Raw genomic sequence first — 56,520 nt, 5'->3', positions numbered from 1 at the left:
CACCAGGCGCGCGCCGGCGGCATGGGCGATTTCGGCAACGGCGGCGATGTCGACCACCTCCAGCGTCGGGTTGGTCGGGCTCTCGAAGAAGAACACGCGCGTATTGGGTCGAACGGCCGCGCGCCACTGATCGAGGTCGCGGCCATCGACCAGCGTACACGAGATGCCGAAGCGAGGCGCCAGATCCTCGACGATGTAGCGACAGGAACCGAACAGCGCCCGCGCCGCCACGATGTGGTCGCCGGCCGACGCTTGCGACAGAATGGCCGCCGTCACCGCTGCCATGCCGGTCGCGGTCGCGCGCGCCACCGGAGCGCCTTCCAGCAGCGCCATACGCTCCTCGAACATGGTGACGGTCGGATTGGAGAAACGGCTGTACTGGAAGCCAGGGTCAAGGTTCAGGAAACGCGCCTCCGCTTGCTCGGCGCTCTCATAGACGAACCCCTGCGTCACGAACATCGACTCGGACGTTTCGCCCCACTGCGAACGCAGGGTGCCGCCATGCACGAGAGCGGTGTCGGGATGCCAGTTGACCTTGGTCATGTCCTTGTCCTTCTTCGTCAAGGTCCGGAAAAAAACGAACCCGGCTGCGCGTGGCGAGCCGGGTGTCAATAATCGACATGTCCGTCCCGACCTTTTAGCAGCCTTATTTAACGTGGCGGCAAGCCGGTCGGCTCAAAAAACCACGATCCATTTTCGTTTAGGGGAAGCTTGGACAAAGGTCAAGCTGGCGACCAGTCCCGGATGGTGCACAATTGTTGGAGGTTCTGCCATAGGCGGCAGACGACCACGGCGAAAGTGCTCACTCTCGTAAGGTGTCATTCGTCATACCGAGATAATTCCCTTAGCTCCACGGATTATTGGTTGAAGGGGCGCAAGATATCGGTCAAGCGACCATACTTTTGGAGCCCCGATGAAACCGACGACCAGCCTTGATCGCCGATTCTTCCTGCGGGTGATCATGCCGATGTTCGGCCTGATCGCTCTTTTGCTTGCCGGCGCTACCGCCGGCGTGCTGATGCTATCTTCTCAGCAGAACCGCTTCGCCGTTGAGTTCCAGCAGCGCACGGCAAAGAATGCCCTTCATCATTTCGCCGACGAACTCGCCAGCGCTGCGGCTGGCATGGCCGGTCGCGACGAGACGGCGGCGCACGTCATCGACGCTTTCGACGCTGGATGGCTCGCCGGTCATTTGACGACAGAGCAGGCTGATGCCTTTTTTTTCGTTCTTGACCCGGATGATCACACGCTGTTCTCAAGAGTCGATGGTCGGCTCGTATCGAAGGAGGCGCGCGGCGTCCTGCCTCCTACCTTCGGTCAGATGATTGCCCGCTGGCGGGCCGGTCGCATTGCCGACACGGTAACTCAGCTCATCGCGGTCGACGGCACACCAGTACTATTCGCAATCGCCGGGATCCATGCCGTCGCCGATCGGGAAAAGCCGGCTGATGGCGGCTATCTCCTGGCGATTGGCCGCCGCGTCGACCGCGCCAGCATGAAGTATATCGCTGAAAGCTTCATGCTGCCGAACCTCAGCTACGAGCCGGGGTTCGGGCAGACCACCGACGGTCCCGGTCGTCTGAGGCTGATGAGCCAGGACGGAACCATGGGTGACGCGCTGGTCTGGGAGCCCATCCTGCCTGGCGATGAGATCATCAAGGCCATCGCGCCGGGGTTGGTACTGGTCTTCGTGGCCTATCTCGTACTGACGGTGACGGTCCTGACCTTCGTGCGTCGCGCCGCCCGCCTGATCAACGTCACTGAGGAAAAGGCACTTCACGACCCCCTTACGGGTCTGCCAAATCGACTGCTTTTGCTCGACCGCATGAAGCATCAGCTCGATCCGAAGCGCGGCGAAGATGCGGCGGCGGCGGTGTTCTATCTCGATCTCGATGGCTTCAAGCAAGTCAACGACAGCGCAGGTCACGCTGCCGGCGACGCGGTCCTGGTGGGCGTGGCGCACCGGCTCCGCGAGTTCTGCCGGTCCGAAGATACGGTGGCCCGGCTCGGCGGCGACGAATTTGTCATGGTGATCCCGACGAACGACCGGCGCGTGGCAGAAGCGCGCGCCGACGCTGTGCTGGCGGCCTTGAGCAGCCCTTACCATCACAACGGCCATGTACTCACAGTTGGTGTCAGCATTGGCGTCGCCATGGCACCCGAGCATGGCCTTGATGTTGCCGCCCTACTGCACAAGGCTGATTCCGCGCTCTATGCGGCCAAGCAGGCCGGCAAGGGGCTGGTTCGCTTCTATCGAAAGAGCATGCGCAGCGAACGCGCGTATGGCGAGCCACTCGTCCTGATGGCGTCAGGCATCTGAGAGGGACGATTCTTCAAGTTTCCATGGGCGGCAAAACAGGCTAGAGCTTCCTGAAATCCCGCTGGCGACCTTAAGAAGCCAGCCTCTCACCTGCCTTCCGGACGCTTCGCACGCCCATGACCGACGAGACCTTTGGCATCCTTCCCGCCCATCGTATCCGCGAGCTCTTTGACGCTGGCGCCATCGTGTCGACGCGGCCTCTCGACACCGATCAGATCCAGCCAGCCAGTCTCGACCTCCGCCTGGGTCCGGTCGCCTATCGTCTTCGGGCGAGCTTCCTGCCGGGCAGCGGCGCCACGGTTGAGGATAAGCTCGACTATCTCACACAGCACGACCTCGACCTTACCGCCGGTGCGGTACTCGAAACGGGGGGCGTCTATCTGGTGCCCGTTCTGGAATCTCTCGCCCTGCCGGATGATATTTCAGCCTCCGCCAACCCCAAGAGTTCGACCGGCCGCATCGACGTCTTCACCCGCCTTATCACCGACCACGGCGTTGCCTTTGACCAGATTGCCCCCGGCTATCACGGCCGGTTGTGGGTCGAGGTGTCACCGCGCACCTTCCCGATCAAGGTGCGGGTCGGCTCACGCCTCAGTCAGGTGCGCTTTCGCCGTGGCGACGCACGTCTCGACGACTTGGGGCTGGCCTCGCTGCACGCTCGCTTTCCGCTGGTCGATCTGGAGCCACGTTTCGAGCATGGCCTGACGCTGTCCATCGATCTCGCGGGGGCAGGCGAGGGGGCGTTGATCGGCTATCGAGCCCGCCGTCACACCAGCGTGCTCGACGTCGATGCCAAGGCGGCACAGGAAGTCGCCGACTTCTGGGAGCCGATCAAGGCGCGCGGTCGGCCGTCGCTGATTCTCGATCCGGACGAGTTCTACATCCTCGTCTCGCGCGAGGCGGTGCAGGTGCCGCCCGAGACGGCGGCCGAAATGGTGGCGATCGATCCTCTGGTGGGTGAGTTTCGAGTCCATTATGCCGGGTTCTTTGACCCTGGCTTCGGATACGCGCCGGCTGGCGGCAAGGGCGCGCGCGCCGTGCTGGAGGTGAGGAGCCACGACGTGCCCTTCATCCTCGATCACGGGCAGACCATCGGTCGCCTCGTCTACGAGCGGATGGTCGAAATGCCGGCCACCCTATACGGCCAAGGTATGGGCTCCAATTATCAGGCGCAGGGGCTGAAGCTTTCCAAACATTTCTGTCCTTGATGGCAGCGCGCCACCTCTTGACAGCGTCCGGCGAGGCTGCGATCTAGGTCGCGTCGCGGGTGTAGCTCAATGGTAGAGCAGCAGCTTCCCAAGCTGAACACGAGGGTTCGATTCCCTTCACCCGCTCCAGCTTTCTTCATTTCCGTGTCTCGAAGCGCTGTGATCAAGCAGCCTGTTCGCGGTTGCGCTTGCGCGTCGCTGCGGCCTTCTTGGCCGACGCCGAGCGATCTTCCTTCGACCGGGATGCCGAGGCTGCGCCGCCCCGCTGGCCACCCTTTTCAGAAGAAACGTGTGTGTCCGGGCGGCCGCGTCCCGAGCCGGACTTGTTGCCGCCGCCACTTTCCTTGTTGACGGTTGCCCAGGCACGGCGCTCCGCTTCGTCGTCTGGAACGCCACGCGACTCGTAGCTTTCCTCGATATGCTCGGCCTTGCGCTTCTGCTTGTCGGTATAGGCGGACTTGTCTCCTCTCGGCATGGAATCTCTCCTTGCTGCGGTTGAGATCCAAGTAAACCGCCTGTCGACGCAAAAGTTCCGTACCCCGTCGATGCCCGCTTGCCGCTGACAGCGGGACATGGCCGCCAGCCAGTTAGCCCTCAGGCGACCAGGCGATCGGCACACTGTCCTTGGGGTCGTAAGGCGCCTTGACGAATACTGCCTTCCACGGCGTGTCGCCTCGATTGACGACGTGGTGACCTTCCCCTGGCTCGCAGCGCAGGAAATCGCCGACACCGAGCACATGCAATTCCCCGTCGACATACATGTGCACTTCGCCGGCAATCGTCAGGAAGTTCTCCTCGACATGCTGATGCTTGTGCGTGGAGAAATGCTGGCCGGGCTGCAACGTCACCACGCCAATATCGATGAGCGGACCGCGCAGAAGATATTTGGGGCCATGATCGCCGAAGCGATAGTCGTGCTCGTCTTCTCGAGTTTTGAACATCGTTCCTCCGCCGCCGTCCCCGTCCGGATGGCGGTCCTTGCTGATACTGAGATCTTGATTCCGTATTCGTCCGCCGCGCTCCGACCGTTGGCGCGGCGGTGGCTAGAGGCCAGGAGCCTTCCACATTGAATGGGTGATGCCGGCGTCGACGAGATGGCGTTGGGCGGCATAGGCCGTACGCCAACGCTCGGTAACCTCGCCATAGAGGGCGTGACGGCTGGCGTCCGGCTCGTAGCGGCGACGCCAGCGAACGACGGCGTCGGCTGCCTCCGGCAGCGAAGCATATTCACCCACGCCAACCCAGGCGGCGAGGCCGGCGGCAAGCGCCGTTGCCTCTGTCACCTCGGGCACCTTCACCGGTAGGCCAGTAACGTCGGACAGGATCTGGCCCCACAACTTTCCTTTGGAAGCGCCGCCGGCAAAAACGAGTTCGGTCAGCCTCACACCCGCCAGATCGGCGGCGAGTCGAAGGTTTTCCGACGCGACGATCGCCGCGTTCTCCTGAATGGCGCGGAAGATCTGCGGCTTGCCGCAGACGCTGGCATCCAGCGACAGGTTCAACAGCGATGGCGCGGCATGATACCAGGCGGCGCAATTCATCACGTCCGAGAAGATAGGCAGGATGCCGTTGGCGCCTGGTGCCACTGTCGCGGATTTTTCCTCGAGCAGGGCGTAAACGTCGATGCCGCGTTCGGCGGCGATGCGCTTTTCTTCGTCACAGAAGGCGTCGCGGAACCAGCGAGTGGTCATGCCGACCATGAAAGCGATGCCTTCGGCCTGGCTGAGGCCGGGCACCACGTGCGGATTGACGCGCACCCGCATGGCGGGATCGGCGATCGGCCGCGGCATGTTGACTACCTGTTGCCAGAAGGTGCCGCCGAGCACGGCGGCTTGGCCGGCTCGGGCAACGCCGAGGCCGAGGGCGCCGAGCTGAACGTCGCCACCGCCGACCACCACTGGCGTTCCCTCTGCAAGTCCCGTATCGGCCGCAGCGGTCGCCGTTACGCGGCCAATGGCGGTTCCGGTCTCGTGGACGGGCGGTAAGATGGCCGGATCGACGCCCGCGCGGCGGGCTATATCGGCGTCCCAGGTTCGCGTGCCGAGCGCAAGCAGGCCGCTGGTGCCGCCGTTGGATGGGTCGCAGGCGATCTCGCCGGAAAGGCGCGCCACAATCCAGTCGGACAGCATGCACATGCGCGCCGTGCGGGCGTGGACGTCCGGCATATGCCGCTCGATCCACTTGAGGCGGGGAATGGCGCCGAGCGCGAAGGTCTGGCCAGTGACCGCATAGGCGTCGCGCTCGAAGCCCGGCATGGCGGCCTTTAGCGCCTTCGTCTCGTCGGACGCGCGCGAGTCGACATTGGCACAGGCCCAGAGCTCATGTCCGCTCCGGTCCCAGAGCACGATACCTTCGCGCATCGAGGTGGCGCTGACGGCGCGGATAGCCGATGCTGGCAAGCCGGCGCAGGCGAGCGCCCGGCGAACACAGCCAGCAAGTAGCGCCCAGTTGGCGGCGCAGTCGAATTCCATCGAACCGGGATGGCCAGGGTCGCTGAGATGCGTCCATTCCTCCTGTGCCACGGCGATTTGGCGACCGGCCTTGTCGAAGATAACGGCGCGGCCGCTGCCGGTGCCGGCATCGATGGCGAGAACGTAGGAGCTGGTCATGCTTGGTCTTTCTCGAGGATGGCTTCGGCAGTCGGCTCGTCGGTGATCAGCACGTCGATGCGGCCGCCACGGGCGGCGGCGCGGATGGCATCGACTTTCTTCGGTCCGCCAGCGGCGGCGATCACCTGCGGAATGGCAGACAGCGCTTCGAAGTCGAGCCCGACCAGCATCTTGTGGAAAGCGAGGTCGAGTGGCACGCCGTTCTGGTCATAAAAGATGCCGATGATATCGCCCACCGCGCCCTGGCGGCGGAAGATCTCGAACTGTGAGCGGCTGGCATAGCCAGAGGCGATCAGCGTCGCCTCGTCGGCTACGGCGCCGATACCGACCAGTGCATAGTTGGCGGTCCGCGCCATGCTCATCACGTCAACGACATGCCGCTCGGCGCGGATTGCCTCGGCAATGCTCTCCTGCGACACGACGAGCGGTGCCGGGATGAGGTGGACGTTCTGGGACGACCGGCCCGAGGCGACGCCCTCGATGTAGGCGGAGACGCCACCCGTCAGGCTGACCAGCGAAATGTCGCGGTAAGAAAGAGTTCGGGCAAGCCGTTGCAAGGTGCCCATCACCGTGGCGCCCCAGCCGACGGCCAGCATTTCCTGGTCCTTGAGGCGTCCCATCAGATACTGGCTCGCGGCTTCAGCCAGCCGGTCGTTGACGTTGCCAGATTCCTGGGCCGGGATGACGCGCGCCTCGTCGAGGCCATAGATTTCCTGCAGCCGGGCTTCCAGAGCGAAGCAGCCGCCATAGCTGGAATTGATGTGAACGTGGATAAGGCCCATCCGCCGGCCACGATCGAGCATGCGCGACACCTTGATGCGCGACAGGTTCAGCCGTTCGCCGATTTCACTCTGGGTCAAACCGTCATGATAGTAATGCCATGCCACGCGGCTCAGCAGCTCTTCTTCGTGCGGCTCGAATGCCAGCTCGTCATAGGCTTCGTTCACGTCACTCACCTTCATGACATTTGCACGGACAATAGGAGGATTGCGTCCGGGCAGCGATTTTGTCGATCATATGATCACGATGCGCACATAAGCGCAAGATCTGAAATTCTTGATCATCATTAAGTCGTGGGGCATTCTGCTGTGTCGCCGGCGAGAATAAGAAAAATCAATGAGTTATGCAATTCTCTCTGTAATGCGACAAGTGTGCGATGAGATTCTTTTGGGCTGCGCTGTCACTTATGTGCAGAATCTGGGTTGACGATCCGGGTTGTCCGACGAATAATCGACCGTGCAATTGATAAGGCGGTGTTCATTTGAACGGAAGGTACTGCTGATTGCAGACCCAGCCCGCCACCTTTGGAGGACCCAATGGCCGATATGGACGACGTGAAGGAAGGCAAGGATTTCGGATTGGACCAGCCGGTCGAGGTGAGGGCATTTCCGGTACGTGGCTCAGTCTCGCTCGACTGGGGAATGCAGGATCGTCTTGCGCGCATCTTCCAGGCCAAGAGTGGCCGTACCGTCATGCTGGCTTTCGACCATGGCTACTTCCAGGGGCCGGCCACCGGTCTTGAGCGGCTCGACCTCACCATCCGTCCGCTCGTCCCATATACCGACGTACTCATGTGCACGCGTGGAGGTCTCCGGCAGACCATGCCTGCCGATAGCCGCAAGCCTGTGGTGTTGCGTTGTTCGGGCGGCATGAGCGTGCTGACCGAGCTTTCACGTGAACTGGTGGCCGTGGATATCGAGGACGCCATCCGTCTCAATGCCTCGGCGATCACCACCAATGTTTATGTTGGCGCCGAATACGAGCACCAGTCGCTCGCCAACTTGGTCAAGCTGATCGACACGGGCAATCGCTACGGTATTCCGACCATGGCTGTGACTGGTGTCGGCAAGGATATGGTGCGCGACGCGCGTTATTTCGGTCTTGCCACCCGCATCTGTGCCGAGCTCGGCGCCCATATCGTGAAGTCCTACTATATCGACAACGGCTTCGAGAAGGTCGTGGCCGGCTGCCCGGTGCCGATCGTCATCGCCGGCGGCAAGAAGCTGCCGGAGCGCGACGCTCTTGAGATGGCGTGGCGCGCCATCGATCAGGGCGCGGCCGGTGTCGACATGGGGCGCAACATTTTCCAGTCCGACTGTCCGGTCGCGATGATTGCTGCCGTGCGAGCTGTGGTGCACGACGGCGAGAGCGTCGACAAGGCATACGATATCTATAAGGCCGGCAAGGCAAAGGCCGCCTGAGGCCACCCCCGAAGGACCGCGAACCACGCCGTCGGGCTGCCGCGAGGAAGCCCGACGGACCGCCCGGAGGAGGGCGCACTGAAATGCGGGCAGGTCCCCGCCTTTCCAAGAAAGAAGTTGGGAGACTGTCGATATGGCGGGAATCTCGCCGTCCGATCAGCGGCCGCCGCTGGTTGAAGCCAGGCAAATCTGGAAGTTCTTCGGCTCCATCGCCGTGCTGCGTGGCGTCGACCTGACGCTGAGGCCGGGGGAGGTGCATGCCCTGCTCGGTGGCAACGGTGCCGGCAAGTCCACGCTGATGAAGATGATCGCTGGCTTGCATCGCCTCGATCGGGGCGAACTTCTGGTGTGCGGCGAAGATGCCTCGGCCATGACGCCGGTGATGGCCCGCCAAGCCGGTATTCACTTGGTGCCGCAGGAACCGATGCTGTTCCCCAGCCTTTCGGTCGAAGAAAACGTGCTGATGCACGTTCCCGGCAATCGCAAGGAACTGCGCGCTCGCCTTGAGACGATGATCGGCGAGATTGGCGCCGGCATGACCCTGTCGACCCAGGCCGGTCAGCTCGAGGTTGCCGACCAGCAGATGGTCGAGATCCTGCGCGGCCTCATCCGTGATGCCCGTATCCTCATTCTCGATGAGCCGACCTCGGCACTGACGCCACGCGAAGTGGGCAAGCTGTTCGAGCGTATCCGGGCGCTGACCGCCCAGGGCGTCGGTATTTTCTTCATCTCCCACAAGCTCGGCGAGATCCGCGAGATCGCCGATATCGTCTCCATTCTGCGCGATGGCCAAGTCGTGTTGGCCGGTGCGCCGAAGTCATTCACCGACGCCGAAATCGTCGCGGCGATGACCCATATCGAAGGCAAGGAAGGCTTTACGCTCGGCCATGCCGCCGCCGCTCCGACGGAACGCGGGGCCGAACGGCTGCGTGTCGAGGGATTGGCGGGCGAGGGCTTTGCCGACGTCACCTTCTCGCTGCACTCGGGCGAGATCCTGGGTCTTGCCGGGGTGGTCGGTTCAGGCCGCACGGAGCTCGCCGAAACCATCTATGGCATCCGCCCCGCTGCGCGCGGCCGTATCTTTGTCGAGGGTAAGCCGCTGTCCGAGCATGGTCCGCGCGAGAGCCTCGATGCCGGCGTCGTGTACCTGCCCGAAGACCGGCAGGTGTCGGGCCTGTTCGTCAACGCGCCGCTCGTCTGGAACGCGTCGGCACTGGTGCTGCATCGCGGCCGGGCATGGCTGCCGCTCGCCAAGGAAAAGGCCGACTTCTCCGAACAGATCAAGCTGCTCGGCATTGTCTGCGGCAGCTCCGATCAGCCGGTGCGGACGCTGTCGGGTGGCAATCAGCAGAAGGTGCTGCTCGCCAAGTGTCTCGCCGCCGGCCCACGTGTGCTCATCCTCGATGAGCCGACGCGCGGCGTCGACGTCGCCGTGCGCGCCGATATCTATCGGCTGATCGACAGGCTGGCCGGCGCAGGCCTCGCCATCCTGCTGATTTCCTCCGACCATGAAGAGGTCGAGCGCCTCAGCCACCGCGTGCTGGTGATGAACCACGGTTATCCGGGCGGTCTGCTCGAAGGCTCCGACATCACGATCAACGCCATTGCCCGCCTCTCCTTCGGGGTCGGCGCCAAACTGGACGCTGCGCAATGATCATCCGTTTCCTGCAGCGCCACCGTGAAGCCTCGGTCGCGCTGATCATCGTCTTCCTGTTCGCGATCCTCGGCCTCGTTGATCGCAGCTATCTGTCCTTTGATACCGTGCTGCTCGTCTATGGCAACAGCCTCATCCTGTTCGTGCTGGCGATCGGCGCCACCATGGTGATGGCGACGCACGGCCTCGACGTCTCCGTTGGCTCCATCATGGGCTTGGCGGCGGTGGTCGCCGGTCTGCTGATGAATGCCGGCTGGGGGATTCCCGCTTCCATCGGCGTCGCGCTTCTCGTCGGTTTGCTCTGTGGTCTCTTCAACGGCGCATTGGTGGCGTGGCTAAAGGTCTCGGCGATTGTTGCCACGCTCGGTACGCTCGGTCTCTATCGCGGCTTTGTGCATCTTCTGTCCGGCGGCAGCTGGATCGAGGGTCTACCGGAAGGTTTCAAGGCATTGACCAAGGCCGGCTCGCTCGGCCTGTCGCCGGTCGCCTGGCTGGTGCTGGTCCTGCTGATCGTTGCTCACCTCGGATTGCGCTACACCGCTTTCGGCCGCTCGATGTTCGCCGTTGGCGACAATCGGGAAGGCGCTCGACTGATCGGCATCCGCGTCAACGAGGTACAGATCGTCGCCTATGGCCTCAATGGTCTGCTGTCCGCGTTGGCAGGCGTCATCTTTGCCTCGCAGATCGGCTTCATCCCCAACACCGCCGGTACCGGTATGGAAATGCGCGCCATCTCTTCGAGCGTGCTCGGCGGCGTCAGCCTTTTGGGCGGCACCGGCACGGTACTCGGCGCGGCCCTCGGCGCTTATTTCATGACGTCGATCGACAGCATCCTGGTGCTGCTGCGCCTTGAGGCCTACTGGAACGACATCATCGCCGGCGCCATCCTGCTGGTGGTGCTGATCACCGACGGCAAGATCCGCGAAGCCGTCGACCGTCACCTTCGCTACCAGAAATATCGCAAGTTCATCGACCCACAGGCGGCGGGGCAGCATGCCGACGCGGCCAAGGCTGCCGGACGGACCGTCAAGACGGTGCTCGAGACCTCGGAGGCGCGCAAATGAAGCTCCATCCCGCCCTCAAACGCTGGGAGAGCGTACTGGCGCTGCTCCTGATCGCCGAGATCCTGTTGTTTGGTGCCATCAACCCGGTGTTCCTGCAGCCGGCGACGCTTCTCTACGCCACGTCCGACTTCATCCACGTCGGCATCACGGCACTGGCGCTGACGCTGGTCATCATCACCGGCGGCATCGATCTGTCGCTCGGTTCGGTGATGGGTCTGTCGGCCATCACCCTCGGGATCCTCTGGGTCGGCGGCGTCGACATCTGGGTGGCAGCGGTGGCCGCGCTTGCCGTCGGCACGCTTGCTGGCGTCTTCAACGCCGTCGCCATCCATCTGTCCAAGGTCAATCCGCTGGTCATCACGCTCGGCACCGGCTTTCTTTATGGCGGTGCCGCTCTGGTCCTGTCGGGTCTTGCCGGGGCAACGGGCTATGAGGGCATCAGCAATTTCGATCCGGCCTTCGTCAATCTCACCAATCTTGAAATTGTCGGCCTGCCGCTGCCCTTCGCCTTGTTCGTGGTGTTGACCATCGCTTTCATGGCGCTTCTGCACCGCACCCGCTTTGGCCGCTATGTCTATCTGATCGGTCAGAACCCGCGCGCGGCGGCTTATGCCGGTACGCCTGTGTTCCGCACGCTGGTGGTCGCTTATGCCCTGACCAGCCTGATGGCAGCGTTGTCCGGCCTGATCCTCGCTTCCTATTTCGGCTCGGCCCGTTCCGATTTCGGTACGACGGCGCTGATGCCGGCAATCACCGCCGTGGTGCTGGGGGGCACGTCGATCTATGGCGGCTCTGGCACCATCCTCGGCACGGCGCTGGCCGCGCTTCTGGTCGGCTATCTGCAGACCGGCCTTCAGCTCGTCGGCGTGTCGAGCCACGTCTCGAGCGCCTTGTCCGGCGGCCTGTTGGTCATCGTGGTTGCCTTGCGCAGCCTCTCGGAGATGGGACGCGTCTGGTTCCAGCACCGGCGCGTGCTGAGGAACGTTGCGGCCGAATGACGGTCTGACGTTTGAGGAGGAGGGCCCGGAAATTGGGCGATCAGCCCCCCGGGTCATGTCTTGGAAGGAGAGCAAAAATGAAGTTTGGTACCGTTTCCCTTGCGCTTGCCGTGGCTGCCGCTGCGACCTGCGTCGGCCCGTCGGTCGCTGCCGACGCCGCCCGCATCGCCTTCATCCCGAAGCTGGTTGGCGTCGGTTTCTTCACGTCCGGCGGTAAAGGCGCCGTCGAGGCCGGCAAGAAGCTCGGCGTCGAAGTGACCTATGACGGCCCGACTGAGCCGTCGGTGTCGGGCCAGGTGCAGTATATCAACACCTTCGCCAACCAGGGCTTCAAAGCCATCGTCGTCTCCGCCGTGTCGCCCGACGGCCTCTGCCCGGCGCTGAAGCGCGCCATGTCGCGCGGCATCAAGGTTCTGACCTGGGACAGCGACGTCAATCCCGAGTGCCGCAGCTACTACATCGACCAAGGCACGCCGGCTCAGCTCGGCAAGCTCCTTGTCGACATGGCCTCCCAGCAGCACCCGGCCGACAAGGCCAAGGTTGCCTTCTTCTATTCGAGCCCGACGGTGACCGACCAGAACCAGTGGGTCGAACAGGCCAAGGCGATCATCGCCAAGGACAAGCCGGGCTGGGAAGTCGTCACCACCCAGTATGGCTACAACGATGCCCAGAAGTCGCTGCAAACAGGCGAAAGCATCCTGAAGGCTTATAAGGACGTCGACATCATCATCGCTCCCGACGCCAACGCGCTTCCCGCCGCCGCTCAGGCTGCCGAGAACGTCGGTCGCGCCGGCCAGGTGACCATCGTCGGCTTCTCGACGCCGAACGTGATGCGCCCCTACGTCAAGCGTGACACCGTCAAGGCCTTTGGCCTGTGGGATGTCACCAAGCAGGGCGCCATCTCCATCTACGTCGCCGATCACCTCATCAAGAACGGCGCCATGAAGGTCGGCGACAAGCTGGAGATTCCGGATGTCGGCACCGTCGAGGTGAGCCCGAACAGCGTCCAGGGTTACAAGTACGAGGCTGACAACAACGGCATCATCCTGCTGCCCGAGCGTCAGGTGTTCACCAAGGACAATATCGACAAGTTCGATTTCTGATCGGATTTCCACATCTCCGCGGAACGGCGGTCCCTCCCGTCTGCCGTCCGCTCCTCCCCCGTCGGCTCCCCCCATTTGGCCGCGCGGGATTCCGGAGAGCCGGCCGCCATCCACCGGCGGCCGGCCATCCTTTTGTTCCTAGTCAATTTGGAGGTTCAGGCCATGCACGTCACGCTCGTTGAGATCAACGTCAAGCCCGACCGCGTCGACGATTTTCTGCGCGTCTTCGGCGCCAATCGCGAGGGCACCATTGCTGAGCCCGGTTGCCGCCGCTTCGACGTGCTGCGGGACCCTACTGAACCGACCCGCTTCACCATCTACGAGGCCTTCGTCGACGAAGCGGCCGTGAAGTTCCACAAGACCACGCCGCACTATCTCAAGGTGAAGGCCGAACTCGAGGACATCATGACTGGTCCGCGCAGTCACAAGGTGTTCATCGGCGTCCTACCGCGTGACTGAAGAGGCTTGCATGTTTCCCTCTCCGGATGATCTGGCGACACGCGATGCGCTGAAGGCGTTCCTGCGCCGCGCGGCGCCGTCTCTCAGCGTCGGCCTTCTGGCCGCTGACGCCATGGCCTATGGTAGCGCCATCGCCGAACTCGAGGCAGCAGGCACGCCCCTTCTGCATTTCGATGTAATGGATGGCGTCTTTTGCCCAGGTTTCACCGCGGGGCCACCGCTCGTCGCGGCGACGAAAACGAACCTGCTGAAGGACGTTCACCTGATGGTGGCCGATCCGCTCAGCATCATTCCTGCCGTGCTGAAGGCCGGCGCTGACATCGTGCACGTCCACCCCGAGGGGCTGTTGCACCTCCACCGGGCGCTCGTCATGCTGGATGTCGATGTGGCCGGCCATCCTGGGCGGCGTGTGCTGCGTGCCGTGGCTCTCAATCCGGCTACGCCGGTCGATGTCGTGGTGCCCATGCTGCATGCGATCGATATGGTGACATTGCTCGCCGTCGACCCCGGCTGGAGCGGCGGTGTGCCCGACGCGGCGCTTGGCCGGAAGATCGAGCGGCTGAGACAACTTGCCACTGAAGCCGGCGTGGATCCGCTCATCGCCATTGATGGCGGTATCACCGAGGCGACTATTGGCGTTGCCGCCAGTTTCCGACCGGATATGATCGTCAGTGGCAGCGCCGTTTTCAAAGCGGGCGCCAGCATTGCGGATAATCTGAACGGATTGCGCCGGGCAACCAGCCGGTAATCGCTGAAGGAGACAGCCATGCGGATCGACCTTACCGGCAAGCGTGCCGTCGTCACCGGATCGACGGCGGGCATCGGTCTCGCCATAGCCAAGGGCCTTGGCGAGTGTGGCGCTACTGTCGTTATCAACGGGCGCACCCAGGCGGCGGTCGAAAAGGCGATAGTTGCGGCTAAAGCCGCTATTCCCGATGGTCGCTTCATTGGCCATGCTGGAGACCTCGGCACCGCCGAAGGCTGCGCGGCGATCGTCGCCGCCCACCCCGATTGCGACATACTCGTCAACAATCTCGGGATATTCGGCCCGCGCGACTTCTTCGAGACGCCCGATGACGAGTGGACCCGCTATTTCGAAGTCAACGTCATGTCAGGTGTCCGTCTGTCACGCGCTTGGCTTCAGGGTATGGCGAAGCGGGACTGGGGGCGTGTGGTGTTCATCTCCTCGGAGTCTGCTCTCAACATTCCCGAGGACATGATCCACTATGGCTTCTCCAAGACGGCCATGGTGTCGATCGCTCGCGGTCTCGCCAAGCGAATGGCCGGCACCGGCGTTACCGTCAATTCGGTACTCCCCGGTCCGACACTGTCCGAGGGCTTTGCCGATATGCTGTCGGACGAGGTGAAACGGAGCGGCAAGACAGTTGAGAAGGTCGCTGCCGACTTCGTCATGACCCACCGCTCATCGTCGATCATCCAGCGGGCCGCCAGCGTCGAAGAGGTCGCCAACATGGTGGTCTATACCTGCTCGCCGCAGGCCTCGGCCACCACCGGCGCTGCCCTGCGCGTCGATGGTGGTGTGCTCAACACCATTTGATTTGAGAGTACCCACCGATCGGCTTGCAACAACCTGGTTGGCTGGGCTCAACGCTTACGCGGGAATCGGTCGGCTCGCCCAAGCCCGGCTGTCCGAACCGGTAAGCGCTCGTGCCGAGCCGAAACTACTTTGCTCGATACGGGCAAGAAGATCGCTGGTGATGGCGTTGACGGCATTGCCGCCGCCGTAGATGAAGGCCGTATAGACCTGCACCAGATTGGCGCCGGCGGCGATCTTCAGATAGGCGTCCTCGCCGGTCATCACACCGCCAACGCCGATAATCGGCAAAGTCCGGCCGACCCGTTCGCGCATCTTGGCCAGCACGATAGTCGATCGCTCAAACAGCGGCTTGCCCGAAAGGCCGCCCGGCTCCGCCGCCGTCGGTCCGAACACGCCGCTGCGCGACAGCGTGGTATTGGAAATGACGAGGCCGTCGGCGCCACGAGCCGCTATTACGGCGGCGATGTCGTCGAGCGCTTGCTCGTTGAGGTCCGGGGCGATCTTGACCAGTACCGGCGTCCGCCGGCCGACCGCCGACGTCGTCTCGTCGCGTGCCTCGACGACGCGCGCCACGAGATCGGACAGAGCGGCGCTTGCCTGCAAGTCTCTGAGGCCCGGCGTATTGGGCGAGGATATGTTGACGGTGAAGTAGGAAGCGAGGCCGGAGAAGGCCTTGATGCCCGTCACGTAATCGGCGGCGCGATCGGCGCTGTCCTTGTTGGCTCCGACGTTGACCCCGATGACGCCCGGCCGTCCTCCGCGCCGCTCAAGCTGCTTCAGCGCGTGGGCATGGCCTTTGCCATTGAAGCCGCAACGGTTGATCACGGCCCCAGTCTCCGGCAGGCGGAAGATGCGCGGCTTTGGGTTGCCCGGCTGCGGGCGCGGCGTCAGCGTACCGACTTCCACATGGGAAAATCCCTGCTTCAGCAAGGCATCGGCGATCTCGGCGTCCTTGTCGAAACCGGCGGCAAGCCCAATCGGATGGTCGAGCCGCATGTCGAAGAAGCTGACGGCGAGGCGATCGTCCACCACCTTGGGCAGGCCTGGGGCCAGGTTGAGGCGCATGGCGGAAACGGCAAGCGTATGGGCGAGTTCCGGGTCGAACCGCCGGAGCATGGCGGCACTGAACGAGCCGATCAGTTCGGAAAGGGTCATCGGCCGGTCTCCAGGTCGGGGAACTGATGGGCGCCGTCCGGCCCCAACGGCAGCGGAACAATGAAATCCACCGCCGAAAATTCCAATGGTGCATACAGATGCGGAAAGAGAGCGCCGCCGCGTGACGCTTCCCACTTCAGCGCATCGCCGAGGGCGGCCGTCTCGATGCCGATCAGCAAGAGGTCGCTCTGACCGGCAAAGTAAAGGCGCGCCGTCTCTTTGACCTGCGCACCCGACGACAGGTGGATGAAGCCGTCCTCGAAGTCGATAGATGCGCCAGCAAACACACCAGTCGCTTCGCCGGCTTCCCACAGCATGCGCGGCGCAATCTTATAGACGAGACGATCCATGGGCGGAACTCCGAAAGGCTGCGGCCATCCTCTAGAGCATCCGCCAGCCTGATACCACCCCGCTCAAATCAAATCCCCGCGCAGGGCTGCCATCGTGAGTGAACAGCTTGCCCCCTCGGCGAGAATGCAGCATTTTTGCCTCGCAAGCGCTCCGGCGAGGGAATTCCGCAGGCAATGGCTCGACAGCAAAGGCGGTACGGTTTTCTGACGCGTGGGATCGTCCCGCTGATCGTCGGCTCGGCTCTGACGGTCGCTGCGCTGGTCTGGCTTTGGGGGGATGCGGAGCGCCAGGACTTGACGACGGCTCGCCCGACCATAATGGATTTCGGTCGCTCTCCTTTACCTCATGTGCCGAGGAAGCTGCTCACCGCCGATGCGCCGCCACCGATCCAGATGGCCAGTCAGTCGGCTATGGCAGGCAAAGCCGCCGAGGGGCCTCCGCAGGAGTTGCCCTCGGTGCCGCCGCCCGGCACCTTCGAGGCACTCTTTTCGCGCATCACCGTTCTCGATGCCGCTCGCTTCAGGACCGTTCGCGACCGCGAGCCCCTGGTCATCCATCTTGCCGGCATTAACGGCGTCGCCTTTTCCGATTCTTGCGAGGGGACCGTTGGCCGCTGGAACTGCGGCGCACGGGCGCGCGCCGATCTTGCCCGGCTGATCGGGCCGCGCGCGGTCGGTTGCGTCGGCATCGCGGCGGATGGGGACGAAGGCGAAAGTCGCGCCGACTGCTGGGTCGGCAACCGCAATCTGTCGCTCTTCATGGTGAGCCGGGGATGGGCGGACCCGGTCGATCCCGCCGACGCACGGCTCGCTCCCTATGCCGCAAAGGCGAGGGATGAAAAGCTTGGGCGCTATGGCGACGGTGGCCTGCAGCCGCCGGATCCGACCTTAAACTAAAAAGGCCGGCGCATGCGCCGGCCCTGATTGTCGCTGTATCGGGTGTCAGCTCTGGCCGAGCGTGCCGGCAAGGGCTGCGTCGATCATCGCCACGGTTTCCTTCAGGCCATAGAGTTCGACGAAGGAGCCGAAGCGCGGGCCTTTTTCCTGGCCAAGCAGCACCTGATAGAGCGTCGCGAACCATTCCAGGCTGACGCCGGGGCCGCCGTCCGGGCTCTTTTTCGACGGGTCCTGGAAGCGCGGGAACGACCGGCCCACTGCCAACACGGTATCCTGGATTACCTCGCCGGTCGTGGTGACCGGCAGCGCGTCCAGCGCGTCGCGCAGCTTGGCGAGGGCCTGCCGCTCCTCGTCGTCCGGCGCACGGAAGGTGACGAAGGGCTTCACTCGATCCTGATAATAGGCCAGAGCATAGCCGCAGAGTTCGTCGAGTTTCGGATGCGTCGCCGGCGTCACGCCCGGCGAGTGCCGGCCGATATAGGCCCAGAGCGCGCCCTTGTCGTGGGCATGGCTGGCTGAGACGAGATTGAGCAGCATCGTGAAGCTGACCGGCACCGGCGTCACCGGCGGCTGGCCGGAATGGATGTGCCAGACCGGGTTGGTGAGCTGCTGATCGGCATCCATCGTCGGGTATTTGTCGAGATAGGCGAAATACTCGTCGACGGCGCGCGGGATCACGTCGAAGAACAGACGCTTGGCCGTCTTCGGTTTCTGGAACATGTAGAGCGCCAAGCTGTCCGGCGAAGCGTAGGTTAGCCACGCATCAATGGTGAGACCGTTACCCTTCGACTTTGAAATCTTCTCGCCGCTCTCGTCGAGGAACAGCTCGTAGTTGAAGCCATCCGGCGGCGTACCGCCCAGCACCTTGCAGATCCTGGACGACGTCTTGACGTTGTCGATATGGTCCTTGCCGCTCATTTCGTAGTCGACGCCGAGCGCTGCCCAGCGCAGCGCCCAGTCCGGCTTCCACTGGCACTTGGCATGACCGCCGGTCACCGATGTCTCGAAGCGCTCGCCGGTGGCCGGATCGGTCCAGACGATCGTTCCCTTTTCGACGTTGCGCTCCTCGACCGGGACCTGCATGACGACTTCCGTCTTCGGATGCACCGGCAGGAAGGGCGAGTAGGTCCGCCGCCGCTCTTCGCGCAGCGTCGGCAGCATGATCTCCATCACCGCGTCGTATTTCGCCAGCATGCGCAGCAGCATGTCGTCGAAGGTGCCCTTCTTGTACTCCTCGGTGGCCGACATGAACTCGTAGTCGAAGCCGAAGGTGTCGAGGAACTGTCGGAGCTTGGCGTTGTTGTTGTGGCCGAAGCTCGGATAGCCGTTGTCGAACGGGTTTGGCACGTTGGTCAGCGCCTTGCCGAGGTTGGCCCGCAGCAGCTCCTGGTTCGGCACGTTGTCCGGCACCTTGCGCATGCCGTCCATGTCGTCGGAGAAGCAGATAAGGCGCGTCGGCACGCTGTCGCCGGTGAGCACGCGAAAGGCGTGGCGCACCATGGTGGTGCGCGCCACTTCACCGAAGGTTCCGATATGCGGCAAACCGGACGGGCCGTAGCCAGTCTCGAAGATCACCGGCTTGGCGGTATCTTTCCGTTTCTCGATCCGCGCCACGATCTTCTTGGCTTCCTCGAAGGGCCAGGCCTTGGAGCGGCCGGCCGCGGCGAGAAGCGCGGGATCGGAGAGCAGGGTGGAAGAAACGGTTGCCATCGGTTGCCTCTATTCGAGAAAACCCGGAGTTTCCGGGCGGGCGGACAGTAGGGACGAGGCCGGGAAAGGTCAAGGACGAGGGGCGGGTTTGCGCCGATTCCCCTGGTAGGGCCGATCGGTGGCGGACACATTTCCGCCGAGAGGATGCTTGCGCTTTTATCGACAGCGTCCCAAATAAGGGCCCGTTTGACTTTTGCCCGAGGGTTCCATGCCGAAGCCGTTGTCCGCCCAGGAAGCGTTGATCTGGGTAATGGTCACCACCGCGATCGCCGACCGTAACATGACCGAGCGCGAACTTACCCAGTTCGAGCGATTGATTGGTTTCTTGCCGGTATTTCAGGGTTTCGAGGGGTCGATCGGCGAGATCGCCGACGCCTGTTCGGAAAATTTGAAATCGGTGAATGGCATCGACCACATCCTCGATCGGGTGGCGATGGCGTTGCCCGAGCGTCTCCATGAGACGGCCTACGCGCTGGCCGTGGAGGTCGCAGCCTCCGACGTCGAGGTCAAGCAAGAGGAACTGGTGTTCCTGCAAATGCTGGAGGACCACTTCTCCCTCGACAAGCTGGCTGTTGCCGCCATCGAGCACTCGGCTCGCGTCCGCTACCGCAAGGCGGGGTAAGGCGGCACACGCGGCTGAATTCATCTTGACGGCGGCCCGTATTGGCGGGATGACCCGGCACTCATCAAGCCGAGTGCCATCATCTTGCATGCAGCCTCTTCCGGGGATCTTCTCGCCGACCGCCGTTACGAATATGCCCGCGCCTATTTTGACGCGGGCGATCACGAGGCAGCGGCGGACCTTTATCTGCAAGCTCTTGAACTGGTGCCCGGTTGGCTGCCGGCGTTGGTCGGCGCCGCCGACGCCCTGGCCGCCGCTGGCCGCCGTGAGGAGGCCGAGCCGCTGCTGCGCAAGGCAGCGACCCGCGATATCGACGGTCTGTTCGGAACATCGCTAAAGCTCGCCGCTCTCGGCCTTGCAGAGGTTCCCTCCGCCCCGCCGGAGGCCTATGTGCGTGGTCTTTTCGACGACTACGCGGACCGCTTCGAAACGGCGCTGGTGGACGATCTCGGCTACCGGGCGCCCTGGCTGATCGCCGATCTCATCGAAGAGGTCCGCCCCGGTGCAGGTTTCGCGCGCGGTGTCGATCTGGGCTGTGGCACCGGCCTGATGGCCGAAGCATTGAAGAATCGGATCGAACACTTTTCGGGCTGCGATCTCTCGCCGGAAATGGTTGCCCGTGCCAAAGCCGGCACGCGTTATCAGGCCCTCGCTGTAGCCGAGGCGACCGCCTTCCTGTCGGAGCGCACCGAAACCTTTGATCTGGTCACCGCTGCCGATGTGCTGGTCTACATCGGCGCGCTCGACAGTCTGTTCCAGCATGTGGCCGCCTGTCTCGCACCGGGCGGCCTTTTTGCATTCACCGTCGAGGAATCCGACGACGGCGACTTCGTGCTGCGCAGCAGCCTGCGCTATGCCCATAGCGAGACCTACGTCCGCCGGGGCCTCGCCGAGGCTGGTCTTGCTGTCGCTGAGCTCGTGCGCGGAACGCTGCGGTTCGATCGCGGCGCGCCGATCCGAGGGCTCGTGGTGGTCGCAAGGCACGCGCCCTGACGTCCTCACAAATGTTCTTCACTTGTTCGCGGAAATCGGGCTTACTTGCCCGGTGACCGAGACGAATCTTCTGCCCCCCAAATTCGAGGCCTGGTTCGCGTCGCGTGGCTGGAGCCCGCGTGCTCATCAGCTTGCGCTTCTTGAACACGGCCTGGCCGGTCGTTCCGTGCTGCTGATCGCACCCACCGGAGCCGGCAAGACGCTGGCCGGTTTTCTGCCGAGCCTTGTCGATATCGCCGCGCGGCCGAAGTGGAAGCCGGGCACGCGTCGGCGTGGCGTTCATACGCTCTACGTCTCGCCGCTCAAGGCGCTCGCCGTCGATATCGAGCGCAACCTCGAAACGCCGGTGCGGGGCATCGGCCTCGACGTCGCCATCGAGACGCGCACGGGCGACACCTCCGCCTCGCGCCGCCAGCGGCAAAAGCTGATCCCGCCCGACATCCTGCTCACCACGCCCGAGCAACTGGCGCTGCTGCTCGCCGGTCGCGACGCGGAAACCTTCTTCGAGGACCTGAAAACGGTTGTTCTCGACGAGTTGCACGCGCTGGTGACCAGCAAGCGTGGCGATCTTCTGGCGCTCGGTCTCTCCCGTCTCCGTGCCATTGCCCCGGCCATTCGAACCGTCGGCCTGTCGGCAACCGTCGCGGAGCCAGACGAATTGCGCGCCTGGCTGGTGCCGCAGGCGCCGGGTGAACCGCCATTCCTCTCCGAGATTGTCACCGTCACGGGCGGTGCCCGGCCGGATATCCGCATCTTCGAAGCGGACGAGACCATTCCCTGGGCCGGGCATTCGGCGCGCTATGCCTACGAAGGGCTGCTCGCCGAGATCGATCGCCGCCGCATGACGCTGATCTTCGTCAATACCCGCAGCCAGGCGGAGATGATCTTCTCCGAGCTGTGGCGCCTCAACGATGCCAACCTGCCGATCGCCCTTCATCATGGCTCGCTCGATGTCGGCCAGCGGCGCAAGGTGGAGGCGGCGATGGCTGACGGCCGCCTCAGAGCCGTCGTCGCCACTTCGACGCTCGATCTCGGCATCGACTGGGGCGACATCGACCTCGTCATCCACGTCGGTGCCCCCAAAGGCGCCAGCCGGCTCGCTCAACGAGTTGGCCGGGCCAATCACCGCATGGACGAGCCGTCCACCGCGCTCCTGGTGCCGGCCAACCGCTTCGAGGTACTGGAGTGTCAGGCGGCGCTCGATGCCAACTACATCGGAGCACAGGATACCCCGCCGATCCGCGACGGCGCGCTCGACGTGCTCGCCCAACATGTGCTCGGCCGAGTGGTGGCCGGTCCGTTTCGTGCCGATGAATTCTACGCCGAAGTCGTTTCGGCCTACCCCTACCGTCAGTTCGGCCGCGAGCAGTTCGACCGGGTGGTCGACCTTGTCGCCACCGGCGGCTACGCGCTACGCGCCTATGAGCGCTACGCCAAGATCAAGCTGACCGCCGATGGCACTTGGCGGCTCACCCATCCGCGCTTTGCCCAGGCTTACCGGCTCAACGTCGGTACCATCATCGAGAGCCCGATGTTGAAGGTACGCCTCGGCGGTAAGGCGCGCGGACGTGGGCCGGTGATGGGTGGTCGGCTGCTGGGCGAGGTGGAGGAGTATTTCTGCGAGCAGATGAAGGTCGGCGATACTTTTTTGTTTGCCGGCGAAGTTTTACGTTTCGAGGGTATGCGCGAGACCGAGGTGATCGTCTCAAGGGCGCGGTCGAGCGATCCTCGCATCCCGGTTTATGCCGGCGGTAAGTTCCCCCTCTCGACCTTTCTTGCGGCCGGTGTCCGCCAAATGCTGTCCGATCCTTCATCATGGGGCAAGTTGCCGGCACCGGTACGGGACTGGTTGGCTTTGCAGCGCGATCATTCTCTCCTGCCCAAGCCGGACGAACTTTTGGTCGAGACCTTTCCCCACCGTGGACGCTTCTTCCTGGTGCTCTATCCCTTCGAGGGACGGCTCGCCCACCAGACTCTCGGCATGCTGTTGACCCGCCGGCTTGAGCGCTTTGGCCTCAAGCCGCTTGGCTTCATTGCCACCGACTATGTCATTGGCGTCTGGTGCGCCGCCGACGTCGGGAGCGCCTTTGCGCTTGGTGAGCCGACGCTGTCGCGCCTGTTTGAGCCGGATATGCTGGGCGACGACCTCGAGGCCTGGATGGCCGAGAGTTATCTCCTGAAGCGCATGTTCAAGGCCTGCGCCATGATCGCTGGGCTCGTCGAGAAAAACGCCATTGGCGCTCAGAAGACCGGGCGGCAGGTGACGGTCTCCACCGATCTTATCTACGACGTGCTGCGGGAGCACCAGCCCGACCATATCCTGCTGGAAGCGGCTTGGGCCGACGCCTCCTCGGGGCTTTTGGACCTCCGACGGCTCTCGGATATGCTGTCACGAATCAGCGGCCGCATCGTGCACAAGCGGCTCGACCGCATCTCGCCGCTTGCCGTGCCGATCATGCTGGAGATCGGTGGCGAGCGCATCGCCGGTGAGGCCGACGAGGATGTGCTCCGGCAGGCAGCCGACGAAATTATCCGGGAGGCCATGGCGTGACGGCGCTGAGGGCAGGACAAGGAGACGACGACGTGCTGACCGCGGGCGGTCTCGTGAACCTCAATGGCGCCGCTGTGCGCTTCGATGCTTCGGGCGTGCTCCATTGGCCGGAGGAACGGTTGCTGGTCGTTTCCGACCTGCATCTCGAAAAAGGTTCCTCGCATGGCTCGCGTGGCCGCTTCGTGCCACCCTATGACACGCGTGCCACGCTCCGGGCGCTGGCCGAGGCGATGGGCCGTCTCCGGCCGGAGCGGGTCATCGCTCTCGGCGATAGTTTTCACGACGGTGGAGCCGAAGGGCGTCTCGCCCCCGCCGACCTTGATAGCCTGACGATGCTGGTAGGCTCGGTCGATTGGACCTGGGTCGCCGGCAATCACGATCCGTTGCCACCGGCTGGCCTCGGCGGCACGCCGGTCGCCGAGATCGTCGTCGGGCCGCTTGTCTTTCGGCATGAACCGCATGTTGGGCGATCCGCCGGCGAGGTGGCCGGCCATCTGCATCCGGCAGCCAAGGTGGGACGAACCCGCTCGGTGCGCCGGCGCGCCTTCGTCTGCGATGGCAGCCGCTGCCTGCTGCCGGCCTTTGGCGCTTACACTGGCGGTCTCAACGTCATGGATGCGGCGTTCAAGGGGCTGTTCGAGCGGTCGCGTCTCATCGCCTGGATGCTGTCGGATGGTCGGGTCTATCCGGTCCGCTCGGCCGAGTTCCTGCCGGACTAGGCATCGCGCCGAAAAATGGGAACCGGTTTTCGAGCAACCACGATGCCCGAATGTGCTCAATCGCGCCTGAACGCCACGCCGGCCAGCCAGCCGGTGAAGCAGGCGATAACCACGGTGGCGAGTCCGTAGAGAGCCGGCTGCTGATGGGCGAGGTTGGTGATCGCCTGTTCGAAGCCACCCTTCAGGATGGAGAAATCCTGTGTCGTCTTGGCGAGCAATACGCCGCCCGAGAACAGGTAGACGGTGGCCGTATACCAGCCGATCGGCACATTGGCCGGCAGCGTAATCGGCGCCCGAAACAGCTGTGGCGACAGGAACTCCACGCTGCCCTCATTGAGGCTGAACAGGCCTTCCTTCTGCATCAGGCGGAGGAAGGCGGCGTCGAAATCGGTCCGGACGGGAGGAAGGGCATCCGGCAGGCCGCTCGTCGGCAACATGTCAAAGCCGAGACCCTGACGAGCCCGCACCGGATTGCCGGCGACGTCGGCCATCGGCGCTGTGGTAGCGATGGCGAGAAAGGACGGCACGCGTGGCAGATCGCCCGATGTCCGGTTGATCCAGATGCCGGCCACGCGCTCCTTGCGCCGGGCGACCATCGGGCGTAGCGGACCAGTCAGTGTCACCACGACCTCATAGGGCGCGCCCCGGGAGACGGTCTGCTGATCGCGCTCGACGGTACCGAAGATGACGACACCCGAACCGGTGAAATTGGATTCGATGGAGACGCGCTCGGTCGATAGTGCTGTCACCAGCGTCTCGGCGCGCAGCATCGAGGGCGCGAGGATGAATGCAACGATGAGGAAGAGGGCGCGGACAATCATGTCAACCCCCTCCCATCCGACTGATTGAATAGAGTTCTTCCGGTTTCGCCACCAGGTCGACGGCAAACCTGAGACCGACCGCCAGTACCAAAAGGCCGAGCAGCAGGCGCAGCGTCTCGCCGCGCAGCGACTGGCCGACGCGAGCGCCGAACTGAGCGCCGACCACGCCACCGACCATCAGAGCGAGACCAAGAATGACATCCACCGTCTGGTTGGTGGCCGATTGCATGAAGGTGGTAAAGGCCATGGTGCCAAGCGTCTGCAGCAGAGTCGTGCCGATGACGATGGTGGTGGGCACCCTCAGCAGATAGATGAGGGCCGGCACCATGATGAAGCCGCCGCCGATGCCGAGCAGCGCGCCGAGGAAGCCAATGCTGGCACCGAGTGCAATGACCGGCAGCGCCGAAATGTAAAGGTGCGAGCGATGGAAGCGAATCCGCAGCGGCAGGCCGGCGATCCAGCTGTGCTGACCGGGGCGGCGCACTGCTAGTGGCGTGCCGCGTTGTTTGGCGATGATCGCGCGTATCGCCTCCACCGTCATCAACGTGCCGATGGTACCGAGAAAGGCGACGTAACAAAGGGCAATGACCACATCGAGCTGGCCGACGCCGCGCAGCACCCCGTAGACCCAGACGCCGATTGCCGAGCCGATGATGCCGGAGAGCGTGAGATAAAGACCGAGCTTCAGATCGACTGTCTTCTTGCGCAGATAGGCGAGAACGCCCGAGGCCGAGTTGGCGACGATCTGCGAGGAAACCGAGGCAACGGCGACGGCCGGCGAGATGCCGGAGAAGATGAGGAGCGGCGTCAGCAGGAACCCGCCACCCACTCCGAACATGCCGGACAGAAAGCCAACCGCCGCGCCCATGCCGAGCAGCAGGAAGACGTTCATCGGCATTTCGGCGATCGGCAGGTAGAGATCCACGACCTGTCATCCGTTCAAAGGCATCCGGCGATCAGTGTTAGCCTGCAACCTCTTGCAAAAGTGCAACGGAATGACCCTTTGGCATGGCTTTCCGGCAAAAAAAGAGCAGCGACATCAAAAAGGGAAAGCCCCCGGGCGGTGATACCCGGACGGGTCGCGGCTATTTTGATTTAGGCATTCGTTCTGGGGATGTTATCGACGGATGCAAAGGTCAGACGCGGACGCCGCTGACCTTCTCTTCAATGGCAATGACCAACTATCTGATGTCGGTAATGCTGATATGTGTGGCTGCGGATACCATGTCCGGATCGAGTTGGCTGATCAGGTCGACTTCATGGAACAGGCTGTCGATATGGGCCTGAAAGGCTGCGACGGCGGCGTCCTCATCCCTGTTGCGCAAGTGATGGAAAATCTCGGTGTGCTCCTTGAGGCTGTCCAGGAAATGGTCGCCCTTGGGTAGCGCATAGCGCCGAATGCGGTCCAATTGACCGGTTGCGCTGTGGATCGTGCGCCAGGCGCTCGGGAACCCGGAACTTTCGCAAATCAGCCGGTGGAAGCTGTTGTCGAGGGCGAAGAACTCGTCGATATCCCTTTTTTCGGCCGCCATCTTCTGCTGGAAAAGCGAGATCTCGAATTGGCTGGTCGCAGCCGGGGTAAACCGCCGAGCCGCCAGCTGGACAAGACGCTTTTCCAACGTGTCCCGCGTTACCTGACCGTCGAGCACCTCGTGGACCACGATAAGATTGACGAAGGTGCCGCCACTGGGGCGGACCACAACGAGACTTTCGGAGGCCAGTTGAATGATGGCTTCGCGCAACGGCGTTCTTGACGTGCCGAGCGCCTCGCAGATCTCCTTTTCGGAAATCGCGGCTCCGGGAAGCAGTTTCATGGCGATGATCGCTTCGCGGATCAGCTCATAGATCTGCCCAGCTTTCGGGCGAGCGTTATCGAGCAGATCACTTGAAAAGCCAAGCTTCGAACCTCCCGAACCAGCCGTAGAAAGACCTTTCAAAGAAGAAGGCGCTCGCATATTTCGGGTTTCCTGAGATCTGTTTTCGCTATTTTCAATTTTTTAAGGCCGAACCGGTCAACCGATGCAGCCTCGGCCCAGAGGGTTGCAGGGTGAACAGCAACCGCGATTCTATCGTCTCTTCATATACACCACACTGCCATAATGCATCCTCCCCCCATAAGTCGCTGAACGACCAGCCATCATCCGGAGATACGCATTAATACTTATGGCGGCATCGAGTTCCTTGACGCAACCGATATACCGATATATTGGTTGGGGCAACAAGAAACGAGGTGCGGGAGGAAGGGCTTCAGCGGTTGACCGTGGAGCTGCGCCACAGATCGTCTTGGGCGGGGCATTCATGGAGAAAATGCGATCGCAGGCTACCTGAGCCAGCTTCAGGCTCTTCGGCTTGCGGAGGTGTTGGAGCGCACAATCCCGGCAGGGCTTTGCGAGGAGGAAGCATGAAAGAGTTTGTTTCGTTCGGCCGGTTCAACGGGGAAGAGGTTCGTGAGCTCACGCTCCGGACCGACGCCGGGGCCGAGATGAAGGTGATCACCTTCGGGGCCATCATTCGCGATCTCAAGGTTCCCGCGCCGGAAGGGTTGCGGCGCGTGCTGCTCGGGTTCCAGACGCTTGAGGCTTACGTCGACAACAAACATTGGCATCTCGGCGCGGTGCCGGGGCGGGTGGCCAACCGGATCGCCGGTGGCCGCTTTCAGATCGATGGGCAGTCCTATGCGCTGCCACGCAATCAGGACAATCGGCATACGCTGCATAGCGGCGACGACGGCTTCGGCGCGCGCAACTGGGCGATCGTTGAGGCTGACGACCGGTCGGTGACACTGGCGGTTGTCGCCGATGACGGCGAACATGGCTTCCCGGGGCGGCTGACGACCACCGTCACCTATCGCCTCCTGGAGCCGGCAACGCTTCAGATCATCTATTCGGCGACAACGGACAAGGCGACGCCGATCAATCTCACCAACCACGCCTATTTCAATCTCGATGGCGGCGGCGACGTGCTGTCGCAGCGGCTTTCGCTCAACGCCGATTTCTTCACCCCGACCGACGCCGACCTGATCCCCACCGGAGAGATTCTTTCCGTCGAGGGGACGCCGTGGGATTTCCGGTCGGAGCGGCCTTTCCTGTTCAAGAAGGACGGCGGTCCGTTCCATTACGATGGCAACGTCGTGCTGCGCTCGTCCGGTACCCTGGCTGAGGCGGCGCGCGCCACGTCTTCCAAGGGCGACGTGACGATGGAGGTGTGGACCGATCAGCCGGGACTTCAGGTGTTCGACGCGGCGACGCTCAACGTGTCGGCGCCGGGACTTGACGGCGAGCGCCTGTCGCCGCGCTCCGGCTTCTGCCTCGAACCGCAGGTTTTCCCGGACTCGATCAACAAGTGCCATTTCCCCAACGCCGTATTGCGGCCAGGGGACGTCTACGCCCACCACACCGAATACCGCTTCGGCCGATAGCCCGGTCGGGCCGGTTCTCGACTTTCCGATTCTGTCGCGGGCGCGCTGCCGGTGCGCCCGAAGGCAACCTCTTTGCCAAATTTCCAACAACGGAGGCTCGTCATGAGCACAAGAATCGTTCTGATCGGCGCCGGAAGCGCCATGTTCGGCCTCGGCGCCGTCGGCGACATCCTGCGCAGCAAGGCGCTGGTCGGCTGCACGATCGTCCTCAACGATATCAACCCGGAAGCGCTCGCCTTCGTCGAAGGCGTCGCCAGCCGCTATATTCGCGACAACAACCTTCCCTACAAGATCGAGGCGACGACCTCGCTCGACGTCGCGCTGAAGGGCGCCCAGTTCTGCCTGATTTCCATTGAGGTGGGCGACCGCCATACCCTTTGGGAGCAGGACTGGAAGATCCCGCTGCAATACGGCTTCCGTCAGGTCTATGGCGAAAACGGCGGCCCCGGCGGCCTGTTCCATGCCCTGCGCATCATCCCGCCGATCCTGAAGATCTGCGAGCGCATCTCCGCCGTCTGCCCCGATGCCTATGTCCTCAATCTCAGCAATCCGATGGTCCGCATCTCCCAGGCGGTGCACACCAAGTTCCCGGCGCTGAAATACGTCGGCATCTGCCATGAGGTGGCTTCCCTCATGGAACACCTGCCGCTGATGCTGAACACCCCGTTCGAGAACCTCGACATCAAGGCCGGTGGCTTCAACCACTTCAGCGTTCTGGTCGAGGCGACCTACAAGGACAGCGGCAAGGACGCCTATCCCGACATCCGCGCCAAGGCGCCGGACTATTTCGCCAAGGCGCCGGCGGTCTACGGCTACATCGGCGAACGCAGCCTGTTCCAGGTGATCCTGAAGCGGTTCGGCCACCTGCCGATCACCACCGACAGCCATTTCGGCGAGTATATCCCCTGGGCTGCCAGCGTTGCCGACCATCGGGGCATCCTGGAGTTCTATTCGAGCTACAAGTCGAACATGCGCTCGAACCACGACGAGGCGCTGCGGCGCGTCGCCGAAGGGACGCCGCCGGAGGAATACTGGCGTGTGGTGCCGATCATCGAAGGCATCGTGGCCGACGACCATCACAGCGAACTGGCGGTCAACGTGCCGAATAACGGCCTGATCGACTATCTGCCGGCCAACCAGATCGTCGAGGTGCCGGGCATCATTGACGGCAAGGGTATCCACGGCGTCCGGCTCGATCCCTATCCGAAGGCGTTCGCGGCGCTGTTGATGACCCAGGTTCCGGTCAACGACATGACCACGGAAGCCGTGCTGCGCGGCTCCAAGGAAGCAGCGCTGCAGGCGATCCTGGTCGACCCGGTCTGCCACGATGCCCGCGCCGCCGAGGCTTTGCTCGACACCATGCTTTCGCTTCAGAAGGACCACCTCGCCTACCTGAAGTGAGCGACATACGACCCGCCATGAAAGGCGGGCTAAACAGGGGATCGACCGTTTTTTCGTCTTCAGAAGCGCCGGATGCGGACCATGAGGTTCCCATCCGGCGGTCAACCAGGGAGCACCTTATGACTACTTTTAATGCTAGATCCGTGACCAGCCTGTTCGCAGCCGCACTGCTTGCCGGAGCCGCCACATCGGCGTTCGCCGGCGAGAAGGCCGACGTGATCCACTGGTGGACCTCGGGCAGCGAGGCCGCCGCCGTCAAGGTGCTGGCTGACGCCTACAACAAGGCGGGCGGCGAATGGGTTGACGCCGCCATCGCAGGCGGCAACGGCAACAATGCCAAGTCGATCGGCATCAACCGCATCGTCGGTGGCAATCCGCCGGCGGCCATGCAGATCATTCCCGGCAAGGAACTCGACGAGTTCGTCGCCAATGGATATGTGCGGGACATCTCCGACCTTGCCGCCGCTGGCGGCTGGAAGGCGGCCATCCCCGCGCTGTTCTGGGATTCGATCACCCGTGACGGCAAGGTCTATGGCGTTCCCATTGATCTGCACGGCCAGACCTGGTCGTGGTGGTCGATTCCGGCCCTCCAGAAGGCTGGCGCCGACGTGCCCAAGAGCTGGGACGATTTCTTCCCGACCCTCGACAAGCTCAAGGCGGCCGGCATCATCCCGGTGGCCGTCTCGCGCGACGCCTGGACGATCGATTCCATGTGGCGCTTCCTGATGATCTCCAAGGGCGGCACCGACCTGTTCAAGAAGGTCTATATCGATCGCGACAGCGAAGCCATGCACAGCGCCGCCTTCAAGGGCGTGGTGGAAACGCTGTTCAAGATGCGTGACTATTCCGACGCCGGTGCGTCGGCACGTAACTGGAACGACTCGACCGCGCTGGTCATCAACAATACGGCCGGCGTTCAGTTCATGGGCGACTGGGCCAAGGGCGAATTCCTCAACGCCGGCAAGAAGCCGATGGCCGACTTCGCTTGCACGCCGACCATCGGCGCCAACAAGGGCTACGTGTTCGGCGGCGACATGTTCATCGTGACCGCGACCAAGGATCCGGCGCTGCTCAAGGCGGAAGATCTGCTGGTCAACACCATCATGGACAAGGACGTTCAGGTTGCCTTCAACCTGGTGAAGGGTTCGATCCCGGTGCGTGGCGACGTCGACACGTCCAAGGTCGATCCTTGCGGCCAGATCGGCCTCAAGCTGATGGCCGATCCGGCCAATCAGGTTGGTGACCGGGACTTCTACCTGACCCCCGATGCCATCGGCGCCATCCAGGACCTGCTGGGCGCGGCGTGGGCCGACAAGACTGCGTCGGTCGATGACTTCGTCGGCAAGTTCGAGGCGGCAATCTCGACGCAGTAATCGTCGGCGGCCTACTCGGCTGGCGGGTTCGACAGAGCCCGCCAGCTTTGGTCCGCGATCAGCAGGAGAGTGCCGGCATGGCGCGAAAACAGAAGCGAAGCTGGGGTGCGACGCTGACGATCATTCCCTTCTGGGTTCTCATCCTCGGGGCCTATGTCGGCACCATGATCTGGACGGTCTTCATCTCGATGACCAGTTCCAAGATGCTGCCCAACAGCACTTTCGTCGGCTTTGACCAGTACCGGCGGCTGTTCGCCACCGACCGCTGGAACATCGCCGTTCACAACATCATCATCTACGGCGCGCTCCTGATGATGCTCTGCCTGGTCATCGGCTTTCTCATGGCCGTGATGCTCGACAGCCGCATCCGCGCCGAAGATACGGTTAGGACGATCGTCCTCTACCCCTACGCGATGTCGTTCATCGTCACCGGCCTGATCTGGCAGTGGATGATGAATCCCACGGTCGGCCTCGAAAAGGCGATGCACGACTTTGGCTGGACGAGTTTTTCCTTCGACTGGCTGGTGACGTCCGACAAGGCGATCTACGCGCTGGTCATCGCCGGTGTCTGGCAAGCGTCGGGGCTGATCACGGCGTTGATGCTCGCCGGTCTTCGCGGCATCGACCAGGATATCTGGAAGGCGTCGCGGGTCGACGGCATCCCGACCTGGCGCGTCTACTTTTCGATCGTCCTGCCGATGATGAGGCCGACCATCGTCACCGCCGTGGTGTTGATGTCGCTGTCGGTGATCAAGGCCTACGATCTGGTCGTCGCCCTGACCGGCGGCGGACCGGGCCTGTCGACCGACGTGCCGGCCAAGTTCATCATGGATTTCTTCTTCGAGCGAGCAAACATCGGACTGGCGACCGCCGCCTGTTCCGTCCTTCTTGCCTTCGTCCTCGTGTTCTTCACGCCGTGGTTCTACTTCGAGTACTTCCGCGAAAAGAAGGGGAACCGCTGATGACCTCCGTCGTCGCAACCCAAACCCATGCTCGCGGCCCGAGACCGAACCGTCTCACTCCCGGTCGCGCCGGCATCTATGCCTTCGTGGTGGTGAGCTGCCTGTTCTTCCTGATGCCGCTCTACATCATGGTGGTCACCAGCTTCAAAACCCAGGACGAGATCCGCATGAGCCAGATCTTCGCCCTGCCGCGCGACTTCACCGTTCAGCCTTGGATCGAGGCCTGGTCGAGTGCCTGCACCGGCGTCTCCTGCGATGGCCTGAAGATCGGCTTCCTCAATTCTGTGACGATTACCGTGCCCGCCGTGATCCTGTCGATCCTGGCCGGCGCCATCCTCGGCTACAGCTTGTCGCTGTGGCGGACCAAGGGCTCGAACTTGCTATTCGGCCTGCTGTTGGCCGGCGCCTTCCTGCCCTACCAGATCTTCATCTACCCGTTGGTTCGGGTCTACGCCTACGTGTCGCTCTACGGCACGCTGTTCAACATTATCACCGTGCACGTCATCTTCGGCCTGCCGGTGATGACGCTCTTGTTCCGCAACTACTTTGCGTCGGTGCCGATCGAACTGTTCAAGGCCGCCCGGGTGGATGGCGCGGGCTTCTGGCGCATCTTCATCTCGATCATGCTGCCGCTATCGACGCCGATGGTCATCGTCGCCGTCATCTTGCAGGTCACCGGCATCTGGAACGACTTCCTGCTCGGCACCGTGTTTGCCGGCCAGACCAACTGGCCGATGACGGTTCAGCTCAACAACATCGTCAACACCACCCAGGGCACGCGCGCCTACAACGTGGATATGGCTGCGACCATCCTCACCGCCGCCGTGCCGCTCACCATCTACTTCCTCTCGGGTCGCTGGTTCGTCCGCGGCATCGCGGCCGGCGCCGTAAAGGGTTGACATCATGACGACAACAGAAATGGAAAAGCACGCCGTCATGGCCCACCATGCGACGTCCACCAACGACGCCAGCGTATCGATCCGCGATCTCATCATCCGCTACGGCGCGGCGACCGTGCTTGACCGCATGTCGCTTGACATCGGCAAGGGCGAGTTCCTGGTGCTGCTCGGACCGTCGGGCTGCGGCAAGTCGACGTTGCTCAACGCCATCGCCGGGCTCCTGGATATCACCGACGGCGAGGTCTGGATCTCCGGCCGCAACGTCACCTGGGATGAGCCCAAGGATCGCGGCATCGGCATGGTGTTCCAGTCCTACGCGCTCTATCCGCGCATGAGCGTCGAAGACAACATGGGCTTTGGCCTCAAGATCGCCGGCCTTCCCAAGACGGAAGTGAAGGCGCGCGTGGCCAAGGCGGCGCAGATCCTGCAACTCGAACCGCTCCTGAAGCGCAAGCCGTCGGAACTCTCCGGCGGACAGCGCCAGCGCGTCGCCATCGGCCGGGCCCTGGTGCGCAACGTCGACGTATTCCTGTTCGACGAGCCGCTCAGCAACCTCGACGCCAAGCTCCGGGCGGAGCTGCGCGTCGAGATCAAGCGGCTGCATCAGGACCTCGGCAACACGATGATCTACGTCACCCACGACCAGATCGAAGCGATGACGTTGGCCGACCGCATCGCCATCATGAAGGGCGGCATCATCCAGCAGTTGGCGCCACCGCATGAGGTCTACAACAAGCCGTGCAACCTGTTCGTCGCTGGCTTCATCGGCTCGCCGAGCATGAACTTCCTCAAGGGACGGCTTGCCATTTCGGGAGATGACGTTGCCGTCGGCATCGGCGATCTCAAGATTTCCTTGTGCGCCTACGAGCGCTCAGGCAGCGATCTTGTCGACGGCACCGAGGTGGTCCTCGGCGTCCGCCCGGAACACATTGTCCTCGGCAGTGCCAGCCTGGGTGACGAAGGTGGCCGCCGCTTCTGGGCCCCGGGGAAGATCGAGATGGTGGAACCAACGGGCGCCGACACCATGCTCTGGAGCAAGCTCGGCGGACAGTCGGTGACCATTCGCGTCAGCGCAGATCTCGGCCATCATCTTGGCGATGCGATTGAGATCGGCCTCGATCTCGGGCGTGCCTCGCTGTTCGACGCGGGGACCGGCGAACGCCTCTAAAGCGGGTTGAGGGGCACGGAGAGAGAACAACGACGATGGAAAAGACAGCTGCGGTGGTGAAGGCGGGACGCGGCCCGACGCGCGACGGATCTATATTCGATCGGGTGGTCGATCGCAGACATTCGGACTCAGTGAAATGGGCCTGTGGGGCCAAGCTTCTCGCGCCGGACGAATTCGCCGCCGATCCGTTGCCGATGTGGGTGGCGGACATGGATTTCCGGGCGCCGCTGCCGGTGATCGACAAGCTCCGCGAGGTCGTGGAGCAGGGCATGTTCGGCTATCCCGACGTTCGGCAGAGCTACATCGACGCCGTCGTCGGCTGGGAGGGCAAGCGGTTCGGTTGGGACATCTCCGGAGACTGGATTGTTCAGTCGCCCGGTGTGGTGACGGCGCTCAGGGTTGCCATTCAAGCCTTTTCCGCTCCGGGTGATGCGGTGCTCATCCAGCCACCCGTATATATTCATTTCCATACCGATCCGGTGCTGAACGGTCGCCGATTGGCATCGGCGCCGCTTCTGCGCGTCGACGATGGCTATCGCTTTGACGCCGCCACCTTCGAGGCGGCGATCACGGACGACACTAAACTGTTCATCCTCTGCAATCCCCACAATCCGACAGGGAATGTCTGGTCGGAGGATGAACTCAGGACAATGGGCGAGATCTGCGCCCGGCACAATATTCTGGTGGTCTCCGACGAGATCCACCAGGACCTGATCATCAACCCGGCGAAGAAGCACCATCCCTTTGCTTCGCTCGGCGAAGCGTTCGCCCAGAACAGCATCATTTGCACGTCGCCGAGCAAGACCTTCAATCTCGCCGGTTTGCGAAGCGCCAATCTCATCATTCCCAACCGGCGCATCCGCGACGAGTTCGAGCGCCAGGTGGAGCGGAACATGGCGCCGGGGGTAAACACCCTCGGCATGGTGGCGGCTGAAGCGGCCTACCTCTACGGCGAACTGTGGCTGGAGGAGTTGCTGATTTATCTGCGCGACAACCATCGCCATTTTGCCGAGGCGATCAACGGCGCGCTGCCGAAAGTTCGCGTGTTACCGGCGGACGCGCTTTACCTTGCTTGGATGGACTGTCGCGGTCTCGGCATGGACCCTGATGCCCTCGACAAGTTCATGCTCACCAAGGCGCGGCTCTGGCTGGACAAGGGCCAGAAATTCGGCCCCGAAGGCCATGGCTATATGCGGGTAAATCTCGGCTGTCCCCGCGTCACGGTGGACGAGGCGATCAAGCGCCTCGTCCAAGCCGTTTCCGCTTTGTCGTAGACGACACCTGCCGGTTGTTTGAGCCCAAGGCTAAAAAGGGACGTCGCTCCGTCAGAGGACTGGCATGCCGAGCGCCTCGACCAGCGCCTTGTCAATCTCGCCGGTGGCCGGCAGACCCTTGGAGGTCTGGAAGGCGGCGATGGCGTCCCGCGTCTTGCGGCCCATCTTGCCATCGGGAGCGCCTGCGTCGAAGCCCAAGCTGTCAAGGATAGCCTGGGTGCGGGCGACGGTCTTGGAGGTGTCGACGGAGGCAGTGTGTTCCGGCGCCGCCGCCCAAGCCGGATCGGTCGGCGGAACGTCTTCAACCTTGGGGTCCAAGGGCTTGGCCACCCAGGTTTCGACGGCGAGGCGGGCGCGGGCGAGGTCCTCCTTGGACAGTACCTGGGCAATATCGTCGCGCTTCTTGGCACTGTCCGTATCGCCGGCGGTCGCAGCCAGCGCAAACCACTTGTAGGACGTGGCAAGATCGCGCGGCACACCAAGACCGCGGGCATAGAGGATGCCCAGGTTGAACTGGCTGTCGCGGACACCGCGCTCGGCGGCTTCCTGGAACCACTTTGCCGCCTGCGCATAATCCGGCGTACCGAGGCTGCCTTCGGCGTTGAGGACGGCGAGGTTGTGCATGGCCTTGGCGTTACCAAGGGCCGAAGCCTTGGCATACCAACCAGCGGCGGTCTTGGCATCGCGCGCCGTGCCGATGCCCTTTTCATACAGGCTGCCGAGCCTGTATTGGGCCGGTGCCAGGCCGGCCTCGGCGGCGCGGCGGTACCAGTCGATGGCGGCGCCGAGGTCCTGCGGCACGCCACGGCCATCAGCAAAGCGCGAGGCCACCTCGACGGCCGCCAGCGGGCTTCCACTGGCCGCCGCATCGCGCAACGCCTTCGGGCCGATGGCGTCCGGGAGCATCGGCGCTGTGCCGACTGGTGGAGCAGTCAACGCCCCGGTTGTCGCTTCAGGAGAGACGGGGGGCGCCGAAGTCACAGCCGGAACCGGAGCGAAGCCATCGGTTGGCAACGCGGGCGGTGTCGGCGAGAAGCCGTCAGCCGGCATCATGCCTTGAGGCCCCGGCGGTATTTCGGAGACCACTGGCGAAGCGGAGGATGGCGCGATCTCTGTCGTCGGCGCAGCGATGGCGGCGGGCGTCTCGACGGCCGGCGCTTTGGGGGCAGGCGTTTCCACGGCAGACGTCGTGGCGGAGGCGATCTCGGCTGGTGCGCTCTGTATGGCCGGCTCTGATGAAGAGGTGGCTTCCGCCGGCGCTCCATCGGATGCCGAGAAGCGTTTCAGCGCGTCGTTGCCGATCTTGGCAAGGCCAAGCGCGATCAGCACCACGGCGGCGACCATCGTTGCCTTGCGTAAATTGAAACTAAGCTTCGGCAAGACGAAGCGTGATTTGCCGCCGGTTGGTGCTTCTTCCTTTCCAGTCTCGCCGGGTACTCCGCTACCGGCCGCCTGGGCAGCCCGACGGGCGGCAGCGATGAAATCCGCCTTGGTGGGCGCGCGCGCCGCGTCGGGTGTGGCCGCCCGGTCGGTTGCTGGCGTTGACTTCGGCAAGCTTGGCTTGCCCGATCCCGGCTCGAGCGGCTTGTTGACGTCGAAACCGGGCGGCAGCGCCGGCTCGCTCGCCTTGCCTTGCTCCGGCTTGCCGAGCGGCGGCTCGACGCGTGGCGCCGGCTTGGATTTCCGGCCAAAGATGCGCGGTAGATCTTCTCCGTCCTCGGACTCCGCTATGGACGGAATCCGCCGGGTAAGAGCCTCTTCTATTTCTTCCCAGTTGTCCTTCGGAGCTTGCGACGCCTTGGGCTCGATGGTTTCGCCACGCGGCTCGTCGGCGCTGGCCTCGCGCAGGGCCAAGCGCTCCACTGTCTGGCCGATGGCCAGCAACAGGTCGCGATCGCGTTCGGCATCGGCCCGAAGGTTCTCGCCGAGCCGATTGATGCCGGCCTCGACGCTGGCGAGGCGGGCAGGAGCGTCGTTGCCGTGGCGATCGGCAGCAGCCGCCACGCGGTCGGCAATGGCTTCGACCGACAAAGAACTCGACATGGTGGCGTCAAGTCGTTCCAGTGCGTCGGCCAGAGCGGCGATCTCGTTTGGTCGCGTTTCGAGGCGGGCGGCAATGTCGGCTATCCGGCTTTCCAGGCGATCGAAGGCCGCTGCGCCGATCGACGGCGGGTCCAGGCGTTCGATCCGCTCAACCAGCGTCCGCACGTCGGCGGCAAGGCCGGCATCTGGCCGCCCGGCCGCGGCCAGCACATCTTCGCGCAGGCGCTCGACGGCACTTTCGAGAGCGTTGACTTCCTTGCTGGTCGCAAAATCGATCTCGGCAACGGACCGCGTCAGTACGGCGATGCGGTCTTCGATTTCCGAGATGCGGCCGCCCGTTGCCGGCTCGGCAAGCTTGGCCTCAATGCGCGTCAGGGCCGCGCTGAGGTCGGCCGGCAGACCGCTGACCGACGGTCGGAGTTGGGCTTCGAGAGATCGGCCGAGTTCGGCGAAACGCTCGTCGAGCGCCCTGATGGCGATGGCATCAAGCGTCACGTTGGGGTGGTCGAGGGAAAGGCGCAGGCCGTCGATTTCCTCGGCAAGTCGTGGCAGGCCGTCGGTCGAGCGTGCGATGCGCTCAATGGAGACCGACTGCCGCTCCAACTCGTGGGCGAACCGCGGAAGTTGTTCGGAGCGCTGCGCAACCTGCGACAGCGTGGCGTTCTGGCGTTCAAGGCCCTCCTGCCAGCGTGAAAAGTCGCCGATGTCGCGTTCTATGGCGCGGATGCTGCCGGCAACGTCGTCGAGCCGGTGCTCGATGGCGGCGATCACTTCGCGCTTGTCGAGTTGGGCGACGGCGGCGGCGAGATCGGACAGGCTGCGGCCGAAGTCGCCGAGCACGCGCTGGTCGCCGAACCCTTGGTCGAGCCGTTCGGCGAGGCGATCGAGGCGCGCGGTGATGACGCCGACCTGCTCGCCTGACGGCAGGGTGGCGATCAGCCGCCGAATTTCCGCGAGGCGTTGCACGAGGTCACCAACGACGCGCGGGTTATCGACGGAGGAACGGATATCGTCGAGCCGCTCCACCAGCGTGTCGAAAGCGCTTTCCAGCGATCGCCCGGAGCTAGCCTCGATCAACCGCTCGACCTCGGCCCGTAGATCGGCCACTTCCGTTGTCAGACCTTCGCCAAAAGCCGGTGCCCGCCGGCGATCGGGGGCCATTTCCTGGCTGAGAGCGCGGACGCGGGCACCGAGCTCGGCAACGCCCAAGTCGTCACGGCGGTTGCTCCGCCCGGGGGCAACCGCGTCCCGCTTGCGCGAAATCTGGTCGATGGCCCTCTGCAGATCATCTGGTCCGGGGGCACGTGATGCCGGCCGGACCGGTCGCCGTTCCTCGGCCGGCGACAGCGTCCGGATGCGTTCGCCAAGGCGGTCGAGAGAGGTCAGGATGCGATCGACCGGATCGCCACCCTGCCGGTCGCCTTCCGCCCCATAGCCGCCGGTGCTGTCTGACTCTCGGTCGTACTGGCTCGCTCCGCCCATTCCGCCGTTCAAACGAGACGTAGCCCGCGACGCCATGATCGTTCTCCCCGTTTGCAATGCCACCCTCGCGGCAAGAGCCGCCGAGATGGAACACCGCCAGGATGCATTCATTCACAGGGCAATTTGCAAAAACAGGGTAAACGTCCGGTTAATCACGCGGCCAGTTTTGTCAGCTTTTTAAGCGCTCTGAACGGAACCTTACCGGATCGCACCGAAAAACAACGATTATGAGCCTCTGTCACCCATCCTTGACGTAAAGGGAAGCTTATGCGCAGTTTGACGGGGGTAGCGGTCGTGGGGCCGTTCCGGCGGCCTTGCATGGAGGGTATGGCGGGTGATCGAAAGCGACGAGCCGGCTGCCGAGGCGCAAATCGGGGCCGTCATTGCCGACAAGCTTGAGGACGATGACGGGCTGCACCCGCGTGGGTCGCTGTTTTCGATCGGCGATCTCGCCCGTGAGTTCGACGTCACGCTCCGCACCCTACGTTTCTATGAGGATAAGGGGCTAGTCAGCCCGCGCCGCGAGGGCCTCAATCGCCTCTATTCCCGACGGGACAGGGCGCGTCTCAAACTCGTGCTGATGGGAAAGCGTGTCGGTTTCTCGCTGACCGAGATCAAGGGGATGCTCGATCTCTACGATCTTCGCGACGGCCAGGTGGCCCAGCTCAAGGTGGCGCTCGACCGTTTCAACGACCGGATCGCGATCCTGGAGAAGCAGAAAAAGGAAATCGAACAGGCGCTGATGGAGTTGCGCCGCACCACGGCGGTGGTGAGCGGTCTCCTCAAGGAAAAGGAAGAGAAGGAGGCGGAAGCGCGCCGGAGCTGAGTGGCCGGAGGCCCGCCGGCGAATGAGGCCGAACATTGCCGAAGCCGCCTCGGGCGGGTTTCGGCGCCAAGCGGAGCGGAAGCCAAGGGCCGGAGGCCCGCCGACGATTCAGGCTTAAATAAAGAAGCCGTCGCGGGCGTGATAGGGTATTCTTCTGTCGAGAGACCAACCGGGAAAACCACAATGCGCGCGATCCTGGCAGCCCTTGTTGCGTTCGGCACTCTTGTCTCCGTCACAGCCGCCTCCGCTCAGGCCCTGCCGGCTGACGAAGGCTACAGTTTGCAGCCGGCCGTCGGGGACTATCTCAAGATTGACCGCCGCACCGGCGATGTCTCGCACTGCTCCGCACGCGACGGAGCCTGGTCTTGCCAATTGATCGCTGAGGACCGCAAGGCCTACGAGGATCGCATTGCCGAACTCGAGGCGGAGAACGATCGGCTGAGCAAGCACATCGCGGAGCTAGAGGCACAAAATAAGAAGGCGCTGGCGCCGCTTCTCGATAAGGAAGACGAGCAACACCTCCAGGAGTTTCTGGATCTTGGCGACCGCATGTTCCGCCACTTCTTCGATCTCGTGGAGCGACTGCGCCAGCGAGATGAGGGGCCGATCTAGCGCCTCGCATTATGGCGGCGGCCAAATTCCACAGTTTTATTTGGAAAAATGCAGTCGTCTGCGGCATGAGGCATAGCGGTGCGACAGGTGCTGCGGCATGATCGGGTTTACCTTAAGCACCTGTGGGGAGATGAGAGATGCTCAAGGAATTCAAGGAATTCGCACTGCGCGGTAATATGGTCGACCTCGCCATCGGTGTGATCATCGGCGGGGCCTTTGGCGGGCTGGTCAATTCGATTGTCGCCGACCTCCTGATGCCGGTCATCGGGCTCATCACTGGCGGCATCGATTTCACCAATCTCTACGTTCAGCTATCGGGAACCCCGGTGGTGGGGGATCTTGTCGCCGCCCGAAAGGCAGGTGCGACGATCGCCTACGGCAACTTCGTGACGCTGGCCATCAACTTTCTGATCATCGCCTTCGTATTGTTCCTGGTGGTCAAGCTGATGAACCGCATGAAGAACGATAGCGAGCCGGTTGTTGAAGCGCCGCCGGAGGTGCCGGCAGATGTCGCGCTGCTCGCGGAGATTCGCGACCTTCTGAAGAAGGGCTAACCGGCTGGGCAACGGGTGCGGCCTTGCGGCAGCTTCCTCCATATCTTGTCTTTTGATTCGTTTTTGCGGGACTGATATCTCCAGGGGACGGTGATTCCCGCCAACCCTTCGAGCAGGCTCCCTCATGACATCAGAAGCTGCCGCGCGTTTTCTCGACGACATCAGGCCAGCCGCTCGGAATGCCCCGCCAAGCGGTATCGTCGAGGTTCACCTTGAAGGACTGCGAAGGCCGGGGACAGCCAAGCTGTGGGTGGGTGAGGGCAGTCTGCCGACGCCTGATAACATTCGCGATGCGGCGATCCGTTCGCTGATGGCCGGAGAAACCTTCTACACCCATCAGGCCGGCCTGCCGGAGCTGAGGGAAGCCCTCTGCCGCTATCATGATCGGCTCTATGGGCCGTTCGGGGGACGACCCGCCGACGTGAATCGCTTCGTTGTCACCAGCTCCGGTATGCACGCCATTCAGATGGCAGCGTCACTGGTCGCCGGATCCGGTGACGAAGTGATCGTACCGACGCCCGCTTGGCCGAACGCGCCAGCCGCCGCCGCGTTGTGCGGCGCCATAGTGCGCGAGTTGCCGATGCGTCTGGGCGCCGCCGGCTGGGATCTTGATCCTGACGATCTTGAAGCCGCGATCACGCCTCGCACGCGAGCCATCTTCATCAATTCGCCCAGCAATCCTTCCGGCTGGGTCGCGAGCCGCGATCGACTTGCCTCCATTCTCGACATCACCCGTCGGCATGGCATCTGGATCGTCGCCGACGAGGTCTACGGCCGCTTCTGCTATCTGGACGGCCTGCCGGTGGCCCCCTCTTTCCATGAGGTAGCCGAGCCCGAGGATCGGCTGATCTTCGTCAACACATTCTCGAAGAACTGGGCGATGACCGGTTGGCGGATCGGCTGGATCGAAGTGCCTGCAACTCTCAACGCCACCGTCCAGAATCTGGTGCAATACACAAGTTCCGGAACGGCCGTCTTCATGCAGCGGGCGGCGACCGAGGCGCTCGATAACGGCGAAAATTTCCTGGCCTTTCAGATTGCCCGGGCGCGCGACAACAGAGCGGCGGTCGTCGCAGCGCTCGCAGCGGCGGGTGGCGTCACGTTGTCGCCGCCAGATGGCGCCTTCTATCTGTTCTTTTCGGTCGAAGGCGAAAGCGACACGCGCCAGCTCTGCCTGGACATGGTCCGCGAGGCCGGCGTCGGCATCGCGCCGGGCACGGCTTTTGGCCGGGGAGGAGAACGCTTCATGCGCCTTTGCTTTGCCGGCGATCCTGGCGAAATTACCACCGCGCTCGGTCGCCTTTCGGCTTGGCTCGCGGCGCGCCGGGCGGCCGTCGGCGGCCGTTAGTGTTTTTTGCGGATATTTGAATTTGAATTTGATCTGAGACAGTTCCTTTTCCGTCGAACTCGTGCATGTTACATCCGGACTTGCACTGAAGGGCTGTTCCTGATTTGACAAGCCTGTAGGCGGGTGGTGGCCCGCCGGGACGTAGGGGAGAACGAGGCGGATATGGGAGAACTCGAGGACCGTCGGACTGCGGTTTCGGAGGCTCGTTTCGAGAGCCTTCTCGATACTGCCGCCGATGGCGTCATCGTTATCGACGAGACTGGTCGCATGTTGGTCTTCAACAAGATCTGCGAGCAACTGTTCGGCTACACCTCTCAGGAGGCGATCGGCCAGAACGTATCGCTGATCATGCCGCCGGAATTCTCGCTCTCCCACGACCGCTTCATGCACAATTATCACCGGACCGGCGAGAAACGGATCATCGGCATCGGCCGAGAAGTTTCCGGCATGCACCGTGATGGCTCTGTTTTTCCCTTGGAGCTGTCGGTCGGCGAGGCGAAGACCGCCGAGGGGCGTCAATATATAGGCGTGCTGCGTGATCTGCGCTCCCGTCGCGCCGTCGAGCAGCGTGTGTCGCAGTTGCAGGCGCAGGTGGTGCATATGACGCGCCTGTCCGCCATGGACGAGATGGGCGCTGCCATGGCGCACGAACTCAACCAGCCGCTCACGGCGTTGCTGCTCTATCTTCAGGCGGTGGCACGACAGATCAAGTCCTGCCACGCCGACGGCAAACCGCCAAGCGACAAGATGCTTGAGGTGCTCGACAAGGCCGTGCAAGAGGCTGAGCGGGCCAGCCATATCGTCCAGCGCATGCGCCAGATGGTGGAGAAACGCGATCCTGAGCGCGCGACTATCGATCTGCGCGAGGTGGTCAACGAAGCGCTCGACCTCAGCGAATTTGTTGCGCAGGGTGCCACAGTCACCATACGTCGCGTCTTTGGTATGACGCCGATTCATGTCGATGCCGATGCGACACAGATCCAGCAAATCATTCTCAACCTGCTGCGCAATGCTCTTGAGGTGGCCAAGGAGAGCGAGGAGCGCTGGGTGAAGGTATCGATCGGCTCTGATGATCGATCGGCCTTCGTATCGGTGACCGACAGCGGGCTTGGTTTCTCCGAGGACACCGGAAAGTCGTTGTTCAAGACGTTCAGTACGACAAAGAAGTCTGGCATGGGGCTTGGGCTCGCGATTTCCCGTGCGATCGCCCAGAATCATGGTGGCGATCTCATGGCCGATCCCGGCGGCAACGGGCAGGGGGCGACGTTCACGCTGATGCTGCCGATGCACCGTCCGGACGAGGCGGAAGACGATACGTGGGGGTGAGAGGCGGCGTGGCGAGCGTCGGTGGGGGAAGGAAACAGTTCAATACGGTCGTCCGGGCGGACGACAACTGGCGCGGCCAGGGGTTTCGCCGTATAAATACTTAGACCAACAAGGTCCGCGGTGGTTTTGCGGCGAGCCAGCCCTTCGGCTGGCAGGCCGTAAGGACGCGGAGCGGACGTGATCCATGGACTTGGCTAGCCGGGCGGGACCCTGGCGGTCTTCAGGGATCCTCAGATTGAGGAAGGGTGACATGGCTGAAACAGAAGGAAAAATCTTCGTTGTCGATGATGACGCCTCGGTGCGGGACGCGCTGTCGGTCATTTTCGAGATGGAAGGTTACGGTGTCAGGACATTCGCGGACGGCGACCAGTTCCTGACGGCACTCAAGACGGATAAGCCCTCTTGCGTGCTGCTCGACGTCCATATGCCGGGTAAATCCGGTCTCGACATTCTCCGCTCGATCGATGTCGGTACCTTCCCATCGCCGGTGTTCATCATCTCCGGCCAGGGTGATATCCCCATGGCTGTGAGTGCCATCAAGGCTGGTGCAACCGACTTCATCGAGAAGCCATTCGACGCCGACACGGTGGTGACGCGGGTACGCGAGGCGATTGCCTCCTACGGCCGTCACATCAACGGTGGCGCGCCCGCTCTCAGCTTCCCTGGCGCCGAGCATTTGACGCCGCGTGAGCGCGATGTTCTCCAGGAAATCACCGGCGGCGCCTCCAATAAGGAAGCCGGGCGGCGGCTTGGTATTTCCCCGCGCACCATCGAAGTGCATCGCGCACGTATCATGGAAAAGCTCGGTGCGCGCAACGCCGCCGATCTCGTCCGCATCGTGCTGACTGCGCATACGGGAGATCACGGATAAACATTGTCGGTTGATCAGGGCACACTACTTTTTCCTGCGACTGGTTAGCGTCTCGCAGATTAAGAGTGTTGCCAATGTATATCATTGTTGAGGACGATCCTTCGGTCGCCGACGCGCTGCAATCCCTGCTCTCCGGAGCGGGATTGTCGGTGCGTGTTTTTTCGACCGCCGAGGAACTCATTCATTCCGCATCTTTGACGTCCGAGGACACGATGATCGTGGACCTTGGCCTGCCCGGTATGAGCGGTGGCGAGCTTGTGCGCCATCTCGAGAAAGCCGGGGCAAACCCAAAGGTGATTGCTATCTCCGGCAAGTCTTCGCGGACGATCGCTCGCGAGACCGAGGGGCTGTCCGATCTCAAGATTCTGCGCAAGCCGCCGGCTGCCGACTGGCTGGAAGCGATCACCGCCTGATCTTATCTGCCTCGATCCTGGTTTGGTCACCCGGTTCGCCGGGTTTTTTTGTCCTGCGATGCTCGGGGAGTAGGACGGCGCGTAGCCGTATTCTCTATGTTTTTGCCTGCTTTGTGCTCGCGGTGTCCATCCTGGGACGTTCCGTGAGCGTGGTGGTAGCCTATGGTTACCACTTGGTCCGCCGCGGCCTGTCGGTGCCTTACCCAGTCATCTTTCCTCAGATGGTTAAGTAACCAAACGAATTACCGCAGGGCACATTTGTCCATATTGTGCCATTATCGATAGTGGTGCGGCCGAAGCGGACGGGTTTCGGTCGAGCTGGCGGGAAAAAGAGGCGGCCATGGACGGATGGCCGGTCGATCTTCCGGTGGCCTGACGACCACGTGTCATCGAGCATGTGTCATCGAGGAGGGATCGATGTTCATTGAGAAAAAGACGTCATTCGACGAGAGCTCCGGCGGCTTTGATAATAGTCGCCATCGCAGCCGTTATCTGGGCACCAGAGTGCGTGCGCCGGTTGACGACAGCGCCTGGACGCACTACCGCGCGTCGCCGCGTGCCCGGCTTGACCGCCATGATGCCCATTCCGTGCTGTTCCGTGAGGATGACGCGGCAAGCCACGTCTACGAAGTGGTCAGCGGTCAGATCATGCTCTATCGCCTGCTGGGCGACGGTCGTCGGCAGGTCGTCGACATTCTTGGCGAAGGCGACCTCTGCGGTCATTCGCTGACGGGCGTCTACGATTGCACGGCCGAAGCGTTGACCTACGCCGAAGTGCGGGTTCTCGATCGCCGTGACATCGATCAGTCGACCGATCTGCTCGCCCACGTCAATCGCTGTCTGCTGACGCGCATTGAGGCGCTACACAGCCACGCGGTGTTGCTCGGGCGCAAGTCGGCTACGGAACGGGTGGCTAGCTTCCTGATGCGCTTCGTGCCCGGCCGCGGCGTTGTCGGCTGTACCGGCCCGGAACGCCTGAGCGAACGGCACAGCGCCGATAGCGAGTTGGTGGTGCTTAAGATGACGCGGCAGGAGATCGCCGACTTCCTCGGCCTCACCATCGAGACGGTGAGCCGCGTGCTGTCCGATCTCAAGCGGCGCGGCGTCATCTCCATCGAGCGCAATGACCGCATTCGTCTTGTCGATGTCTGCCGTGTCTGCAAGATGACTGGCATCCACTGAGCCGGTCTGCCGGCTATACCGCCACCGAATGCCGCCCGCCCGCGCCGAGGTAGGCATCGAAGGCGGAGGCGACGAGGCGCGCCAACTCGGCGGCATGGCGCGTGATGACAAGCCGGCCGTCGTCAGCGACCACCCAGCCGGCGCCAAGTAGCGGCGCCAGTTTGTCGAGGTCGGCCGAGAAAGTGGCGGCATCGGCACCGTGGCGTGCCGCGGTGGCCGAGAGGTCGACGTCGTAGAAGCAGAGGATTTGCTCAATCACGTCGGCCCTGAGCCGGTCTTCGGGCGTCAGGACGCGCCCGCGCTCGGTTGCGAAATGGCCACCGACGATGCGTTCGCGCCAATTGCCCGTATCCGTGACGTTTTGCGCATACCCGGCCGGCGTCCGGCCGATCGACGAGGCGCCGAAGCCGATCAGCGTGTCGGCGCGGTCGGTGGTGTAGCCCTGGAAGTTGCGGCGGAGCGTCCGCTTCGACAATGCCACGGCCATGGCGTCGCTCGGTTGTGCAAAATGATCGATACCGATTGGCGCATAACCCGCCGCCGCGATCGCGCCGTGGGCTGCCCGCTCGAGTTCGAGCCGCTGTTCGCTTCCCGGTAACTTGGAAACGTCGATCAGTTTCTGGTTGGCGCGGAACCAGGGAACATGGGCGTAGCCGAACAGCGAGATGCGGTCGGGCGCAAGTGCGATCGCCGTTTCGACGGTGCGTCGGATGGAGGAGGCACTCTGTTCCGGCAAACCGTAAATCAGGTCGAAGCTCAGGGAGGAGATGCCGGCGTCCCTCAGTTGCTCGACGGCGGCGGACACCGTTTCCGCCGGCTGGATGCGGCCGATCGCTGCCTGAACGCTTGGGTCGAAGTCCTGCACGCCAAGACTAGCGCGGTTGACGCCGATGCTGGCAAGAAAACGTGCTCGCCCTTCGCCGAGATGGCGCGGATCGAGCTCGATGGCATGCTCGGTTTCCGGCCCGATATCAAAGAAGCGATGGAAGTCGCCGACGATCGCCTCAAAGGCGGCGGCGGAAAGCAGGTTGGGTGTGCCGCCGCCCCAATGGATGTGCGACACGGCCCGGCGCCCGATCCGCGCCGCCACCATGGCAATCTCCGACCTCAGGACCTCGACATAAGCCTCGATCGGCGCGTAGCGGCGGCTCGCCTTGGTGGTGCAGCCGCAGTAATGGCAGATCGAATGGCAGAAGGGGATGTGGACGTAGAGCGAGATGGGGCCGTTGTCCGCCGCCGCCCGGTCGAGGAAATCGCCATAGGTGTCCGGTCCGACATCGGCTGAAAAATGCGGCGCCGTCGGATACGAGGTATAGCGCGGTACCGTTGCGCGGATCAGGGTTTCGAGCGAAACGGCTTCGTCCTGGTAGGTCATACCCAATCCTTGGCGCCGACAGCCGGCTCAGACATTGATCGGCGTCAAACTTTGCGGCATTGAGCCGAATCAGTCGGCCATCGCCATCTCAGCGGACGGGTATCTGCCTCCTGAACCGTCTCGCTTGCAACGGCCGCCGTCTGGCTCGTATCGCACATTAAAATTAGTCCATTTTGATATAGGCAAAACGTCTTGAACTACGGTAAACCCCGTTTATTCCCAGATTGGCTTTGACCTTTGTCAAAGCTGGTGTGCGTAGACCCCACTAGGTTGTTTCCCGTGCTCTGGACGCGACGGTCCGGGGTGGGGATGCCGGGGGTGTCGGCAAACGGGCGAGGCGAGGCGCCTGTCGGCTACGGCAGGCGATCTCCGACAGAAGCGGGGCGACGAACATGACGGCGTTGAGGGCCAAACCTCTGATGTCGCTCGAGGAGACCGGTTATTCGGTTTTCCTGGGGCTGCTCTTTCTCTATTGCGTTCTGGCCGCCGGCAAGGCGGTGGATCCGGTATTTGCCTTTCATGCCACCATTGGCGCCATTGCGTCGGCGGCCGGCATCTTCCTGATCGTGAGGTCGTTCATCGACCGTGACGGAAGGGTTGAACCGGACGAGATCAACGGCAAGCCGAACTACAACCTCGGCCCGATCAAGTTCGCCTCGATCGCTGCCATGTTCTGGGGGCTCGCCGGCTTCTCGGTGGGCATTTGGATCGCCCTGGAACTGGCCTATCCGGTTCTCAATCTTGGCCTTCCCTGGACCACCTTCGGTCGTCTCCGGCCCCTGCACACGTCGGCGGTGATTTTCGCCTTTGGCGGTAACGTGCTGCTCGCGACATCCTTCTATGTCGTGCAGCGCACCAGCCGGGCCCGTATGCCGGGCCTCGTCACGCCATGGTTCGTCATCCTCGGCTACAACGTGTTCATCGTGCTTGCCGGTACGGGCTATGTGCTGGGCGTTGGCCAGGGTAAGGAATACGCCGAGCCGGAGTGGTACGCCGATCTTTGGCTGACCATCGTCTGGGTCGCCTATCTGCTGATCTTCCTGGCGACGCTGTGGCGGCGCAAGGAGCCCCACATCTACGTGGCGAACTGGTTCTATCTGGCGTTTATCGTCACCATCGCCATGCTGCACATCGTCAACAACGCGGCGGTGCCGGTCAGCTTCTTTGGTTCCAAGTCCTATGTCGTCTGGTCGGGCGTGCAGGACGCCATGGTGCAGTGGTGGTACGGCCATAACGCGGTGGGCTTCTTCCTCACCGCCGGCTTCCTCGCCATCATGTATTATTTCGTGCCGAAGCGGGCCAATCGGCCGGTCTATTCCTACCGGTTGTCGATCATCCACTTCTGGGCGCTGATCTTCCTCTATATCTGGGCCGGTCCCCATCATCTCCATTATACCGCGCTGCCCGAGTGGGCTTCGACGCTCGGCATGGTGTTCTCGGTGATGCTGTGGATGCCGTCCTGGGGTGGCATGATCAACGGTCTGATGACGCTGAGCGGTGCCTGGGACAAGCTCCGCACCGATCCGGTGTTGCGTCTCCTCGTGGTGTCGGTCGCCTTCTATGGCATGTCGACCTTCGAGGGACCGCTGATGTCGATCAAGTCGGTCAACTCGCTCAGCCACTACACCGACTGGACCATCGGCCATGTGCATTCGGGCGCTCTCGGCTGGGTCGGCTACGTCTCATTCGGTGCGCTCTACTGCCTGGTTCCCTGGATCTACGGCAAGCGGGACGTTTACTCCTTGAAGCTGGTCGACTGGCACTTCTGGATCTCGACGCTCGGCATCGTGCTCTACATCACCTCCATGTGGGTGTCGGGTATCATGCAGGGCCTGATGTGGCGCGCCTACACCAACCTCGGTTTCCTGCAGTATTCCTTCGTCGAAACGGTCGAGGCGATGCACCCCTACTACGTCATCCGTGCGTTGGGCGGCATCCTCTTCCTGAGCGGCGCGGTGATCATGGCGGTCAACCTTTATCTCACCATTCGCCATGGCGAAGCCGAGAAACCTGCCGCTGACGTGGCTCTGGCTCCGGCCGAGTAAGGAGACGACTGATGAGTCTCATGCAAAAGCATGTGGTGTTCGAACGGAACTCCATCGTCCTCCTGATCGGTATTCTGATCGTGGTGGCTATCGGTGGCCTGGTCGAGATCGTGCCGTTGTTCTACCTCAAGAGCACCATAGAAACGGTGACGGGGATGCGTCCCTACTCGCCGCTGGAGCTCGCGGGCCGCAACATCTTCGTTCGCGAAGGCTGCTATCTCTGCCACAGTCAGATGATCCGCCCGATGCGCGACGAGATCGAGCGCTACGGCCATTTCTCGTTGGCGGCCGAGAGCCAGTACGATCACCCGTTCCAGTGGGGGTCGAAGCGGACGGGGCCTGATCTTGCCCGTGTCGGAGGCAAGTACTCCGATGATTGGCACGTCGCCCATCTGACCGACCCGCGCTCGGTAGTGCCGGCCTCCGTCATGCCGCCCTACGCTTTCCTGAAGGAAGCGCCGCTCAAGGGGGAGCGCATCGGCGAAGACATGAAGACGCTGCGGCTTGAAGGGGTGCCCTACACCGACGAGGAGATCGCCAACGCCACGGCCGACCTCAAGGCGCAGGTGAGCCCGGACGGTACAGCTGATGCTCTGCTCGCCCGCTATCCCAAGGCGGTGGTGCGCGATTTTGACGGCAATCCGAACAAGCTCAGCGAGATGGATGCGCTGATCGCTTATCTTCAGATGCTTGGCACGTTGGTCGATTTCTCGACCTACGATGACAAAGCCAACCTGCGTTGAGGTGGAGCCATGGACTTCAGCTATGAACAGGTTGCCATCTTTGCCCAACAGAGCGGGCTTCTGTACTTCTTCCTGATCTTTGCGGCCATTTGCGTCTACGCGCTCTGGCCTAAGAACAAGACGAAGTTCGACCACGCCGCGCAGATCCCGCTTGAGGAGGATTGAGCCATGGCTCATGAGGAAATCGACAAGGTCACTGGCGTGGCGACCACCGGCCACGAGTGGGACGGGATCAAGGAACTGAACAACCCGCTGCCGCGCTGGTGGCTTTGGGTGTTCTACGCCTGCATCGTCTTTGCGATCGGCTACGCCTTTGTCTACCCGGCGGTTCCGCTTGTCTCGAGTTATTCCAAGGGGCTGCTCGGCCACTCGCAACGGGCTTCGGCGCTTGCCGAGACCCAGGCCGGTCAGGCCGCGCGCGCTGAGGTGGGCAAGGGGCTCGCCAATGCCAGCCTCGATCAGATCAAGAACGATCCCAAGATGCTGGAATTCGCCATGGCGCAGGGCCGCGCCGCCTTCGGCGACAACTGCGCCCCTTGTCATGGTTCCGGCGCGACCGGCTCCAAGGGTTATCCCAACTTGCAGGATGACGACTGGCTGTGGGGCGGCACTCTGACCGACATCGAGCACACCATCACCGTCGGCGTTCGCTCGACCAGCCCGGACACGCGCATGAACGACATGCCGCGCTTCGGTGAAGATGGCCTGCTTGATGCCAAGCAAATCCGCAACGTCGCCGGCTTCGTGCTGTCGCTGTCGGGCAGTTCCGTCAAGGGTGCCGACGTCGAGGCGGGTAAGCAGATCTTCGCCGAGAACTGCACCAGCTGCCACGGGGAAGACGCCAAGGGCAGCCATGAGTTGGGTGCGCCCAACCTCACCGACAAGGTTTGGCTCTATGGCGGCGATGAAGCGTCGGTGATCAACACGATCACCCATGCCCATCGGGGCGTCATGCCGACATGGGGTGGCAAGCTCGATCCGGTGACCATCAAGTCGCTGGCGATCTATGTTCACGACCTCGGCGGCGGTACTTGATCCTAAGCCTTCAGTGGAACGGGAGCGACGGTGGGCAATCAATGCCCGCCGTCGTCTGTCGAAAGGCCCGGTGAGGGCAGGACGGCATTGTCGAATTCGCGGTTCGTTCTTCGGTCTTTTTTATGCTAATGTGCTAATAATAGAGGCAATTGCTTATATGATCGACTGCTAGACGAAAAAGGCGGTCTCCGGGAGACGAAGGCAACATGCGGGTCGACGAGAACGTGACGACCGGTGGCGACAACTATTACGCTGCTGCCAAGAAGAACTATCCGGCGGCGGTCAGTGGCCGTCTCAGGACCATCAAATGGTCCGTGCTGATCATCACGCTCGGCATCTACTATTTTCTGCCCTTTATCCGTTGGGATCGCGGCCCGGACGCACCGGGCCAGGCGGTGCTGATCGACATGGCCGGCCGCAAGGCCTATTTCTTTGGCGTCGAGATATGGCCGCAGGAGGTTTATTATCTCACGGGCCTGCTCGTGCTCGCTTCCATCGCCCTGTTCCTGATGAACGCGGTGGCCGGCCGCATCTGGTGCGGCTATCTCTGTCCGCAGACTGTTTGGACCGACCTCTTTTTCGCCGTTGAGCGCTGGATCGAAGGTGATCGTCGCGACCGCATCCTGATGGACCGTGCGCCGATGAGCGCCGGTAAATTTATGCGCAAGTCGGCAAAGCACGTCATCTGGCTGTTGATCGCGGTTGGTACGGGTGGCGCCTGGGTGCTCTATTTCGGCGATGCGCCGACCATCGTGAAGGACGTGTTTACCGGCAACGCCGCGCCGATCGTTTACATCTGGATCGGCATTCTGACCTTCACCACCTACTCGCTGGCCGGCTTCATGCGCGAGCAGGTCTGCCTCTACATGTGCCCGTGGCCGCGTATCCAGGCAGCGCTGACCGATGAGTGGGCGCTCAATGTGACCTATCGCACCGACCGAGGTGAGCCCCGCAAATCTGTGAGGATCGGTGAGCGGGCTAAGGCGGCGGGCGAAGCGGTTGGTGACTGCATCGACTGCAAGGCGTGTGTCCAGGTTTGCCCCACCGGCGTGGATATTCGAGAAGGCCTTCAGCTCGGCTGTATTCAATGCGGCCTTTGCATCGACGCCTGCGATACCGTGATGCACAAGGTTGGCCGTGAGCCAGGGCTGATCGGCTACGATACAGACATGAACATCGCCCGTCGCAGCGAGGGCAAGCCGCCGATCTATCGCATCGTGCGGCCGCGCACCGTGCTTTATGCGGCGCTGATCGTCCTCATCGGCGGCTTTATGATCTACACGCTCGCCAATCGTGCCTTCCAGGGTGTCAGCGTCTTGCATGACCGCAATCCGCTCTACGTCAACCTGTCCGATGGCGGCACCCGTAACGGCTATACGGTGCGCCTCATCAACAAGCGTCCGCACGAACGGCACTTCGCGCTGACCGTGTCCGGCCTCCCGGAAGGCTTTACGCTGGAAGCTCAGGGCGTAGCCGCCGCCAGTGGCAAGCCGGTGGTCGAGGTCGCGGCCGACACGACGCGCGAGCTGCGTGTGCTGGTCATGGTGCCGAACGGCATTGTGCTGCCGGCATCGACACCGATCGAGTTCTACATCGTCGACACCGACAACGGTGAGAAAGCCTCCACGTCCGACTTCTTTAAAACCGCGGCTCCCAACTGAGCCGACCCCGCCGGAGTAGCGTCTGCAAGGTTGCGAACATCTCGCAAAAGGCGGATGCTTGGTCTTGACCCAGAAGGAGACCAACCGAATGACTGCTACCTCCGAGGACGTCGCCCGTGGCCGCCGCCTGACTGGGAGAGGCGTCTTTCTTTGGCTGTTCGCCTTCTTTGGCGTGGTGTTCGCAGTGAATGGGGCCTTTGTCTATTTCGCAGAGTCGACCTTCCCTGGCCTTGAGGTGGAATCGAGCTACAAGGCCGGTCAGGAGTTTGAAGGCGAGGTTCAGGCGGGTAAAGCCCAGGCGGAACGCGGATGGACGGTGGATGCCGCCGTCCGGCCGGTGGGCGACGACGCCTCGGTTGAGATCCATTTTCGTGACAAGGCGGGAGCCGATCTCCACGGGCTCGACGTTCGGGCCAGCTTGATCCATGCCGTCGATCCGAACAATGATCATTCGGCCAGTCTGCCGGAGGTGGCGAGTGGTACCTATCGCACGGTGCTACCGAAGGTTCAGGCCGGCATGTGGGAGCTGACCATCGAGGCCTATAAGGGCAATGAGCGGATGTTCTTGAGTCACAACCAGCTCCGCCTCGTCCGCTGACGAAGGGAGATACCGTGAACATAGCGGTGGATGTCGGTCCCCTCGAAGCCGCTCCGGCGGGACAGCCCGTTGATCACGATTGGGACGCCTACACGGTGGCCGACCGCGACGGCACCCGCCGCATGGAACTTGCAGTCGATGGCATCACCTGCGCCGCCTGCCTGACTGATATCGAACGCGGTCTCCGTCGCTTGCCGGGAATAGTGCGCGCGCGCGTCAATGTCAGCAGCCGCCGTACCTCCGTGGTCTTTTCGCCGGACAAGGTCACGCCGCGCGCCGTGCTGGACCGTATGTCGGCGATTGGTTACCCGGCCCAACCCTTCGATCCGGCCTTGCAGCGCGACAACCGCTCCGCTGAGGCACGGGAGCTTTTGAAATGCATGGGCGTCGCCGGCTTTGGCGCCATGAACGTCATGCTGATGTCGGTTGCTGTGTGGTCCGGCAATGTCACCGACATCACGCCGGAGACGCGAGATTTCTTCCATTTCATGAGTGCGCTCGTCGCGCTTCCGACGGTGGCCTACGCCGCGCGGCCCTTCTTTCGAAGTGCCTTCGCCGCCATCCGTCGCCGCTCGCTCAACATGGATGTGCCCATTTCGATCGGCGTCTGCCTCGCCATGGGCCTTTCCATCTTCAATACGCTGACCCACGCCCTTGAGGCCTATTTCGACAGCGCGCTTATGCTGCTGTTCTTCCTGCTGCTCGGTCGCTTCCTCGACGAGAACATGCGCCGGCGCACAGCGGTGGAGGCTGAGACGCTGGCGACTCTGCGTGCCGACTCGGCGCTGAAGCGCGGAGACGGCGATAGCCTGGTCCGGGTTCCCCTCAGCGCCGTTCGCCCCGGCGATATCGTGGTGGTGCGGCCCGGAGAGAGGGTTCCCGTCGATGGCGAAGTGCTCTCCGGTCGTTCCGATGTCGACCGCAGCCTGGTCACTGGCGAAACACTACCGGCGCTGGTCGCTCCAGGTGATATCGTGCATGCCGGTACGCTGAACGGCGCCGGTCTTCTGACGATTGTGGTCACCGCTGCTGTCGAGGGCACGCTGATGGCCGAAATCGAGCGGCTGATTAGTGAGGCTCAATCAGCGAAATCCGGTGCACTCCGTCTGGCCGATCGCGCCGCCCGTGCCTATGCCCCGGTCGTTCATTCCTCGGCATTCCTCACCGCCGCCGGGTGGCTGATCGCCGGTGCCGGTTGGCATACGGCGCTAATCAACGCCATCGCAGTCCTGATCATCACTTGCCCCTGCGCGCTCGCACTCGCCATACCGGCGGTGCAGGTGACGGCGGCGGGGCGATTCTTCCGCAATGGAATTTTGCTCAATGCGGGCGACGCCATCGAGCGTCTCGCTCGCGTCGACACCATCGTCTTCGACAAGACGGGAACGCTGACCAGCCCCGAGCCATTGTTGGCCAACCGAGGCGATGTGTCCGACGACGTGCTCGACCTTGCCGGTCGCCTGGCCCGCGCGAGCCGGCACCCGCTTGCCGAGGCGCTGTCGCGCGCGTCCGGCACGACCGGCACCATCGACGGTTCGCGTGAGATAACCGGTGAGGGCGTCGAGGCGGATCTGGCGGGACGGACCTTGCGGCTCGGCTCGCTTTCCTTTTGTGGCATTGGCGACGCGCTTGGAGATCCAGTGCGTGCGGCCTATCCCGACGCTTCGCTGATCGCTTTCTCGGATGGCGATCAGACGGCGGTGTTCGCCTTTGCTCAGCGTCTCAAGGCGGACGCCGTTGAAGTTGCCGCGGAGCTCCGGGCCAAGGGTTATGGCCTGATGATTCTTTCCGGCGACCGTGCGACGGCTGTTGCCGCCGTGGCGGAAAAGCTTGGCATTTCCGACTGGCAGGCCGAGATTGACCCGGCCGGCAAGATCGCCCGGCTCGACGCGCTGAAGGCGAAGGGACAAAGGGTGCTGATGGTCGGCGACGGTCTCAACGACGCTCCCTCGCTCGCCGCCGCTCACGTATCGTTGTCACCCGTCTCCGCTGCCCACTTGGCGCAGGCGGCGTCGGACGCTGTCTTCCTCGGCGACCATCTGAAGCCGGTCGTGGTCGCCCTCGACGTTTCTCGCGCTGCCTATCGCCTGATGAAGCAGAATCTCTGGACGGCGGTGGTCTACAATCTGATTGCCGTGCCGATCGCCGTGCTTGGCTACGTCACGCCGCTGATTGCCGCGGCCGCCATGTCGGGCTCGTCGCTGATTGTGACCTTGAATGCGTTGCGTCTCCGCCGTGTTGCGACGCCACCGTCCGAACGGCCGCCGGAGGCAGTCGCCGCCGCCCGTGAGGACCAAGCCCAGGAGCCGGCATGAGTGTTCTCGTCTATCTCGTGCCCGCCGCTCTTCTCCTGGGGCTTCTTGGCCTCGCCGGTTTCATGTGGTCGCTGAAAACAGGGCAATACGAGGATCTCGAGGGGGCCGCTTGGCGCATCCTTGAAGACGACGACATTGAGGATACCCTGGAGGATCCTCCCGAAGGTGCGCGCGGACACGTTCCAGAGGGCGAAGAGCGGCGCAAGGGCTGACCGCGGTATCTTAGATCCCGCCAACCTCAAGATACCCGCCAAATGAAAACGGGACCGACGTTGACGCCAGTCCCGCATTGTCTTTTGCCGTGTCGGCGCGCCGTCAGCCGCCAGCGGCGCTGAAAATCTGCTGGCGGACGGTCTTTTCCACCTCCGGCACGCTCGGCTCGGAGAACGGCAGGCTGAGAGTTTCCCAAACGTCGACCAGCGCATCGCGCAGATGCTCGATCACCGCGTCATTGTGGAAGGGCGTCGGCGTGATCCGGAGGCGCTCGGTGCCGCGCGGCACCGTGGGATAGTTGATCGGCTGGATGTAGATGCCGTGCTTCTCAAGAAGGATGTCGGTCGCCTTCTTGCAAAGATCGGGGTTGCCGACCAGCACCGGCACGATA

Annotated in this window: 52 protein-coding genes, 1 tRNA gene and 1 riboswitch (2 of these 54 only partly in view); of the genes, 39 read left to right on the top strand and 14 right to left on the bottom strand. The window is 62.9% G+C overall.

The window, feature by feature from the left end; genetic code table 11:
* Positions 1–543, bottom strand: the start of a protein-coding gene (locus tag AB6N07_RS24940) for an O-succinylhomoserine sulfhydrylase (RefSeq protein WP_370675723.1). 636 nt of this gene lie to the left of the window's left edge; only the first 543 of its 1,179 coding nucleotides appear in the window; the start codon lies at positions 541–543; the stop codon falls past the left edge of the window.
* Between the two features lie 74 nt (positions 544–617).
* Positions 618–697: riboswitch (SAM riboswitch) on the bottom strand.
* 216 nt (positions 698–913) lie between these two features.
* Between AB6N07_RS24940 and AB6N07_RS24935 the strand changes: the two genes are divergently transcribed.
* The 3 genes from AB6N07_RS24935 to AB6N07_RS24925 all read left to right on the top strand — a co-directional run bounded on the left by AB6N07_RS24935 (position 914) and on the right by AB6N07_RS24925 (position 3,657).
* Positions 914–2,320 (top strand): diguanylate cyclase domain-containing protein, encoded by a 1,407-nt coding sequence (locus AB6N07_RS24935; protein WP_370675722.1) that lies wholly within the window; start codon positions 914–916, stop codon positions 2,318–2,320.
* A 116-nt stretch (positions 2,321–2,436) separates the two neighbouring features.
* Positions 2,437–3,528, top strand: a complete 1,092-nt coding sequence (locus AB6N07_RS24930) for a 2'-deoxycytidine 5'-triphosphate deaminase (RefSeq protein WP_370675721.1) — start codon at positions 2,437–2,439, stop codon at positions 3,526–3,528.
* Between the two features lie 55 nt (positions 3,529–3,583).
* Positions 3,584–3,657: transfer RNA gene (locus AB6N07_RS24925), tRNA-Gly, on the top strand.
* A gap of 34 nt (positions 3,658–3,691) precedes the next feature.
* Here AB6N07_RS24925 and AB6N07_RS24920 read toward each other — a convergent pair.
* The 4 genes from AB6N07_RS24920 to AB6N07_RS24905 all read right to left on the bottom strand — a co-directional run bounded on the left by AB6N07_RS24920 (position 3,692) and on the right by AB6N07_RS24905 (position 7,084).
* Positions 3,692–4,003, bottom strand: coding sequence for a plasmid stabilization protein (locus tag AB6N07_RS24920; protein WP_370675720.1), 312 nt, complete (start codon positions 4,001–4,003; stop codon positions 3,692–3,694).
* Positions 4,004–4,115: 112 nt separating this feature from the next.
* Positions 4,116–4,469, bottom strand: a complete 354-nt coding sequence (locus tag AB6N07_RS24915; protein WP_370675719.1) for a cupin domain-containing protein — start codon at positions 4,467–4,469, stop codon at positions 4,116–4,118.
* Positions 4,470–4,571: 102 nt separating this feature from the next.
* On the bottom strand, positions 4,572–6,137 hold the full coding sequence (gene lsrK / locus AB6N07_RS24910) for an autoinducer-2 kinase (RefSeq protein WP_370675718.1): 1,566 nt from the start codon (positions 6,135–6,137) through the stop codon (positions 4,572–4,574).
* The gene (locus tag AB6N07_RS24905; RefSeq protein WP_370675717.1) at positions 6,134–7,084 is read right to left on the bottom strand and encodes a sugar-binding domain-containing protein; all 951 of its coding nucleotides are present in this window, start codon (positions 7,082–7,084) and stop codon (positions 6,134–6,136) included. Before AB6N07_RS24905 ends, lsrK begins: the two co-directional genes overlap by 4 nt.
* A 369-nt stretch (positions 7,085–7,453) precedes the next feature.
* Between AB6N07_RS24905 and lsrF the strand changes: the two genes are divergently transcribed.
* The 8 genes from lsrF (at position 7,454) to AB6N07_RS24865 (ending at position 15,174) form a co-directional block, all read left to right on the top strand.
* Positions 7,454–8,338 (top strand): 3-hydroxy-5-phosphonooxypentane-2,4-dione thiolase, encoded by an 885-nt coding sequence (gene lsrF, locus AB6N07_RS24900; protein WP_370675716.1) that lies wholly within the window; start codon positions 7,454–7,456, stop codon positions 8,336–8,338.
* A 133-nt stretch (positions 8,339–8,471) separates the two neighbouring features.
* Positions 8,472–9,992: an autoinducer 2 ABC transporter ATP-binding protein LsrA gene (lsrA, locus tag AB6N07_RS24895; protein ID WP_370675715.1), complete on the top strand. Its 1,521-nt coding sequence runs from the start codon at positions 8,472–8,474 to the stop codon at positions 9,990–9,992.
* Positions 9,989–11,056 (top strand): autoinducer 2 ABC transporter permease LsrC, encoded by a 1,068-nt coding sequence (lsrC, locus tag AB6N07_RS24890; RefSeq protein WP_370675714.1) that lies wholly within the window; start codon positions 9,989–9,991, stop codon positions 11,054–11,056. The genes lsrA and lsrC overlap by 4 nt, the downstream gene beginning before the upstream one ends.
* Positions 11,053–12,054 (top strand): autoinducer 2 import system permease LsrD, encoded by a 1,002-nt coding sequence (locus tag AB6N07_RS24885; protein ID WP_370675713.1) that lies wholly within the window; start codon positions 11,053–11,055, stop codon positions 12,052–12,054. Before lsrC ends, AB6N07_RS24885 begins: the two co-directional genes overlap by 4 nt.
* 77 nt (positions 12,055–12,131) lie before the next feature.
* Positions 12,132–13,157: an autoinducer 2 ABC transporter substrate-binding protein LsrB gene (lsrB, locus tag AB6N07_RS24880; RefSeq protein ID WP_370675712.1), complete on the top strand. Its 1,026-nt coding sequence runs from the start codon at positions 12,132–12,134 to the stop codon at positions 13,155–13,157.
* A 162-nt stretch (positions 13,158–13,319) separates the two neighbouring features.
* The gene (locus AB6N07_RS24875; protein ID WP_370675711.1) at positions 13,320–13,616 is read left to right on the top strand and encodes an antibiotic biosynthesis monooxygenase; all 297 of its coding nucleotides are present in this window, start codon (positions 13,320–13,322) and stop codon (positions 13,614–13,616) included.
* 10 nt (positions 13,617–13,626) lie between these two features.
* A complete protein-coding gene (locus tag AB6N07_RS24870) occupies positions 13,627–14,364 on the top strand; it encodes a ribulose-phosphate 3-epimerase (RefSeq protein ID WP_370675710.1) in 738 nt (245 codons plus the stop codon).
* Between the two features lie 18 nt (positions 14,365–14,382).
* Entirely contained in the window at positions 14,383–15,174 is a 792-nt protein-coding gene (locus AB6N07_RS24865) for an SDR family NAD(P)-dependent oxidoreductase (protein ID WP_370675709.1), read from the top strand.
* Between the two features lie 54 nt (positions 15,175–15,228).
* Here the strand turns inward: AB6N07_RS24865 and AB6N07_RS24860 are convergent, their stop codons facing one another.
* Positions 15,229–16,329: a quinone-dependent dihydroorotate dehydrogenase gene (locus AB6N07_RS24860; RefSeq protein ID WP_370675708.1), complete on the bottom strand. Its 1,101-nt coding sequence runs from the start codon at positions 16,327–16,329 to the stop codon at positions 15,229–15,231.
* Entirely contained in the window at positions 16,326–16,679 is a 354-nt protein-coding gene (locus AB6N07_RS24855) for a DUF952 domain-containing protein (protein WP_370675707.1), read from the bottom strand. The genes AB6N07_RS24860 and AB6N07_RS24855 overlap by 4 nt, the downstream gene beginning before the upstream one ends.
* Positions 16,680–16,853: 174 nt before the next feature.
* Between AB6N07_RS24855 and AB6N07_RS24850 the strand changes: the two genes are divergently transcribed.
* Positions 16,854–17,576, top strand: coding sequence for a thermonuclease family protein (locus AB6N07_RS24850; protein WP_370675706.1), 723 nt, complete (start codon positions 16,854–16,856; stop codon positions 17,574–17,576).
* Positions 17,577–17,621: 45 nt separating this feature from the next.
* Here the strand turns inward: AB6N07_RS24850 and AB6N07_RS24845 are convergent, their stop codons facing one another.
* Positions 17,622–19,286 carry a lysine--tRNA ligase gene (locus tag AB6N07_RS24845; RefSeq protein WP_370675705.1) on the bottom strand — a complete coding sequence of 555 codons (1,665 nt, stop codon included), beginning with the start codon at positions 19,284–19,286 and terminating at the stop codon, positions 17,622–17,624.
* 208 nt (positions 19,287–19,494) lie between these two features.
* On the opposite strand from AB6N07_RS24845, the gene AB6N07_RS24840 reads away from it, so the two are divergent.
* The 4 genes from AB6N07_RS24840 (at position 19,495) to pdeM (ending at position 24,171) form a co-directional block, all read left to right on the top strand.
* Complete coding sequence (locus tag AB6N07_RS24840; RefSeq protein WP_370675704.1) at positions 19,495–19,908, top strand: tellurite resistance TerB family protein; 414 nt, start codon at positions 19,495–19,497, stop codon at positions 19,906–19,908.
* 84 nt (positions 19,909–19,992) lie between these two features.
* The gene (locus tag AB6N07_RS24835) at positions 19,993–20,901 is read left to right on the top strand and encodes a class I SAM-dependent methyltransferase (protein ID WP_370675703.1); all 909 of its coding nucleotides are present in this window, start codon (positions 19,993–19,995) and stop codon (positions 20,899–20,901) included.
* A 52-nt stretch (positions 20,902–20,953) separates the two neighbouring features.
* On the top strand, positions 20,954–23,452 hold the full coding sequence (locus tag AB6N07_RS24830) for a ligase-associated DNA damage response DEXH box helicase (RefSeq protein WP_370675702.1): 2,499 nt from the start codon (positions 20,954–20,956) through the stop codon (positions 23,450–23,452).
* Entirely contained in the window at positions 23,449–24,171 is a 723-nt protein-coding gene (pdeM, locus tag AB6N07_RS24825; protein ID WP_370675701.1) for a ligase-associated DNA damage response endonuclease PdeM, read from the top strand. The genes AB6N07_RS24830 and pdeM overlap by 4 nt, the downstream gene beginning before the upstream one ends.
* Positions 24,172–24,227: 56 nt before the next feature.
* Here pdeM and AB6N07_RS24820 read toward each other — a convergent pair whose 3' ends face one another.
* From AB6N07_RS24820 to AB6N07_RS24810, 3 genes are all read right to left on the bottom strand, one after another.
* On the bottom strand, positions 24,228–24,992 hold the full coding sequence (locus AB6N07_RS24820; protein ID WP_370675700.1) for a TIGR02186 family protein: 765 nt from the start codon (positions 24,990–24,992) through the stop codon (positions 24,228–24,230).
* A 1-nt stretch (position 24,993) separates the two neighbouring features.
* A complete protein-coding gene (locus AB6N07_RS24815) occupies positions 24,994–25,917 on the bottom strand; it encodes a sulfite exporter TauE/SafE family protein (protein WP_370675699.1) in 924 nt (307 codons plus the stop codon).
* 256 nt (positions 25,918–26,173) lie between these two features.
* Positions 26,174–26,839, bottom strand: coding sequence for a GntR family transcriptional regulator (locus AB6N07_RS24810; protein WP_370678321.1), 666 nt, complete (start codon positions 26,837–26,839; stop codon positions 26,174–26,176).
* A 554-nt stretch (positions 26,840–27,393) separates the two neighbouring features.
* Between AB6N07_RS24810 and AB6N07_RS24805 the strand changes: the two genes are divergently transcribed.
* From AB6N07_RS24805 to AB6N07_RS24775, 7 genes are all read left to right on the top strand, one after another.
* A complete protein-coding gene (locus AB6N07_RS24805; RefSeq protein WP_370675698.1) occupies positions 27,394–28,410 on the top strand; it encodes an aldose epimerase family protein in 1,017 nt (338 codons plus the stop codon).
* Between the two features lie 102 nt (positions 28,411–28,512).
* Positions 28,513–29,811, top strand: coding sequence for a hypothetical protein (locus AB6N07_RS24800; RefSeq protein WP_370675697.1), 1,299 nt, complete (start codon positions 28,513–28,515; stop codon positions 29,809–29,811).
* A 119-nt stretch (positions 29,812–29,930) separates the two neighbouring features.
* Complete coding sequence (locus tag AB6N07_RS24795; protein WP_370675696.1) at positions 29,931–31,184, top strand: ABC transporter substrate-binding protein; 1,254 nt, start codon at positions 29,931–29,933, stop codon at positions 31,182–31,184.
* 77 nt (positions 31,185–31,261) lie between these two features.
* Entirely contained in the window at positions 31,262–32,146 is an 885-nt protein-coding gene (locus tag AB6N07_RS24790; protein ID WP_370675695.1) for a carbohydrate ABC transporter permease, read from the top strand.
* Positions 32,146–33,045 (top strand): carbohydrate ABC transporter permease, encoded by a 900-nt coding sequence (locus AB6N07_RS24785; protein WP_370675694.1) that lies wholly within the window; start codon positions 32,146–32,148, stop codon positions 33,043–33,045. Before AB6N07_RS24790 ends, AB6N07_RS24785 begins: the two co-directional genes overlap by 1 nt.
* A gap of 4 nt (positions 33,046–33,049) precedes the next feature.
* Positions 33,050–34,213 carry an ABC transporter ATP-binding protein gene (locus tag AB6N07_RS24780; RefSeq protein WP_370675693.1) on the top strand — a complete coding sequence of 388 codons (1,164 nt, stop codon included), beginning with the start codon at positions 33,050–33,052 and terminating at the stop codon, positions 34,211–34,213.
* Between the two features lie 35 nt (positions 34,214–34,248).
* Positions 34,249–35,487 carry a MalY/PatB family protein gene (locus tag AB6N07_RS24775; protein ID WP_370675692.1) on the top strand — a complete coding sequence of 413 codons (1,239 nt, stop codon included), beginning with the start codon at positions 34,249–34,251 and terminating at the stop codon, positions 35,485–35,487.
* A 51-nt stretch (positions 35,488–35,538) separates the two neighbouring features.
* Here AB6N07_RS24775 and AB6N07_RS24770 read toward each other — a convergent pair whose 3' ends face one another.
* Positions 35,539–39,048, bottom strand: coding sequence for a peptidoglycan-binding protein (locus tag AB6N07_RS24770; RefSeq protein ID WP_370675691.1), 3,510 nt, complete (start codon positions 39,046–39,048; stop codon positions 35,539–35,541).
* Positions 39,049–39,394: 346 nt separating this feature from the next.
* Here AB6N07_RS24770 and AB6N07_RS24765 point away from each other — a divergent pair, with 346 nt between their 5' ends.
* The 8 genes from AB6N07_RS24765 to AB6N07_RS24730 all read left to right on the top strand — a co-directional run bounded on the left by AB6N07_RS24765 (position 39,395) and on the right by AB6N07_RS24730 (position 46,144).
* Positions 39,395–39,838: a MerR family DNA-binding transcriptional regulator gene (locus tag AB6N07_RS24765; protein WP_370678320.1), complete on the top strand. Its 444-nt coding sequence runs from the start codon at positions 39,395–39,397 to the stop codon at positions 39,836–39,838.
* A gap of 183 nt (positions 39,839–40,021) precedes the next feature.
* Positions 40,022–40,450 carry a hypothetical protein gene (locus tag AB6N07_RS24760; protein WP_370675690.1) on the top strand — a complete coding sequence of 143 codons (429 nt, stop codon included), beginning with the start codon at positions 40,022–40,024 and terminating at the stop codon, positions 40,448–40,450.
* Positions 40,451–40,587: 137 nt separating this feature from the next.
* Positions 40,588–41,004 carry a large conductance mechanosensitive channel protein MscL gene (gene mscL, locus AB6N07_RS24755; RefSeq protein ID WP_370675689.1) on the top strand — a complete coding sequence of 139 codons (417 nt, stop codon included), beginning with the start codon at positions 40,588–40,590 and terminating at the stop codon, positions 41,002–41,004.
* Positions 41,005–41,128: 124 nt separating this feature from the next.
* Positions 41,129–42,352, top strand: coding sequence for a pyridoxal phosphate-dependent aminotransferase (locus AB6N07_RS24750; protein ID WP_370675688.1), 1,224 nt, complete (start codon positions 41,129–41,131; stop codon positions 42,350–42,352).
* 162 nt (positions 42,353–42,514) lie between these two features.
* Entirely contained in the window at positions 42,515–43,678 is a 1,164-nt protein-coding gene (locus AB6N07_RS24745; protein WP_370675687.1) for a nitrogen regulation protein NR(II), read from the top strand.
* 250 nt (positions 43,679–43,928) lie between these two features.
* Entirely contained in the window at positions 43,929–44,549 is a 621-nt protein-coding gene (locus AB6N07_RS24740; RefSeq protein ID WP_370675686.1) for a response regulator transcription factor, read from the top strand.
* Between the two features lie 74 nt (positions 44,550–44,623).
* On the top strand, positions 44,624–44,962 hold the full coding sequence (locus tag AB6N07_RS24735) for a response regulator (protein ID WP_370675685.1): 339 nt from the start codon (positions 44,624–44,626) through the stop codon (positions 44,960–44,962).
* A gap of 417 nt (positions 44,963–45,379) precedes the next feature.
* Complete coding sequence (locus AB6N07_RS24730; RefSeq protein WP_370675684.1) at positions 45,380–46,144, top strand: Crp/Fnr family transcriptional regulator; 765 nt, start codon at positions 45,380–45,382, stop codon at positions 46,142–46,144.
* A 13-nt stretch (positions 46,145–46,157) separates the two neighbouring features.
* Here AB6N07_RS24730 and hemN read toward each other — a convergent pair whose 3' ends face one another.
* Positions 46,158–47,519: an oxygen-independent coproporphyrinogen III oxidase gene (gene hemN / locus AB6N07_RS24725; protein ID WP_370675683.1), complete on the bottom strand. Its 1,362-nt coding sequence runs from the start codon at positions 47,517–47,519 to the stop codon at positions 46,158–46,160.
* A 419-nt stretch (positions 47,520–47,938) separates the two neighbouring features.
* On the opposite strand from hemN, the gene ccoN reads away from it, so the two are divergent.
* The 8 genes from ccoN to ccoS all read left to right on the top strand — a co-directional run bounded on the left by ccoN (position 47,939) and on the right by ccoS (position 56,128).
* Positions 47,939–49,564, top strand: coding sequence for a cytochrome-c oxidase, cbb3-type subunit I (ccoN, locus tag AB6N07_RS24720; protein WP_370678319.1), 1,626 nt, complete (start codon positions 47,939–47,941; stop codon positions 49,562–49,564).
* A gap of 11 nt (positions 49,565–49,575) precedes the next feature.
* Positions 49,576–50,307 carry a cytochrome-c oxidase, cbb3-type subunit II gene (gene ccoO, locus AB6N07_RS24715; protein WP_370675682.1) on the top strand — a complete coding sequence of 244 codons (732 nt, stop codon included), beginning with the start codon at positions 49,576–49,578 and terminating at the stop codon, positions 50,305–50,307.
* 9 nt (positions 50,308–50,316) lie between these two features.
* Positions 50,317–50,472, top strand: a complete 156-nt coding sequence (locus AB6N07_RS24710) for a cbb3-type cytochrome oxidase subunit 3 (protein WP_370675681.1) — start codon at positions 50,317–50,319, stop codon at positions 50,470–50,472.
* A gap of 3 nt (positions 50,473–50,475) precedes the next feature.
* A complete protein-coding gene (ccoP, locus tag AB6N07_RS24705; protein ID WP_370675680.1) occupies positions 50,476–51,342 on the top strand; it encodes a cytochrome-c oxidase, cbb3-type subunit III in 867 nt (288 codons plus the stop codon).
* A 206-nt stretch (positions 51,343–51,548) separates the two neighbouring features.
* The gene (ccoG, locus tag AB6N07_RS24700) at positions 51,549–53,003 is read left to right on the top strand and encodes a cytochrome c oxidase accessory protein CcoG (RefSeq protein WP_370675679.1); all 1,455 of its coding nucleotides are present in this window, start codon (positions 51,549–51,551) and stop codon (positions 53,001–53,003) included.
* Positions 53,004–53,091: 88 nt separating this feature from the next.
* A complete protein-coding gene (locus AB6N07_RS24695) occupies positions 53,092–53,601 on the top strand; it encodes a FixH family protein (RefSeq protein WP_370675678.1) in 510 nt (169 codons plus the stop codon).
* Positions 53,602–53,615: 14 nt separating this feature from the next.
* Entirely contained in the window at positions 53,616–55,916 is a 2,301-nt protein-coding gene (locus AB6N07_RS24690) for a heavy metal translocating P-type ATPase (protein WP_370675677.1), read from the top strand.
* The gene (gene ccoS / locus AB6N07_RS24685; RefSeq protein WP_370675676.1) at positions 55,913–56,128 is read left to right on the top strand and encodes a cbb3-type cytochrome oxidase assembly protein CcoS; all 216 of its coding nucleotides are present in this window, start codon (positions 55,913–55,915) and stop codon (positions 56,126–56,128) included. Before AB6N07_RS24690 ends, ccoS begins: the two co-directional genes overlap by 4 nt.
* Before the next feature lie 103 nt (positions 56,129–56,231).
* On the opposite strand, the gene hemA is transcribed toward ccoS, so the two are convergent.
* Positions 56,232–56,520, bottom strand: the 3' end of a protein-coding gene (gene hemA, locus AB6N07_RS24680; RefSeq protein WP_370675675.1) for a 5-aminolevulinate synthase. Its footprint extends 983 nt past the window's final position; only the last 289 of its 1,272 coding nucleotides appear in the window; the start codon falls outside the window, past its right edge — the gene reads right to left on this strand; the stop codon is at positions 56,232–56,234.

The organism is Pleomorphomonas sp. PLEO (assembly GCF_041320595.1).
Taxonomy (GTDB): Bacteria; Pseudomonadota; Alphaproteobacteria; order Rhizobiales; family Pleomorphomonadaceae; genus Pleomorphomonas.
The sequence above is the reverse complement of the archived record's forward strand: the minus strand, read 5'-3'. Positions and strand labels throughout refer to the sequence as shown.

Excerpts from the sequence above, each read along its gene's own strand:
- AB6N07_RS24935 (WP_370675722.1), top strand. The coding sequence starts at position 914 with ATGAAACCGACGACCAGCCTTGATCGCCGATTCTTCCTGCGGGTGATC.
- AB6N07_RS24930 (WP_370675721.1), top strand. The coding sequence starts at position 2,437 with ATGACCGACGAGACCTTTGGCATCCTTCCCGCCCATCGTATCCGCGAG.
- AB6N07_RS24920 (WP_370675720.1), bottom strand. The coding sequence starts at position 4,003 with ATGCCGAGAGGAGACAAGTCCGCCTATACCGACAAGCAGAAGCGCAAG.
- AB6N07_RS24915 (WP_370675719.1), bottom strand. The coding sequence starts at position 4,469 with ATGTTCAAAACTCGAGAAGACGAGCACGACTATCGCTTCGGCGATCAT.
- lsrK (WP_370675718.1), bottom strand. The coding sequence starts at position 6,137 with ATGACCAGCTCCTACGTTCTCGCCATCGATGCCGGCACCGGCAGCGGC.
- lsrF (WP_370675716.1), top strand. The coding sequence starts at position 7,454 with ATGGCCGATATGGACGACGTGAAGGAAGGCAAGGATTTCGGATTGGAC.
- lsrA (WP_370675715.1), top strand. The coding sequence starts at position 8,472 with ATGGCGGGAATCTCGCCGTCCGATCAGCGGCCGCCGCTGGTTGAAGCC.
- lsrC (WP_370675714.1), top strand. The coding sequence starts at position 9,989 with ATGATCATCCGTTTCCTGCAGCGCCACCGTGAAGCCTCGGTCGCGCTG.
- AB6N07_RS24885 (WP_370675713.1), top strand. The coding sequence starts at position 11,053 with ATGAAGCTCCATCCCGCCCTCAAACGCTGGGAGAGCGTACTGGCGCTG.
- lsrB (WP_370675712.1), top strand. The coding sequence starts at position 12,132 with ATGAAGTTTGGTACCGTTTCCCTTGCGCTTGCCGTGGCTGCCGCTGCG.
- AB6N07_RS24875 (WP_370675711.1), top strand. The coding sequence starts at position 13,320 with ATGCACGTCACGCTCGTTGAGATCAACGTCAAGCCCGACCGCGTCGAC.
- AB6N07_RS24870 (WP_370675710.1), top strand. The coding sequence starts at position 13,627 with ATGTTTCCCTCTCCGGATGATCTGGCGACACGCGATGCGCTGAAGGCG.
- AB6N07_RS24865 (WP_370675709.1), top strand. The coding sequence starts at position 14,383 with ATGCGGATCGACCTTACCGGCAAGCGTGCCGTCGTCACCGGATCGACG.
- AB6N07_RS24860 (WP_370675708.1), bottom strand. The coding sequence starts at position 16,329 with ATGACCCTTTCCGAACTGATCGGCTCGTTCAGTGCCGCCATGCTCCGG.
- AB6N07_RS24855 (WP_370675707.1), bottom strand. The coding sequence starts at position 16,679 with ATGGATCGTCTCGTCTATAAGATTGCGCCGCGCATGCTGTGGGAAGCC.
- AB6N07_RS24850 (WP_370675706.1), top strand. The coding sequence starts at position 16,854 with ATGGCTCGACAGCAAAGGCGGTACGGTTTTCTGACGCGTGGGATCGTC.
- AB6N07_RS24845 (WP_370675705.1), bottom strand. The coding sequence starts at position 19,286 with ATGGCAACCGTTTCTTCCACCCTGCTCTCCGATCCCGCGCTTCTCGCC.
- AB6N07_RS24840 (WP_370675704.1), top strand. The coding sequence starts at position 19,495 with ATGCCGAAGCCGTTGTCCGCCCAGGAAGCGTTGATCTGGGTAATGGTC.
- AB6N07_RS24820 (WP_370675700.1), bottom strand. The coding sequence starts at position 24,992 with ATGATTGTCCGCGCCCTCTTCCTCATCGTTGCATTCATCCTCGCGCCC.
- AB6N07_RS24805 (WP_370675698.1), top strand. The coding sequence starts at position 27,394 with ATGAAAGAGTTTGTTTCGTTCGGCCGGTTCAACGGGGAAGAGGTTCGT.
- AB6N07_RS24800 (WP_370675697.1), top strand. The coding sequence starts at position 28,513 with ATGAGCACAAGAATCGTTCTGATCGGCGCCGGAAGCGCCATGTTCGGC.
- AB6N07_RS24795 (WP_370675696.1), top strand. The coding sequence starts at position 29,931 with ATGACTACTTTTAATGCTAGATCCGTGACCAGCCTGTTCGCAGCCGCA.
- AB6N07_RS24790 (WP_370675695.1), top strand. The coding sequence starts at position 31,262 with ATGGCGCGAAAACAGAAGCGAAGCTGGGGTGCGACGCTGACGATCATT.
- AB6N07_RS24785 (WP_370675694.1), top strand. The coding sequence starts at position 32,146 with ATGACCTCCGTCGTCGCAACCCAAACCCATGCTCGCGGCCCGAGACCG.
- AB6N07_RS24780 (WP_370675693.1), top strand. The coding sequence starts at position 33,050 with ATGACGACAACAGAAATGGAAAAGCACGCCGTCATGGCCCACCATGCG.
- AB6N07_RS24775 (WP_370675692.1), top strand. The coding sequence starts at position 34,249 with ATGGAAAAGACAGCTGCGGTGGTGAAGGCGGGACGCGGCCCGACGCGC.
- AB6N07_RS24770 (WP_370675691.1), bottom strand. The coding sequence starts at position 39,048 with ATGGCGTCGCGGGCTACGTCTCGTTTGAACGGCGGAATGGGCGGAGCG.
- AB6N07_RS24760 (WP_370675690.1), top strand. The coding sequence starts at position 40,022 with ATGCGCGCGATCCTGGCAGCCCTTGTTGCGTTCGGCACTCTTGTCTCC.
- mscL (WP_370675689.1), top strand. The coding sequence starts at position 40,588 with ATGCTCAAGGAATTCAAGGAATTCGCACTGCGCGGTAATATGGTCGAC.
- AB6N07_RS24750 (WP_370675688.1), top strand. The coding sequence starts at position 41,129 with ATGACATCAGAAGCTGCCGCGCGTTTTCTCGACGACATCAGGCCAGCC.
- AB6N07_RS24745 (WP_370675687.1), top strand. The coding sequence starts at position 42,515 with ATGGGAGAACTCGAGGACCGTCGGACTGCGGTTTCGGAGGCTCGTTTC.
- AB6N07_RS24740 (WP_370675686.1), top strand. The coding sequence starts at position 43,929 with ATGGCTGAAACAGAAGGAAAAATCTTCGTTGTCGATGATGACGCCTCG.
- AB6N07_RS24735 (WP_370675685.1), top strand. The coding sequence starts at position 44,624 with ATGTATATCATTGTTGAGGACGATCCTTCGGTCGCCGACGCGCTGCAA.
- AB6N07_RS24730 (WP_370675684.1), top strand. The coding sequence starts at position 45,380 with ATGTTCATTGAGAAAAAGACGTCATTCGACGAGAGCTCCGGCGGCTTT.
- hemN (WP_370675683.1), bottom strand. The coding sequence starts at position 47,519 with ATGACCTACCAGGACGAAGCCGTTTCGCTCGAAACCCTGATCCGCGCA.
- ccoN (WP_370678319.1), top strand. The coding sequence starts at position 47,939 with ATGTCGCTCGAGGAGACCGGTTATTCGGTTTTCCTGGGGCTGCTCTTT.
- ccoO (WP_370675682.1), top strand. The coding sequence starts at position 49,576 with ATGAGTCTCATGCAAAAGCATGTGGTGTTCGAACGGAACTCCATCGTC.
- AB6N07_RS24710 (WP_370675681.1), top strand. The coding sequence starts at position 50,317 with ATGGACTTCAGCTATGAACAGGTTGCCATCTTTGCCCAACAGAGCGGG.
- ccoP (WP_370675680.1), top strand. The coding sequence starts at position 50,476 with ATGGCTCATGAGGAAATCGACAAGGTCACTGGCGTGGCGACCACCGGC.
- ccoG (WP_370675679.1), top strand. The coding sequence starts at position 51,549 with ATGCGGGTCGACGAGAACGTGACGACCGGTGGCGACAACTATTACGCT.
- AB6N07_RS24695 (WP_370675678.1), top strand. The coding sequence starts at position 53,092 with ATGACTGCTACCTCCGAGGACGTCGCCCGTGGCCGCCGCCTGACTGGG.
- ccoS (WP_370675676.1), top strand. The coding sequence starts at position 55,913 with ATGAGTGTTCTCGTCTATCTCGTGCCCGCCGCTCTTCTCCTGGGGCTT.